This is a genomic window from Lawsonella sp. (assembly GCF_011525565.1).
Classification (GTDB): domain Bacteria; phylum Actinomycetota; class Actinomycetes; order Mycobacteriales; family Mycobacteriaceae; genus Lawsonella; species Lawsonella clevelandensis_A.
Map to the genome: position 1 here is coordinate 1 of NZ_WVRS01000002.1, position 57,671 is coordinate 57,671.

At 51.2% G+C, this 57,671-nt stretch carries 65 protein-coding genes and 2 pseudogenes (1 of these 67 running past the window's edge); 9 read left to right on the forward strand and 58 right to left on the reverse strand.

All coding sequences use genetic code 11. The annotated features are described in order from the left end of the window. A partial coding sequence (locus tag QZV76_RS02280) for a hypothetical protein (protein WP_290595686.1) occupies positions 1-193 on the forward strand: 193 nt, incomplete at its 5' end. Between the two features lie 99 nt (positions 194-292). Here the strand turns inward: QZV76_RS02280 and guaA are convergent. The 7 genes from guaA to groES form a co-directional block, all read right to left on the reverse strand. Further along, positions 293-1,882, reverse strand: coding sequence for a glutamine-hydrolyzing GMP synthase (gene guaA, locus QZV76_RS02285; protein WP_290595688.1), 1,590 nt, complete (start codon positions 1,880-1,882; stop codon positions 293-295). A gap of 27 nt (positions 1,883-1,909) precedes the next feature. After that, on the reverse strand, positions 1,910-3,070 hold the full coding sequence (locus tag QZV76_RS02290) for a GuaB3 family IMP dehydrogenase-related protein (RefSeq protein WP_290595690.1): 1,161 nt from the start codon (positions 3,068-3,070) through the stop codon (positions 1,910-1,912). 31 nt (positions 3,071-3,101) lie between these two features. Then, complete coding sequence (gene guaB / locus QZV76_RS02295) at positions 3,102-4,634, reverse strand: IMP dehydrogenase (RefSeq protein WP_290595692.1); 1,533 nt, start codon at positions 4,632-4,634, stop codon at positions 3,102-3,104. Positions 4,635-4,695: 61 nt separating this feature from the next. Further along, complete coding sequence (locus QZV76_RS02300; RefSeq protein WP_290595696.1) at positions 4,696-5,754, reverse strand: hypothetical protein; 1,059 nt, start codon at positions 5,752-5,754, stop codon at positions 4,696-4,698. Continuing rightward, complete coding sequence (gene shbA / locus QZV76_RS02305; protein ID WP_290595697.1) at positions 5,754-6,395, reverse strand: RNA polymerase sigma factor ShbA; 642 nt, start codon at positions 6,393-6,395, stop codon at positions 5,754-5,756. Before shbA ends, QZV76_RS02300 begins: the two co-directional genes overlap by 1 nt. Before the next feature lie 92 nt (positions 6,396-6,487). Next, complete coding sequence (gene groL, locus QZV76_RS02310) at positions 6,488-8,110, reverse strand: chaperonin GroEL (protein WP_290595699.1); 1,623 nt, start codon at positions 8,108-8,110, stop codon at positions 6,488-6,490. Positions 8,111-8,213: 103 nt separating this feature from the next. Beyond that, positions 8,214-8,513 carry a co-chaperone GroES gene (gene groES, locus QZV76_RS02315; RefSeq protein ID WP_290598283.1) on the reverse strand — a complete coding sequence of 100 codons (300 nt, stop codon included), beginning with the start codon at positions 8,511-8,513 and terminating at the stop codon, positions 8,214-8,216. Positions 8,514-8,791: 278 nt separating this feature from the next. Between groES and QZV76_RS02320 the strand changes: the two genes are divergently transcribed. After that, a complete protein-coding gene (locus QZV76_RS02320) occupies positions 8,792-9,205 on the forward strand; it encodes a DUF4190 domain-containing protein (RefSeq protein WP_290595701.1) in 414 nt (137 codons plus the stop codon). 58 nt (positions 9,206-9,263) lie between these two features. Here QZV76_RS02320 and tsaD read toward each other — a convergent pair whose 3' ends face one another. The 7 genes from tsaD to glmS all read right to left on the reverse strand — a co-directional run bounded on the left by tsaD (position 9,264) and on the right by glmS (position 17,740). After that, a complete protein-coding gene (gene tsaD / locus QZV76_RS02325) occupies positions 9,264-10,361 on the reverse strand; it encodes a tRNA (adenosine(37)-N6)-threonylcarbamoyltransferase complex transferase subunit TsaD (protein ID WP_290598284.1) in 1,098 nt (365 codons plus the stop codon). A gap of 113 nt (positions 10,362-10,474) precedes the next feature. Then, entirely contained in the window at positions 10,475-11,011 is a 537-nt protein-coding gene (gene rimI / locus QZV76_RS02330; RefSeq protein WP_290595704.1) for a ribosomal protein S18-alanine N-acetyltransferase, read from the reverse strand. After that, on the reverse strand, positions 11,011-11,802 hold the full coding sequence (gene tsaB / locus QZV76_RS02335) for a tRNA (adenosine(37)-N6)-threonylcarbamoyltransferase complex dimerization subunit type 1 TsaB (protein ID WP_290595706.1): 792 nt from the start codon (positions 11,800-11,802) through the stop codon (positions 11,011-11,013). The genes rimI and tsaB overlap by 1 nt, the downstream gene beginning before the upstream one ends. Positions 11,803-11,816: 14 nt before the next feature. Continuing rightward, positions 11,817-13,514, reverse strand: a complete 1,698-nt coding sequence (alr, locus tag QZV76_RS02340) for an alanine racemase (protein WP_290595708.1) — start codon at positions 13,512-13,514, stop codon at positions 11,817-11,819. 205 nt (positions 13,515-13,719) lie between these two features. Beyond that, positions 13,720-15,360 carry a bifunctional ADP-dependent NAD(P)H-hydrate dehydratase/NAD(P)H-hydrate epimerase gene (locus tag QZV76_RS02345; RefSeq protein WP_290595710.1) on the reverse strand — a complete coding sequence of 547 codons (1,641 nt, stop codon included), beginning with the start codon at positions 15,358-15,360 and terminating at the stop codon, positions 13,720-13,722. After that, the gene (locus tag QZV76_RS02350) at positions 15,360-15,779 is read right to left on the reverse strand and encodes a hypothetical protein (RefSeq protein ID WP_290595712.1); all 420 of its coding nucleotides are present in this window, start codon (positions 15,777-15,779) and stop codon (positions 15,360-15,362) included. The genes QZV76_RS02345 and QZV76_RS02350 overlap by 1 nt, the downstream gene beginning before the upstream one ends. A gap of 83 nt (positions 15,780-15,862) precedes the next feature. Next, positions 15,863-17,740, reverse strand: a complete 1,878-nt coding sequence (glmS, locus tag QZV76_RS02355; protein ID WP_290595714.1) for a glutamine--fructose-6-phosphate transaminase (isomerizing) — start codon at positions 17,738-17,740, stop codon at positions 15,863-15,865. A 156-nt stretch (positions 17,741-17,896) separates the two neighbouring features. Between glmS and QZV76_RS02360 the strand changes: the two genes are divergently transcribed. Further along, positions 17,897-18,760 carry a dienelactone hydrolase family protein gene (locus tag QZV76_RS02360; protein ID WP_290595716.1) on the forward strand — a complete coding sequence of 288 codons (864 nt, stop codon included), beginning with the start codon at positions 17,897-17,899 and terminating at the stop codon, positions 18,758-18,760. A 114-nt stretch (positions 18,761-18,874) separates the two neighbouring features. Here the strand turns inward: QZV76_RS02360 and QZV76_RS02365 are convergent, their stop codons facing one another. The 11 genes and pseudogenes from QZV76_RS02365 to eccCa form a co-directional block, all read right to left on the reverse strand. Then, the gene (locus tag QZV76_RS02365) at positions 18,875-19,093 is read right to left on the reverse strand and encodes a hypothetical protein (protein ID WP_290595719.1); all 219 of its coding nucleotides are present in this window, start codon (positions 19,091-19,093) and stop codon (positions 18,875-18,877) included. Between the two features lie 2 nt (positions 19,094-19,095). Further along, positions 19,096-21,150: a hypothetical protein gene (locus QZV76_RS02370; protein WP_290595721.1), complete on the reverse strand. Its 2,055-nt coding sequence runs from the start codon at positions 21,148-21,150 to the stop codon at positions 19,096-19,098. A gap of 90 nt (positions 21,151-21,240) precedes the next feature. Next, positions 21,241-21,543: a hypothetical protein gene (locus QZV76_RS02375; protein ID WP_290595722.1), complete on the reverse strand. Its 303-nt coding sequence runs from the start codon at positions 21,541-21,543 to the stop codon at positions 21,241-21,243. A gap of 212 nt (positions 21,544-21,755) precedes the next feature. After that, on the reverse strand, positions 21,756-23,099 hold the full coding sequence (glmM, locus tag QZV76_RS02380; protein ID WP_290595725.1) for a phosphoglucosamine mutase: 1,344 nt from the start codon (positions 23,097-23,099) through the stop codon (positions 21,756-21,758). A gap of 211 nt (positions 23,100-23,310) precedes the next feature. Next, a complete protein-coding gene (gene rpsI, locus QZV76_RS02385) occupies positions 23,311-23,835 on the reverse strand; it encodes a 30S ribosomal protein S9 (protein ID WP_290595727.1) in 525 nt (174 codons plus the stop codon). Continuing rightward, on the reverse strand, positions 23,835-24,278 hold the full coding sequence (rplM, locus tag QZV76_RS02390; RefSeq protein ID WP_290595729.1) for a 50S ribosomal protein L13: 444 nt from the start codon (positions 24,276-24,278) through the stop codon (positions 23,835-23,837). The genes rpsI and rplM overlap by 1 nt, the downstream gene beginning before the upstream one ends. A 288-nt stretch (positions 24,279-24,566) precedes the next feature. Beyond that, complete coding sequence (locus tag QZV76_RS02395) at positions 24,567-24,854, reverse strand: WXG100 family type VII secretion target (RefSeq protein WP_290595731.1); 288 nt, start codon at positions 24,852-24,854, stop codon at positions 24,567-24,569. Between the two features lie 11 nt (positions 24,855-24,865). Beyond that, complete coding sequence (locus QZV76_RS02400) at positions 24,866-25,165, reverse strand: WXG100 family type VII secretion target (protein ID WP_290595733.1); 300 nt, start codon at positions 25,163-25,165, stop codon at positions 24,866-24,868. A gap of 118 nt (positions 25,166-25,283) precedes the next feature. Beyond that, positions 25,284-26,609, reverse strand: coding sequence for a hypothetical protein (locus tag QZV76_RS02405; RefSeq protein ID WP_290595735.1), 1,326 nt, complete (start codon positions 26,607-26,609; stop codon positions 25,284-25,286). Continuing rightward, positions 26,606-28,032: pseudogene (gene eccCb, locus QZV76_RS02410) on the reverse strand (type VII secretion protein EccCb). Before eccCb ends, QZV76_RS02405 begins: the two are co-directional and overlap by 4 nt. Positions 28,033-28,464: 432 nt before the next feature. Beyond that, a pseudogene (gene eccCa / locus QZV76_RS02415) lies at positions 28,465-30,594 on the reverse strand (type VII secretion protein EccCa); the annotation flags it as partial. 276 nt (positions 30,595-30,870) lie between these two features. Between eccCa and eccD the strand changes: the two are divergent. Further along, entirely contained in the window at positions 30,871-32,271 is a 1,401-nt protein-coding gene (gene eccD, locus QZV76_RS02420; protein WP_290595737.1) for a type VII secretion integral membrane protein EccD, read from the forward strand. 63 nt (positions 32,272-32,334) lie between these two features. Then, positions 32,335-33,732 carry a type VII secretion-associated serine protease mycosin gene (gene mycP, locus QZV76_RS02425; protein ID WP_290595739.1) on the forward strand — a complete coding sequence of 466 codons (1,398 nt, stop codon included), beginning with the start codon at positions 32,335-32,337 and terminating at the stop codon, positions 33,730-33,732. Here the strand turns inward: mycP and QZV76_RS02430 are convergent. Continuing rightward, the gene (locus tag QZV76_RS02430; RefSeq protein ID WP_290595741.1) at positions 33,674-34,843 is read right to left on the reverse strand and encodes a type VII secretion protein EccB; all 1,170 of its coding nucleotides are present in this window, start codon (positions 34,841-34,843) and stop codon (positions 33,674-33,676) included. The genes mycP and QZV76_RS02430 overlap by 59 nt on opposite strands. Positions 34,844-35,243: 400 nt before the next feature. On the opposite strand from QZV76_RS02430, the gene QZV76_RS02435 reads away from it, so the two are divergent. Next, a complete protein-coding gene (locus QZV76_RS02435) occupies positions 35,244-36,179 on the forward strand; it encodes a hypothetical protein (protein WP_290595743.1) in 936 nt (311 codons plus the stop codon). Between the two features lie 6 nt (positions 36,180-36,185). On the opposite strand, the gene truA is transcribed toward QZV76_RS02435, so the two are convergent. From truA to rpsJ, 32 genes are all read right to left on the reverse strand, one after another. Further along, positions 36,186-37,034, reverse strand: coding sequence for a tRNA pseudouridine(38-40) synthase TruA (gene truA, locus QZV76_RS02440; protein WP_290595745.1), 849 nt, complete (start codon positions 37,032-37,034; stop codon positions 36,186-36,188). Positions 37,035-37,158: 124 nt separating this feature from the next. After that, positions 37,159-37,863 (reverse strand): 50S ribosomal protein L17, encoded by a 705-nt coding sequence (gene rplQ / locus QZV76_RS02445; RefSeq protein WP_290595747.1) that lies wholly within the window; start codon positions 37,861-37,863, stop codon positions 37,159-37,161. A gap of 29 nt (positions 37,864-37,892) precedes the next feature. Further along, positions 37,893-38,918 carry a DNA-directed RNA polymerase subunit alpha gene (locus tag QZV76_RS02450; RefSeq protein WP_290595749.1) on the reverse strand — a complete coding sequence of 342 codons (1,026 nt, stop codon included), beginning with the start codon at positions 38,916-38,918 and terminating at the stop codon, positions 37,893-37,895. A gap of 66 nt (positions 38,919-38,984) precedes the next feature. Further along, positions 38,985-39,590: a 30S ribosomal protein S4 gene (rpsD, locus tag QZV76_RS02455; protein WP_290595751.1), complete on the reverse strand. Its 606-nt coding sequence runs from the start codon at positions 39,588-39,590 to the stop codon at positions 38,985-38,987. 20 nt (positions 39,591-39,610) lie between these two features. Beyond that, on the reverse strand, positions 39,611-40,009 hold the full coding sequence (gene rpsK, locus QZV76_RS02460; protein WP_290595753.1) for a 30S ribosomal protein S11: 399 nt from the start codon (positions 40,007-40,009) through the stop codon (positions 39,611-39,613). Continuing rightward, entirely contained in the window at positions 40,009-40,377 is a 369-nt protein-coding gene (gene rpsM, locus QZV76_RS02465) for a 30S ribosomal protein S13 (RefSeq protein WP_290595755.1), read from the reverse strand. The genes rpsK and rpsM overlap by 1 nt, the downstream gene beginning before the upstream one ends. A 152-nt stretch (positions 40,378-40,529) precedes the next feature. Beyond that, positions 40,530-40,751 (reverse strand): translation initiation factor IF-1, encoded by a 222-nt coding sequence (gene infA, locus QZV76_RS02470; protein ID WP_040804562.1) that lies wholly within the window; start codon positions 40,749-40,751, stop codon positions 40,530-40,532. Positions 40,752-40,975: 224 nt separating this feature from the next. Continuing rightward, positions 40,976-41,770 (reverse strand): type I methionyl aminopeptidase, encoded by a 795-nt coding sequence (gene map / locus QZV76_RS02475; RefSeq protein WP_290595765.1) that lies wholly within the window; start codon positions 41,768-41,770, stop codon positions 40,976-40,978. Between the two features lie 18 nt (positions 41,771-41,788). Further along, entirely contained in the window at positions 41,789-42,334 is a 546-nt protein-coding gene (locus QZV76_RS02480; protein WP_290595767.1) for an adenylate kinase, read from the reverse strand. Beyond that, the gene (secY, locus tag QZV76_RS02485) at positions 42,331-43,677 is read right to left on the reverse strand and encodes a preprotein translocase subunit SecY (protein ID WP_290595769.1); all 1,347 of its coding nucleotides are present in this window, start codon (positions 43,675-43,677) and stop codon (positions 42,331-42,333) included. The genes QZV76_RS02480 and secY overlap by 4 nt, the downstream gene beginning before the upstream one ends. Before the next feature lie 204 nt (positions 43,678-43,881). Further along, positions 43,882-44,328 carry a 50S ribosomal protein L15 gene (gene rplO, locus QZV76_RS02490; protein ID WP_290595771.1) on the reverse strand — a complete coding sequence of 149 codons (447 nt, stop codon included), beginning with the start codon at positions 44,326-44,328 and terminating at the stop codon, positions 43,882-43,884. Between the two features lie 3 nt (positions 44,329-44,331). Beyond that, positions 44,332-44,517, reverse strand: a complete 186-nt coding sequence (gene rpmD, locus QZV76_RS02495; protein ID WP_290595773.1) for a 50S ribosomal protein L30 — start codon at positions 44,515-44,517, stop codon at positions 44,332-44,334. Between the two features lie 2 nt (positions 44,518-44,519). Further along, positions 44,520-45,143 carry a 30S ribosomal protein S5 gene (gene rpsE / locus QZV76_RS02500; protein ID WP_290595775.1) on the reverse strand — a complete coding sequence of 208 codons (624 nt, stop codon included), beginning with the start codon at positions 45,141-45,143 and terminating at the stop codon, positions 44,520-44,522. Further along, a complete protein-coding gene (gene rplR / locus QZV76_RS02505; protein ID WP_290595777.1) occupies positions 45,143-45,535 on the reverse strand; it encodes a 50S ribosomal protein L18 in 393 nt (130 codons plus the stop codon). The genes rpsE and rplR overlap by 1 nt, the downstream gene beginning before the upstream one ends. A 2-nt stretch (positions 45,536-45,537) precedes the next feature. Further along, complete coding sequence (gene rplF / locus QZV76_RS02510; protein ID WP_290595779.1) at positions 45,538-46,077, reverse strand: 50S ribosomal protein L6; 540 nt, start codon at positions 46,075-46,077, stop codon at positions 45,538-45,540. 13 nt (positions 46,078-46,090) lie between these two features. Then, positions 46,091-46,489: a 30S ribosomal protein S8 gene (rpsH, locus tag QZV76_RS02515; RefSeq protein WP_290598286.1), complete on the reverse strand. Its 399-nt coding sequence runs from the start codon at positions 46,487-46,489 to the stop codon at positions 46,091-46,093. 172 nt (positions 46,490-46,661) lie between these two features. Then, entirely contained in the window at positions 46,662-47,228 is a 567-nt protein-coding gene (gene rplE / locus QZV76_RS02520) for a 50S ribosomal protein L5 (RefSeq protein WP_290595781.1), read from the reverse strand. Between the two features lie 2 nt (positions 47,229-47,230). Continuing rightward, the gene (gene rplX / locus QZV76_RS02525) at positions 47,231-47,545 is read right to left on the reverse strand and encodes a 50S ribosomal protein L24 (protein ID WP_290595783.1); all 315 of its coding nucleotides are present in this window, start codon (positions 47,543-47,545) and stop codon (positions 47,231-47,233) included. After that, positions 47,545-47,913 (reverse strand): 50S ribosomal protein L14, encoded by a 369-nt coding sequence (gene rplN, locus QZV76_RS02530; protein WP_290595785.1) that lies wholly within the window; start codon positions 47,911-47,913, stop codon positions 47,545-47,547. Before rplN ends, rplX begins: the two co-directional genes overlap by 1 nt. A 241-nt stretch (positions 47,914-48,154) precedes the next feature. After that, positions 48,155-48,925, reverse strand: coding sequence for a hypothetical protein (locus QZV76_RS02535; RefSeq protein WP_290595787.1), 771 nt, complete (start codon positions 48,923-48,925; stop codon positions 48,155-48,157). Positions 48,926-49,136: 211 nt separating this feature from the next. Beyond that, positions 49,137-50,663, reverse strand: coding sequence for an FGGY-family carbohydrate kinase (locus QZV76_RS02540; RefSeq protein ID WP_290595789.1), 1,527 nt, complete (start codon positions 50,661-50,663; stop codon positions 49,137-49,139). Positions 50,664-50,972: 309 nt separating this feature from the next. Next, entirely contained in the window at positions 50,973-51,257 is a 285-nt protein-coding gene (rpsQ, locus tag QZV76_RS02545) for a 30S ribosomal protein S17 (RefSeq protein ID WP_233404247.1), read from the reverse strand. Further along, positions 51,257-51,487 carry a 50S ribosomal protein L29 gene (rpmC, locus tag QZV76_RS02550; protein WP_053961745.1) on the reverse strand — a complete coding sequence of 77 codons (231 nt, stop codon included), beginning with the start codon at positions 51,485-51,487 and terminating at the stop codon, positions 51,257-51,259. Before rpmC ends, rpsQ begins: the two co-directional genes overlap by 1 nt. Continuing rightward, complete coding sequence (gene rplP / locus QZV76_RS02555) at positions 51,487-51,903, reverse strand: 50S ribosomal protein L16 (protein WP_290595794.1); 417 nt, start codon at positions 51,901-51,903, stop codon at positions 51,487-51,489. Before rplP ends, rpmC begins: the two co-directional genes overlap by 1 nt. Positions 51,904-51,908: 5 nt before the next feature. Further along, the gene (gene rpsC, locus QZV76_RS02560) at positions 51,909-52,673 is read right to left on the reverse strand and encodes a 30S ribosomal protein S3 (RefSeq protein ID WP_290595796.1); all 765 of its coding nucleotides are present in this window, start codon (positions 52,671-52,673) and stop codon (positions 51,909-51,911) included. Further along, positions 52,673-53,074, reverse strand: coding sequence for a 50S ribosomal protein L22 (gene rplV, locus QZV76_RS02565; protein ID WP_290595798.1), 402 nt, complete (start codon positions 53,072-53,074; stop codon positions 52,673-52,675). Before rplV ends, rpsC begins: the two co-directional genes overlap by 1 nt. Then, positions 53,071-53,352: a 30S ribosomal protein S19 gene (gene rpsS, locus QZV76_RS02570; RefSeq protein WP_290595800.1), complete on the reverse strand. Its 282-nt coding sequence runs from the start codon at positions 53,350-53,352 to the stop codon at positions 53,071-53,073. The genes rplV and rpsS overlap by 4 nt, the downstream gene beginning before the upstream one ends. Positions 53,353-53,366: 14 nt before the next feature. Then, positions 53,367-54,203: a 50S ribosomal protein L2 gene (gene rplB, locus QZV76_RS02575; RefSeq protein ID WP_290595802.1), complete on the reverse strand. Its 837-nt coding sequence runs from the start codon at positions 54,201-54,203 to the stop codon at positions 53,367-53,369. Beyond that, positions 54,203-54,508, reverse strand: coding sequence for a 50S ribosomal protein L23 (gene rplW, locus QZV76_RS02580; protein ID WP_290595804.1), 306 nt, complete (start codon positions 54,506-54,508; stop codon positions 54,203-54,205). The genes rplB and rplW overlap by 1 nt, the downstream gene beginning before the upstream one ends. Continuing rightward, on the reverse strand, positions 54,505-55,152 hold the full coding sequence (gene rplD / locus QZV76_RS02585) for a 50S ribosomal protein L4 (RefSeq protein WP_290595806.1): 648 nt from the start codon (positions 55,150-55,152) through the stop codon (positions 54,505-54,507). Before rplD ends, rplW begins: the two co-directional genes overlap by 4 nt. Continuing rightward, positions 55,152-55,814, reverse strand: coding sequence for a 50S ribosomal protein L3 (gene rplC, locus QZV76_RS02590; protein ID WP_290595808.1), 663 nt, complete (start codon positions 55,812-55,814; stop codon positions 55,152-55,154). The genes rplD and rplC overlap by 1 nt, the downstream gene beginning before the upstream one ends. Positions 55,815-55,846: 32 nt before the next feature. Further along, the gene (rpsJ, locus tag QZV76_RS02595) at positions 55,847-56,152 is read right to left on the reverse strand and encodes a 30S ribosomal protein S10 (protein WP_290595810.1); all 306 of its coding nucleotides are present in this window, start codon (positions 56,150-56,152) and stop codon (positions 55,847-55,849) included. A gap of 546 nt (positions 56,153-56,698) precedes the next feature. Between rpsJ and QZV76_RS02600 the strand changes: the two genes are divergently transcribed. The 3 genes from QZV76_RS02600 to QZV76_RS02610 form a co-directional block, all read left to right on the forward strand. Further along, on the forward strand, positions 56,699-57,130 hold the full coding sequence (locus QZV76_RS02600) for an Asp23/Gls24 family envelope stress response protein (protein ID WP_290595812.1): 432 nt from the start codon (positions 56,699-56,701) through the stop codon (positions 57,128-57,130). Between the two features lie 69 nt (positions 57,131-57,199). Continuing rightward, positions 57,200-57,517, forward strand: coding sequence for a hypothetical protein (locus tag QZV76_RS02605; RefSeq protein WP_290595815.1), 318 nt, complete (start codon positions 57,200-57,202; stop codon positions 57,515-57,517). Positions 57,518-57,526: 9 nt separating this feature from the next. After that, positions 57,527-57,671: the 5' portion of a DUF2273 domain-containing protein gene (locus QZV76_RS02610; protein WP_290595817.1), read on the forward strand. It continues 35 nt past the right edge of the window; 145 of the gene's 180 nt are visible here — the first part of the coding sequence; it begins with the start codon at positions 57,527-57,529; the stop codon falls past the right edge of the window.

Sequence of the window (57,671 nt, forward strand, 5' to 3'; positions counted from 1 at the left end):
CAACATTCTTAAAAGCTTGGTAATCACTATTAAGAGCCACGATCATGGCCTCCTTCACATTGTGCAAGAGTCAATTTTGTCAACCAACACTCTCAACACAATGAACGGCACCAAGATTCCCGCAGCTCCACTTTTCGCGCAGCTCTACACCATTACTCGCTACACAGATGACAGAAGTAGCATACTGCGCTAACAAAACCATAAATGTTCTCACCCCACCCGCATCATCGTTCCAAACACCGTGATATACGATGCACAGGAGAAACATGCGCAGGTGGGGTGAGACTAACTTTTACTCCCACTCAATAGTTCCTGGCGGCTTGGACGTACAATCCAGCACAACTCGGTTAATCTCCGGCACTTCATTCGTAATGCGCGTAGAGATACGTTCAAGGACCTCATAGGGGATACGAGTCCAATCGGCCGTCATAGCGTCCTCAGAGCTCACTGGACGCAACACAATAGGATGGCCATAGGTACGGCCGTCACCCTGCACACCAACCGAACGCACGTCTGCTAGCAGTACTACTGGGCACTGCCAGATTTCATCGTCAAGACCAGCATTAGTCAATTCTGTGCGCGCAATTTCATCCGCAGCGCGGAGAATCTCCAACCGCTCGCGAGTGACGGCACCAACAATACGGATACCCAAACCGGGGCCAGGGAAAGGCTGCCGGGACACAATGACCTCGGGAAGCCCCAACTCGCGGCCCACGGCACGCACTTCATCTTTGAAGAGCAGCCGCAAAGGCTCGCACAGCGTGAACTCAAGATCTTCCGGCAGACCACCTACATTGTGATGGGACTTGATATTGGCGGTACCAGCACCGCCGCCTGACTCCACAACATCCGGGTACAAAGTGCCCTGAACGAGGAAATCAACCGTCGCGTCTTCCGCTGCGCTCTCCCCGAGAACTTCACTGACAGCGTCCTCAAAGGAGCGAATGAACAGACGACCGATAGTCTTGCGCTTCGCCTCCGGGTCGGTGACACCGTCAAGTTCATCAAGGAACTTATCGACAGCATCGATGGTGACGAGGCGAGCCCCAGTTGCCGCTACAAAATCCTGTTGTACCTGCTCCCGCTCCCCGGCGCGCAAGAGACCATGGTCTACGAACACACACGTAAGACGGTCACCAATAGCACGCTGGACAAGGGCTGCGGCAACTGCCGAATCGACCCCGCCGGACAAACCACAAATAGCTCGGCTGGAGTCCCCAATTTGGTTTTTAACCTGGGTGACGAGCTGATCGACAATGTTTTCTGTAGTCCAATCCTGCGGCAGGCCAGCAACCTTGGTCAGGAAGTTCACAAGAACTTCCTGACCATGCGGAGAATGCATGACCTCTGGATGATACTGCACGCCGGCAATACGGCGTTCCAGATCCTCAAAGGCAGCTACTGGAGCGCCCAGTGTGGAAGCAGTAACAGTACACCCAGCAGGTGCTTTCTGTACCGCGTCCCCGTGACTCATCCATACTTTATGAGTTGGTTCCAAACCGGCATGGACAACACCGCCCTGTCCATGAGGGGTATCTAGCAGTGTCATTTCTGTACGACCGTACTCACGATCGCCAGTATTCGACACCACCCCGCCCAACGTCTTGGCAAGGAACTGGAAACCATAGCAGATACCAAAGACGGGAACACCCATCTCTAAAACAGCCGGATCCATGCTAGGGGCCCCTTCTGCATAAACAGAGGAAGGACCTCCTGACAAAACAATCGCGGCCGGATTTTTAGCCTGGAATTCTGCAAGGGTGGCAGTGTGCGGAATGACCTCAGAGTAGATTTTAGCTTCGCGAATACGCCGCGCGATCAACTGAGAATATTGCGCACCGAAGTCGACAACAAGGACAGGCTGCGGAGTGCTCAAATGCATCTCTTTTCTACACGTGATGAAACTCTACTAGTGAACAGTCAGTTCTACGCGCTGGAAAGCCTTCAACGACGTGTATCCGCACTTGGCCATGGAACGTCGCAGACCACCAGCAAGATCGCACGTTCCGAACGGCTCGGACGAAGGACCATGCAGAATAACTTCCAACGTGGGACCGTCGTAGTCCTCGTCATCAGCTTCATACTCAGTCATGACGGGAACAACAGCACCACGGGGATTAGCTGGATGCCCAGCCACAATTGGCCAGTACACGCCCTTACCGGCTGCCTCCTGTGCTTGTGCCAGCAGCGGGCCAGCCATCACAGCGTCAGCACCACAGGCAATAGCCTTGGCGATATCGCCTGAAGAATTGAGATCGCCATTGGCGATGACGTGCACATAACGGCCACCGGACTCTTCCATGTAGTCGCGGCGGGCTGCTGCTGCATCAGCAATAGCGGTAGCCATGGCGACATTAATACCGAGTACCTCACCCGTGGTGGTGATGCCCTCTGTGGCGCCATAACCAACCACAATACCCGCTGCACCAGTACGCATAAGATGCATAGCAGTGTGGTAGTTAACGCATCCGCCAACCACAACAGGAATATCCGTGCCGCGCACTAATTCCTTAATGTCGAGGGGAAGCTCCTCCCCCTCCCACACATACTGGGCAGACACCATAGTGCCCTGTACAAAGAGAATGTCAATGCCTGCTTCTACCAGCAATGGCCCCAATTCACGGGCATGCTGGGGAGAAACGCGAACAGCTGTTACCACGCCAGAATCGTGAATCTTCTTGACCGCAGCGGTCAGCAGTTCCTTTTTGATAGGCTCACGGCTGAGCTCCTGAAGAAGAGTCACAGGTGTGACGACGTCGCCAGACTCAAGGGCAGCCTTACGAACTTCCGCGATCTTCTCTTCTGCATTCTCCCAGCGGGACCAAAGGCCTTCTGCGTTGAAAACACCAAGACCGCCGTTCTTCCCCATCTCTATAACAAAGTCGGGGGATGCAAGCGCATCTGAGCCATCAGCCACGAAAGGAAGATCAAACTGGTAAGCATCCATCTTCCAGTCCAACGACACCTCGCGATGGCTGCAAAGTGGGCGGGAAGGTACCAGACTGATATCTTCGAGTTCATACGTACGAACAGCCTCACGGCCAATACCGATTTCTACGACGTCACGCATAGGTTTGTCGTCTCCTTATAGTTACTGTTGCTTAACGAATCTGGTAGTTAGGGGCCGCTACAGTCTGCTGAATGTCATGCGGATGACTTTCGCGCAGACCAGCGGCAGTAATTTGGACAAACTGCGCATCATGAAGTTCATCAATAGTATGAGAACCGGTGTAGCCCATAGCCGCACGCAGGCCTCCCACCATCTGGTGAAGAACACTCTCCAGCGGACCTTGCAGTGGGATACGACCTTCAATACCTTCCGGCACTAGCTTTTCTTCAGCCAATACGTCGTCCTGGAAGTAACGGTCTTTAGAGTAGGAGCGCTTTTCACCGGTGAGGCCACGTCCCTGCATGGCACCCAGAGATCCCATACCGCGATACGTCTTAAACTGCTTACCGTTAATGACCATAATTTCGCCGGGCGCTTCTGGAGTACCAGCCAGCATAGAACCAAGCATGACGGCATTAGCGCCAGCTGCAATAGCCTTAGCGATATCACCGGAATACTGCATACCCCCATCAGCAATAACAGGAACACCGGCTTTATGGGCAACCGTGCAGGCCTCCATAATGGCAGTAATCTGTGGAGCACCAACACCCGCAACAACACGCGTTGTACAGATAGAACCAGGACCAATACCAACCTTGATAGCATCCGCACCGGCGTCGATCATAGCTTGAGCAGCCTGCCGTGTAGCAAGGTTACCGCCAACAACCTGAACACGCTCCCCAAACTCTTTCTTCACCCGGGAAACCATCTCAAGAGCACGGTTATTGTGGGCATGCGCAGTATCCACAACCAGCAGATCCACACCGGCGTCAACAAGGGCATGCGCACGGTTCCAGGAATCCTCATTAGTACCAATACCGGCACCAACACGAAGACGGCCATCCTCATCCTTAGTGGCATGCGGATACTGCTCCGTCTTAACAAAGTCCTTAACAGTAATAAGACCAGTTAGCTTATTGTTGCTGTCAACAATGGGAAGTTTCTCAATTTTATTCCGACGCAAAAGATTAAGCGCCGCTTCACCAGTGACACCCTCCTGTGCCACAACAAGCGGCATGGGGGTCATAATGTCCCCCACTTTCGTGTTGCTATCAACTTCAAAACGCATATCCCGGTTAGTGCAAATACCAACCAGTTTGCCGTCACTATCAACAACAGGGAGACCAGAAATACGGAAGCGAGCGCACAAGTCATCAACTTCCTTAATGGTCATATCGGCAGTACACGTGACGGGATCCGTCACCATACCAGCCTCTGAACGCTTAACGGTCTCCACCTGAGCCGCCTGTGAATCTATGGAAAGGTTACGATGCAAAATGCCGAGGCCACCATTACGCGCCATCGCAATAGCCATACGAGACTCTGTTACCGTATCCATCGCTGCAGAGAGAATCGGAACATGAAGTCGAATTTCGCGAGTGAGCTGAGTAGATGTATCCGCCCCAGAAGGAATGACATTAGATTCCGCAGGAAGCAACAAAACATCATCAAACGTTAGGCCGACCATAGCAACTTTGTCAGCGCCGTCCCCACCCGTAGTTACCGTGTTCCGAAAATGCGCCATCGTATCTCCTGAAAACTCTTATCAAGCGTCCTAGGTTAAGACTACCCGTCCAGCTCACTAACTACGAAGTGGAATTTGAGGGTTCTTTAGCAGGTGAAGACGTAGCCGCATGAGAAGCCTTCGAAGAATACATAGAGTGCTTACTTGACCTACTCTTTTTCTGGTCATGAGACGATTTCTTAGAGGTCTTCTTAGACTTTGCAGCAGTGGATTGTGTAGTACTCGGTTTTGCCGAAGAAGTCCCTGCTCCTGGAGATTCAGTAGTGACAGTAACAGTGCCAGAATCATCGACAAAGATTGTGCCATTGTCAGAAGAACTCCCTGAATTCTTCTGTTTAGTTTTGGTTTTATCCCGCTTTCTCGTCTCTTCCGAATTCTCCACAGATTCATGTGATTTCGTTGTACGGCTAGCCTTTACGCCACTATTTCCGCCACGAAAAACCTTGCGCGTATCATCTAACCTTTTTTGCACATCACTACGCCGAGACTCAGTACCAATACCCTTGACCTTAGTTTGTACTCGATCCAGTACCCGCATAGCTTCCTCATCTTGCCCCGAGCTGGCAAGTGAACGAGCCCGATCAATGTCCTGGTTAAGATAAGTAGCTAGCTCAATATCATCAGCATTGCTGGCGAACAAAGCCCTATTCATTGGCCACAGGGGATCATTCATACCGGCAGATTGAATAGCGATAGTAAGACCAGCAGCAGCTATCACAAGAAAAGCAGCCGCACCCGAAAGCACGCAGACAGCCTCTCGCCGCCACGTATGATGTCGGGGGTGTTCCTCCCGATTTGTGTTCGATTGTGGTGGAGATCCTGCGTTCGAGGCTGTACTCGATACTGCGTGCAATGGGAGCTTGTCTGCTGACTGGCCCAGAAGTGACTCGACAGTTGGGGCAGGAGGAAGCGGAGCACTAGTAACATCGGTACGCCACTGCTGAAAAAGAGACGTAAGTTCCGGAGCTACATCATCATATTCTGCTGAATCATTATGCTCCGCTGAAGCGTGGTCAGTAGACATTGAAGCAGACAGGGCATCGAGATAACGATCTGTTTCCCGGAGCTTCTCCACGTAATCCGCAGACACTCGGTCTCGATTAGAACGATCGTGTTCCACTATTCTCCTCCTCCCGCATTGTCAGAAACATCTTTAGACGTACAGCCTTTTACTACACAATCTTTCGCTATATCGTGACGACGCTGGTATTCCTCCCGAAGTTTCGCAAGAGCACGGAACTGTGCGACACGAACTGCGCCAGGAGTGGAATGCAACACTGCTGCAGTTTCTGCCGCAGACATACCAACAATGACGCGCAAGCGAATAATCTCCTGAGCTGATGGAGAAAGAACAGTAAGAAGATCCTCAACCTCTGCTGAACTTTCTCGACGTAATGCCACCATCTCCGGTTCTTCGCTCACATCGACAATGTCAGTACTGTCATCTAAAACATCGTTCGTATGCCGAAAAGCGTTACGTTTTGCATCTGCGACTTTGTGGGCAGCAATACCATACACAAATGCCATAAAAGAGGATCCCTGATCCTGATACTTCGGAATACCCGTGACAACCGACAAGCAGATTTCCTGTGCGACATCATCGGCACTAGCATGCCCCGGAGCAGACCAGGTAATCCGCGATCGGCAGTACGAAACGACGGAGGGGAAAATTTCGCGAAGTAATTGATCCGTGGCAGCAGTATCACCCTTTTGTGCGGCAACCACTAGGGGTGCCAGGCGATCCTCGGCAGGTACAGCCACGTTATCCTCGCAATCAGAGAACCAATGTGGAAACTAAGTGAATTGTGACCATGTCGCTCAGTCACTCACTACTTAGTTTTCACTATCGGCGCTCAGTGATGATGATGTCCAGCATGCACATTGTTATCTTCCCCAGGACTCTGCGGCTTATCGACTACTGACATTTCAGTCGTCAAAACCATACGACCAACAGAAGCCGCATTAGTAACAGCAGAACGCGTTACCATCACGGGATCAATGACACCCTCTTGTACAAGATCGCCGAAAGTACAAGTAGCCGCATTGTATCCTTCACCTACTGGCATATCCTGCACTTTTTGGCAGATAACTGAGCCATCTTCACCTGCATTTGTCGCGATCCAATACAAGGGAGCTGTTAGTGCGGTAGCAAGAATACGGGCACCCAAAGCGACGTCACCATCCAAAGTGTCGGCATAACCCTCCACCTGTGGAGCAAGCTGGGCGAGGGTAGAACCTCCGCCCGCAATAATGCCTTCCTTCACAGCAGCCTGAGCAGCATGGATAGCATCATCAACACGCGTCATGCGTTCCGTCACTTCAGCTTCAGTGACACCGCCCACCTTAATGAGAGCAACCCCACCAGACATTTTGGCAAGACGCTCCCCTATTTTCTTCTTATCCCACTCTGAGGAACAATGTTCAATCTCAGAACGTAACTGCTGTCGACGTTCCTCCACACTGTCCGGGGCACCAGCACCATCAATAATAAGAGTGCTCTTCTTCGTAACAGTGACACGCTTTGCGGAACCGAGAATCTCTATACCGGCCTCCGCAAGATTTACGCCCGTATCAGGATCCACCACAGTGGCACCGGTAACAGCGGCCATATCATGCATAAAGCTCACGCGACGATCACCAAAGAAGGGTGCCTTAACCGCTACAACCCTAAGTGTCTTACGGACGGCATTCATAGCAAGAGCAGCAAGAGCCTCCCCCTCTACGTCCTCTGCAATGATAAGGAGCGGCCGTTTAGTCTCTACTACCTTTTCCAACAAAGGCAGTAGTGTCGGCAAAGAACTGAGCTTATTACGGTGAAGAAGAATATAGGGATTCTCAAGTTCAGCGCGGGCTGCTTCATAGTCAGTGATGAAGCTGGGAGAAAGATAGCCCTTATCGAACTCCATTCCCTCAGTTAAGACGATCTCAGTTTCTGTGGCCTGGCTTTCATCAACACTAATAACGCCGTCCCGGCCCACCATATCCATACCGCGAGCGACCATATCGCCGATCTTCTCTTCGCGCGAGGAAACTGTAGCAACATGACGAATTGCCTCACTCGTTTCCACCGGAGTGGCTGCCTGGGCAAGAAGTTCTTCGGTCTTCTCCGCAGCTAATTTAATACCCACAGAAAGCTCCATAGGATTGGCACCAGCCGCTACATTGCGGAGACCCTCATGCATAATGCGCTGTGCAATAACAGTGGCGGTAGTTGTACCGTCACCGGCACTATCGTTCGTCTTCGTCGCTACAGCTCTCAGAAGTTGTGCACCAAGATCTTCAAAGGGGTCAGGCAGATCAATCTCGCGGGCGATAGTGACACCATCGTTAACAACCTGTGGTAAACCGATAGGCTTTTGTAAGACGACATGTCGGCCACGTGGCCCCAACGTCACTCGCACCGTATCAGCAAGCCGATCGGCACCATTAAGAAGACTAGTCCGGGCATCCTGATGAAAAGCAATGAGCTTAGACACTAAAGAACTTCCTCACAATATGGCTTCCGCAGGAACTCTGCCAGTTTCTAAACCTAGCGAGTATCCTGCGGAAACTATGATTTATATGGTTGTTGTACTGGTGTTACTTATGAACGATAGCGAGTAGATCGCGAGAGGACAGAATGAGGTATTCCTCCCCGTCGTACTTGATTTCAGTTCCACCGTACTTGCTGTAGAGGACGGTGTCGCCTTCCTCAACATCGAGAGGAATGCGGTGCTTTCCTTCATCATCCCAGCGTCCGGGGCCAACTGCCACGACAGTGCCCTCGAGTGGCTTTTCCTTAGCGGAATCCGGAATCACCAAGCCGGAAGCGGTGGTGGTCTCAGCCTCGACGGCTTGAACGAGAATCTTGTCCTCGAGCGGCTTAATTTTAGCCACGATGACCCTCCATAAGATCAATGTGTAAGTTCAATGTTATACGCTAAGAGCACACTAACCGTCGCGGGTAGCTAGCACACCCATTGCTAATTAGCACTCTACATTCATGAGTGCTAGCCTTCAACATCTTCGAAAGAAAACATTTCGTAATAGCAAATGCGCATCTGTGCCAACAAAATACTCTTAAATAACCGCTACGGGAACTAAAAAATTACGCCAAACGTTGTGTCTAGTAGATATAAGTTGAGAAACACTTCTACTTTTACAAGCTGAGGAGCACCGTGTATTACAACGATCCATACGCCAATGGGAACTACGGCAATGGCACATACCCGTCATATCCTCAGGGGCCATACAGTAACAATGGGTACACCCCCTACCCCAATGGCCACAAACCAACAAACAGTCTCGCTATTGCTGCTTTCATTCTCTCGATGATGCAGTTTTTCACTGTCATCACCGTGATACCGGCTATCATCTGCGGCCATATTGCATTACGCCAAATCAAACAAGACGGCAGCGAAGGGCGTGGACTAGCCATAGCCGCACTCATTATCAGCTATATTTTTCTCGCCCTTATCGTTATCGGAACTATTCTCTTCTTTGTCCTCGGTGGAATAGCGCTAACAGTTGGCTCAAATGACGGCAGCTACGCTATGGCTCTTGCCTCTTTCGCCCCACTTATACAGTTCTAATACCCCAAAATTTCTATTCCTGGCACAAAGTTTTACCTCGCGCAGAGTTCTACCTTCACTACTCCTGCACCAACGACACTTCAACAGGCAGCCCCGGATCCGCAGCACACATGAGCGGAGTCGGGGCTGCCCCGTATGCAACCAAATAACTAGCTGCCGCAGCAATCATGGCCCCATTATCCGTGCAGTAATGCGGACTGGGGACACGCAACTTAATACCAGCTTTCTCACAGCGCTCCGCAGCTAATGCCCGCAGCCGGGAATTAGAGGTCACGCCACCACCCATAATGAGGGTATGGGAACCCGTATCCTGACATGCACGCAGCGCCTTGGCAGTTAACACATCTGCCACCGCTTCCTGGAAACTTGCACACAGGTCAGCCACATCCACAGTCTCCCCCGCCGCCTCCATCGTTTCCACATGCCGTGCCACAGCCGTCTTCAACCCTGAAAACGAGAAATCATAGCGGTTATCCTGCTGCCGCATCATACCTCGCGGAAAAGCAATAGCCCGCGGATTCCCCTCTTTCGCCAATGCGTCAATAAGCGGACCACCCGGATACCCCAAACCCAGCAGACGAGCTACCTTGTCATAGGCCTCGCCGGCGGCATCATCCACCGTTGTCCCCATTTCCTCCATAGGTTCATAGAGGCTACGTACTCGCAGCAGTTGTGTATGACCACCCGACACCAGTAATGCGATCGCATTCTGTACATCACCGTGGTGCAGCGCATCCACCGCAATGTGCCCCGCTAAATGGTTAACCCCATAGAACGGGACTCCCCACCCCGCTGCATAGGCCTTAGCTGCAGCCGCCCCCACAAGCAGTGCACCGGCCAAACCTGGCCCCACAGTTGCCGCCACCATATCTGGCTTCTCAATACCTGCTTCTGCAAGTGCTGCATGCATTATGGGAACTATAGCTTCTAGATGAGCGCGCGAAGCAATCTCCGGCACAACACCGCCAAAACGACGATGTTCCTCCATCGAAGACGCCACCTGATCCGCAATGAGCTCCACCTGCGGAGACCCATCATCCTGTATGGTGACGCGAGTGATACCCACGCCGGTCTCATCACAGGAGCTCTCTATCCCCAGCACGGTGAAGGAATCGCCCGGAGCCCACTGCGGGATCGTCGCCTCACGATCCTGCATACGAGTATGAGAAGTAGTAGCGCTAGCGTTATTCATTACTGTATTCATAGCTCCTTCTATTCCTTCCACAATAAGATCTCCACGCTAAGATTCTTACTAAGATCGCAGTATGATCAGGCCGCACGCTGTAGTGGGAGTCGGCGCATCACTAGCGCATCGGCTCCACTGGGCTGGTAATACTTCCGACGAATCCCTATTTCTTCAAAACCACAAGATTTATATAAATTAATCGCTCGACTATTGTCTGTTCGAACTTCTAAAAACACAGTTCCCTGTTCAGTACCGGCAAGAACAGCTGACAAAAGTGCCCGTCCCCACCCATGCCTCTGTAAAGCTGGGGTGACGGCAATCGTCAGAATTTCATACTCGGCATCATCTTCCGATATGCCGCGCTGACCACATCCCGCGAAACCAACAAGCTGCCCCGACTCAAAAGACACACCCCCAGCAACACTGTCACTGGCAACACTGTCGTCGGTAGTAGTGCGAAGCGCTATATAGTGATTTGCCGGCTGCGCAATTTCTTCCCGAAAAGATTGCTCACTCCAGGGACTTTCCGCAGCGAAAACATCAGCTTCTAGCTCTGCACAGGCAGGCGCATCCGCCAAATACAGTGGGCCAATACGGCAAAGACAGCTGCAAGAAGACATCAGTGTGCGTTGTTTCCTAAACCGGTAATAGCAGCCGACACGGGACGCGGACGCGGCGGTACCGCATCTGGACGACGCAGATAGAGGGGCTGTAGCGGCTCTGTTTCCGCCCCAGTGAGAATACGGTCCCGGGCAACTGTTACTAAAGCAGCCGGGTCGGGGTATTCCACATCAACATGCGGGCACTGGAACTGGTTCCAATACTTTCGTGTTCCCGCCACGCAGGCAACGAGCATCGTAGAAATATCGTCCGGTTTTGCTACCGATGGACCATCGAGCCGCGCCGGGACTGCCCACTCACACGCATGATCAGTTTCCGCATTTGCATGTATTCCCTGCATGGAATAGGTAGCCCAGTAAGCTTCACGGCGCCGCGCGTCTGTCACTACTAAAAGCTGTTGCGCGGCGAGAATACGCTCATCTTGGTGTGTGCGGGCAGCAAAATCAGCATGTTGAATCTCATCCCATGCACTAACTGCAATAGCGTCTAGGCTACACACTCCGTAAACAGGGATATGCAGAGCATCACCAAGCGCAGCCGCAGTTGCTAGTCCTACACGCAAACCAGTAAAAGGTCCTGGACCAGTACCAGCCACAATGGCATCCACATCAGAAAGTTCTGTCTGTGCATCAGCACAGCACTCCACAACATGCGGGGTGAGAAGCTCACAATGCGCTTTAGCATTAATAGTGACACGACGCGCTACCGTAGTAGGGATTTTCCCTTCCTCTACGGACACTAAACCCGCCGTAACTGCAGGTGTAGACGTATCAAGGGCGAAAACCAACATAGAGGATATCCTTCCTAGGGAAGTTCACGGTATGGGTCATCAACCCACCGCCATGTAGCATGACGTTGATCGGATCCGGGGGAACGCACCAACGTCACCACGAGGCAACGCTCCACTAGACGTTCCACCACTCCGCCGCCCCATTCCACGACAACAACAGAATCAGTAAGTTCAGTATCAAGATCCAGCGCATCAAGTTCACCGAGCAGCACGTCACCCGCCCGTGGATCATCCTGGATCCCATCAAGGAGACGGTAGGCATCGACATGTACCATTCCAACGCCACCCGGAGTACCTGGCCGATGGCTTCGCGCAATAACAAACGTTGGGGACGTCACACGACCTTGCACCCCCAATCCTTGGGCAATACCGCGGGCTAATACTGTCTTCCCCACACCTAATGCACCATCGAGGACAACAACATCCCCCGCCCGCAATTGTGCAGCCAATTCACGGCCAAGCTGAAGAGTGTCATCCACCGTAGACAACTTCCGTAGACCAGCGGGACCAGCCGGAGCAGTATCCTCACTCGTCACGTTTGTGCTGGCCACCGGGCGATGCTCATAGCGGCGAGTAGTGCGTCCACCAACCCAGCAGAGCACTTCATAGGGGATGGTGCCAATAAGATTAGCCCAATCCAGTGCTGTTAATTCACCACGACTACCATCACCGAAGAGAAATGCTTCATCCCCTGGCGATACTCCTCCACCATCAGGGCCCAGATTAACAACAATCTGATCCATGGAAACGCGCCCCACTTCCGGGAAGCGCTTACCGTTAATCGTGACCTCAAGTTTGTTAGTAAGACGGCGATTAATACCATCTGCATACCCACACGGCACAATAGCCGTTACAGTATCGACAGGCGCATGCCAACTGTGGTTATAGGAAACACCCGCACCTGCCGAAAAAGGCTTAGTAAGAGCAACAGACGCAGACCACGTAAACGCTGGGACTAGGTCAATATCTCCTAGCTCTGGCATGGGAGAAATACCATAAATACCAAGTCCGGGGCGGGCCAGCTCAAACCCCATTCCCCCATGGGTAAGAAGAGCCGCAGTATTAGCGTGATGGTTATGGTCAAGATGCAGCCCGGCGCGACGCCCCTGGTCAATAGCGGCGCGGAGATTATCAGCCTGCCGATCCGTTATCGGATTACCGAGCTCATCCGCGCTGGAAAAGTGCGCCATTAATCCACGCACATGCACCATGCCACTTGCTTCTGCCTCGCAGAAACGGGGCAGCATATGGTGCCACTGCTGGCTAGTAAAACCAGATCGCCCCATACCAGTGTCAAGTTTGACGGTAACGCAAGCACTAATACCAGTTTCTTTGACAGCATTCAGCACTGCATCAAGCTGCCATTCAGTAGCGATGGCGATCATAAGATTAGCGCGTAATGCTTCCGCTATAGGAGTGGCCTGCCCCCACAGCCAAAAGAGAATAGGGGCATCTACAATGCCCGCATTCCGCAGCTGCATTGCTTCTTCAAAGGTGGCGCAGCCAAGCTCCACCGCTCCGGCATCTAGAGCTGTTTTCGATACCTCGATGGCGCCATGTCCATAGGCGTCTGCTTTTACCACTGCCATCAGTTGCGTATCGCCCGCAAATCGTTGCATGACGCCAACATTGTGGGCAATAGCGTCAAGATTGATAGTGGCAAATAGTTGGGATGAAGGGGCGAGAGTGGTCTCACCTGTGTATAAAGTCACGGCCTTATCCTAGTCTCTTATACGATGAAACCATTAAGTATCCATTCGGACGTGCTCATCTTTCCACTCTATCGCGAACACATCACTGTACATGTATACGACGAAACATTACGCTAGTGAAAAGCCTTTTCACACTTCTCCATCTGCCCTCTACTAGCCCTCTGCCAGCTCTCTACACCGTTCTCTATAACATCCCGCTGGTTTTCTATAGCGTCCCGTTTCGCACATCACGTATTGCCGCCGATATCGACTGGGAAATCTCTGAGGCTGTCACGGGAGCCCCTCTCCCTGCCGTATCAGTGTCAGACAGAAATCGTCTGGCCCCATCTGCAGGCCAAGTCTTACCTGCAGACTCACCGAAAGAAGCTCCTAAAGAGGCTAATAGTGCAGCGCGAGAATGTACTCGAACGGCCATTGCTGCAGATTCTTCTACAGACCGTCCCGCCACTGCTCCATGTGCGACAAGAGCCCCTACAATACCCGTCAGGACATCCCCACTACCCGGAGTAGCTGCCCAGGAAGAGCCGGTATCCTCCGCATAGATACCTTCGCTGCCAGCAATATATGTTGCTCTCCCCTTTAAAAGAATACTGAGGTTAATCCCTTGGTTTTTCCAAGCTTCTCGACATGCCGTCACCGCAGCAGAACACCCCATCTGCTCTATATCGGTTGTTGACTGTGGGAGCAGATACTGTGAGGCAGCCGAATAGGCACTGCATAACCGTAGGAACTCACCAGTATGCGGGGTGACGAGAGTAGCAGCGCCCTCTGGCCGGTAGTCCATGAGCTCGGGAAAACGAGAAATAAGCGTAATAGCATCGGCATCTACAACAACAGGGACATCCTGTTTCAAGATCCACCGCAGCCGTTTATAGGCCTTCTCATCAGTTCCTATCCCGGGTCCAACTGCCCACGCGTTGACGTGCCCCGCATGTTTTGGTGAAGTGACGCAAATTGTGTCTGGTTGATGGAAGAGGACAAGATCCGTAGCAGAACCGGCGTACCGCACCATAGCGGAGCTAGCATGTGTTGCACCCGCCACCGATAAGAGAGCTGCCCCCGGATATTTGTGAGAACCAGCGCATATCCCTACCACACCGGTGGTGTACTTATTGTCAGTGGAACCAGGAATGGGCCACTGCGCTGCTACATCTTCGTCAGACAGTACCTGCATAGCAGGGGTTTCCGCGTTAAGATCCAAACCAATATCGACTAGGGAGACGCGTCCACAGTAAGGGCCAGCAAGGATACGGCAAGGCTTCAATGCCCCAAAGGTCACTGTGGCCATGGGGTGAACATGTGGGTGGTGACGCACTCCCGTATCTGGATCAATACCGGCGGGAATGTCCACAGACATAATCGGCACAGATGCCTCTTCCAGCGCATTAATAATGGCTGCCGCGGATTCTCGCAACGGGCCATGCCCGCCAATGCCGACAATACCTTCCAATGCCAGATCAGCCGTTTTGATAGCACTGACAAGATCAGCGTTCTCGACATTGCCCGATACCGCCGTATCGGAGAAAGAGATGACATTCCCGTATGCCGCACGGAATGCCGTTAAACCCGCCTTATGAGTACGCTCGGGATTCAGAAGAATAGCTGTGACAGCAGCTCCTTTACGGCGTAAATAGGTTCCTGCCCAGAGTGTGTCGCCACCGTTGTTACCCGCCCCAACGATAAGAACAACATGGCTTCCGTACACGTTCCCCTTTATCCGACGGATTTCTTTCACCGCGTGGAGAGCTAATCCGTAAGAGGCTCGTCGCATCAGCTCGCCTTCTGGAAGAGAAGTAAGAAGTGGCGCTTCAGCAGCGCGAATACTGTCGGCAGTATAGACGTGCATTACTGTTCTCTCTCTGGCAGAGGTATCCATAAGAATGACAGTCCCAATGAGGCAAAGATCAGCATTACTTCAAAAAGTCGGATAATAGTGCCCTCGAACCCCATTGACGTAGACGTCACAATAAGGCTAAACACTATAGCGATAAAACTGAGCACACTTATAACAAGACGTGCCCACAAACGGCCTTTACTGAGATACCAGAGCACTACCACGATAGCGACAAAACACACCGCACTGATGATGGGAATAGAACCGGCATTACCGTTCGTCGTTTCCTGAGCGCGCGCCACTAGCACTGTCGCAATTGATACCCCCATCAGCAAAGTGAGGATATTACACACGAGGGCAAAAGGAAGAGCCTTAGGCTCTAGCCCCGCGATCCAACGACGCATTAACAACCCTTCTTCGACATCGTTCAACTGTCTAGAATTGTCTAGCCCTGCCTGACACTATCTAGCACTGTCTAGTACGATTCGTCCCGACAATTCTGAGATCCGATGACCTATTCGACAGTGACAGACTTAGCAAGGTTACGTGGCTTATCTACATCGTATCCCCGCTGGGTAGCGATCTCCGCAGCCATAATTTGCAACGGCACCGTGGAGACGAGTGGCTGTAGCAAACTGGAACATTCTGGAACGCGAATAATGTAGTCGGCGAAAGGCACCACAGCTTCATCATTGTCTTCAGCGATGACGATAGTCGTGGCGCCGCGAGCCTGCACTTCTTTGACATTAGAAATCATCTTGGAATGCAGCACTGCGCGACCTTTCGGCGACGGCATAATAACAACAACCGGCATACCCTCATCAATAAGAGCAATAGGGCCATGTTTAAGCTCGCCGGCCGCGAAACCTTCCGCGTGAATATACGCAAGCTCTTTAAGTTTAAGAGCGCCTTCCAACGCTACTGGGTAACCAACATTACGGCCGATGAAAAGAAGAGTGTTACTGCCGGCAAACTGGCGTCCGATGCTTCGAATGTCATCCGTCTGATCCAGGACACGTTCTACCTTCTCTGCCATTGCCTCCAGTTCACGGTAAATGACAGCAACCTCATCCGGATACTTCGTACCGCGCGCTTGGGCTAACGCCAAACCAACTAGATAGTTAGCAATAACCTGTGCAAGGAAAGCTTTCGTGGAGGCAACAGCAATTTCGGGACCTGCGTGGGTATAGAGTACGGCATCAGATTCACGCGGAATTTGTGCCCCATTGGTATTACATACGGCAAGCACGCGTGCTTTTTGGCTACGCGCATGGCGCACTGCCTCCAAAGTATCTGCAGTCTCACCAGACTGAGAAATAGCTACTACCAACGTATTAGGTCCAAGGACGGGGTCACGGTAGCGGAATTCAGAAGCAAGCTCAATTTCAACAGGAACACGTGTCCAATGTTCGATAGCGTATTTAGCCAGCAAACCCGAGTGATAAGCAGATCCACACGCTACCACAAAGATTTTTTCGATCTGCCGTAGATCTTCGTCAGAAAGACGACGCTCATCAAGAACAATTCGCCCATCAACAAAATGTCCACGTAACGTGTCAGCGAGGGCCTGTGGCTGTTCCGCGATCTCCTTCAGCATGAAGTAGTCGTAGCCGCACTTTTCCGCAGCTTCAAGATCCCAATCGATAGTAAAAGGACGCCCCTCAACGGGATTCCCCTCGAAATCAGTGATGGTGTAGCCATCGGCAGTGATCGTGACAACATTGTCTTGCCCCAGCTCAACAGCTTCCCGCGTATGTTCAATAAATGCGGCAACATCAGACCCCAGGAACATCTGATGTTCGCCCACTCCAATAACGAGAGGGGTACTACGGCGACACGCCATAAGCATATCGGGGTGGTCAGCATGCGCAATGACAAGGGTAAAAGCGCCCTCTAACCTGTTAATAACAGCCATGACAGAGGCCGTGAAATTACCCGCATTGGGGCCTTCACCGTAGTATTCGGCATGAAGTAAATGAGTAACAGTTTCCGTGTCTGTTTCTGAGGTGAACTCCACACCTTGGGCTTCAAGTTCAGCACGGAGCGGGGCGAAGTTTTCAATGATGCCATTATGCACCACCGCTATTTTGCCCAGCTGATCCACATGCGGATGCGCGTTAATGTCTGTGGGGCGGCCATGCGTAGCCCACCGAGTATGGCCAATTCCTGTAGTGGCAGGATAATTTTCTAAACCAGCAGACTCTACTGTGGCAACTAAATTGTCGAGTTTGCCAGCTTTCTTCTCCACAGCCATGCCACCGGAGCCATCGAGAAGAGCAATACCAGCAGAGTCGTAGCCGCGATATTCCATACGCCGTAATGCGTCAATAACAACACCAAGGGCAGGCTTAGACTGACCAGGAGTACCTACGTATCCAACGATTCCACACATAGCTTATACCCTACTTGTTTAGAGTCCCTAGAGTCTCTTTGAGTCGTACTGTTGTTCACTCTTTTTACTGTCACAGTAGTGTTTCACAGATTTCTGTGGCACGTTTCCCATGAACTTTCCATGTCTATACGAGTGTTATTGATTAGGCTTAAACACGTGGCTACGAAATTAAAGAAACGTGTTTCTGATCTCTCCTATATAGGTCCTCGACGTGTGATGCGAGGTGACTTGGCGGATGCCTCCCTTGAAGGTGTGGTTTTTGCTCCCACTGGTCGCACTCCTGTACCTACCGTCATTATTATTCCTGATTGGCTAACACCTGCACGATCCTATTATGAGATAGCTCGGCATTTAGCATCGTGGGGTATGGCCTGCATAGTACCCAAACTAGCTAATACTGCTCTTAATGATGCAGGTGATTTATCTGAGCAACTTACAGATCTCATAAAATCACTGCCCACCATGCAGTTAGGCAATGGCGCTGCACAATTATCCGACGACGCAATAGCATTGCTTGGCCATGGTTTAGGCGGCGCAGTTGTTGCGGAGACAGCTTCTCAAAAACTCTCTCTCAAAGGAGTAGTTGCTGCTTACCCGACAGATTCGTCTCCTTCCCCACTGGACTACACACCACATGCCACTGCCCCGGCACTCATCATTTGTCCAGGATATTCGGCAGGGCTATCGGCGGACATATCAAAAGATTTTGCTAATTCCTGGGGTGCCCCTGTTGTTATGCGAAAAGTACCTGGTTGTACTCGCATGGGCATGGCGGGAAATAACATACTGGAACGTTTTGGGCTTTCTGAAACGAACGACAAGAAGCCGTTACGTGCGCAGCTTAGCCTTATAACAGGCTACCTATGGTACCAACTTTCAGGTGATGACGATTATGAGGATTTTGCATCCCTAGAATCAGAAATCGCGGGAACAGAGGTAGTACTGACACGGCGTCAACATGCCGAAGCAGAAATTGCGTCAAAAGAATCAAAGCATCTCTTTGCCGGTCTTCACCGATAAATTTTATACCCCTAGGACGTGGCGGCTACTTTCCAAAAGTTCCACCACGTCCTAGGGGTTATTTTTTATTGATCTAGACAACGGATTCTACAGAGTACGTTATCTACTATTTCTTCAGAGCTTATCGAGCATTTTTAATGTTTCTGGCTCAAGCTCGATATAGCCAGCCTGAGCTAATTTCTTAAACGTATGCAGAGAATCAAAAATTGTTTCTGCCTCGTCATCTGTTAACTCACGAGGCTCTTCCTCATCGTATTGAGAGAAATATTCCTCTATCTCTTCCTCGTCATAATTATGGACTTTACGTTTTGGCTGCTGCTCAAAAATAGACATTCTCACCACATCCCAGCTTTAGAGAGATCATCATGCCCTGAACTTGTCTTTTTAAAATGCGAGTCAGATGATGGTGGCGTTTTCGGCGGCGCAGATTTTACTGATGGTTCATCCGTGACCACCGCATGCGCGTAAATATTATCTTTCACTGCCACATTGGTATAGCTGTTCTTACTACTAGAAGCACCTTTGTCAGAGGAAGACGGTGTGGACGGTTTCCCCGTATGGGTATCCCCTTTTGCGTGAGATACTTCATTTTTACCAGTAGCGTGAGCAGTTTGTGACGCCTCACTACTATTGTGCTCACTCTTTACATGATTGGACGGATCATGCTGAGAAGCCTCACAATTAGCCTTCACCGTTTTAGTTTTATCGGCACCATCCTTACTGGTGCCGTCCTTATCAGTACTACCTTTATCAGTGCTGTCTTTATCAGTGTTGCCGGAACTATCACCATTCTGATTTCCGTCAGTAGCTTTATTCTCACCGGGATGATCCCCAACAGTACTGTGCTTGTCTGAATCATTGCCAGAACTATCCGTACTAGAACCATCATGATGGTGACTACCACTATCACCATCATGCGTATTAGTATCGCCGGTACTGTCAACACTCATTTCTATAGTGGCGGCGTGATGGTTTTCTACTGAAACCTCTACTCCAACTCCACCTTCAATTCGTAGAGACCAGCTTGGATTTCCATTACTGACACTTCTACTGCCTACAGTTGTTTTATTATCCGGGAGAGGATTTTCCTGGTGCTGTGGATGATTATCGACAGGCACATCAACAATATTCTCCCTATTGTCAACAACACTAGGGCTCTGTTGTTGCGGAGGATAATGCTCGGAAGAATCGGTGGATTGAATACTGCCTTCGAGATCATGGATAAAAGTGGACCAGAGATCATGATGGATTCTGGCTGCTGTGCGCGCCCCATCGTGCACAATATGCTCTATAACGGCAGCTTCGTCACCTCTCGGATAAGGCTGTTCCGCATCATCAGGTTGGGGAGAATTGTATGGTGGAGTACGCCCAGGATCTCCATTCACATTCTTTGGAGCAGGAGAGATAGGCGGATGCGGGGCATAATTGCGTCCTATATCTTCCGGGCGAGTAAAGGTGGAAGTAGCAGAACCACTAGTTCCTCCAGCGCCTCCCCCTGTCAGAACCGGTGTTGACGTGACAGGTGGTTTCTTTTCACGCCGCTGATTCTCAGTTTTCGGTTTTAGTTCTTTCTTAGGGGGATTGGGATGGCATTTAATAGACTTATCCTGAGAAGACTTACCTCCTTCAACTCCTTTAACCTCAATTGGTTTCAACTTATGCGTAAATGTAGGAGAAATCTTTTCTCCCGATACTGTTTTTGAAACAACAATTGACCAAATACGGTCAAGTTCATTTTCTGCATTCTCAACTAGGTTGCATAAAGCGTCCAAAACATTAGAACTAATTTGAGTTGAACGCTGCATATCTTTAACAGCTTTAGTGAATTCTCCGGAACCAGCCCGAACACCATCCACTAATCCGAAAATTGCACCAACGGGATTGAAGGAAAGACCATACTTTGCGGATTTACTTTTACCCATAGCAGTGCCGACGACACTACTGACACCGTCAGATCCCATTGCAACAAGAGCATCCCCAAACCCCCGCAGCAGATGATCAATCCCTATAGGGCGCTTCGTTGCGACAGCAGCCCAAGCCTGCCCCTGCGCAAAAACTATCATCTGCGTAGTGACTTTTAGCCCCATGCTGACATTGTGAGAAGCGATTTCGTAGATATGTGCCTTCGCTTCAACGTCTTTTTCTGTTTTTGAGAGAGTATGCCGTGCCGCATCAGCTGCTTTTCCCTTCCACACGGATGTAGTGGAAGACGTGCAATCCTGGAGGACAGATCCAAGATTAGTTAAAGCAAGCTGCTTATTTTGTATATCATCGAGAAAACTATTTACTTGCTCAGGATGAAACTCCAGAAAATTACTCGCCAACAATTTTTCTGCACGTAGTGAGCTCGGTTTCAATAATGAAATAGCGAGTGCAGGAGGAAATTCCACAAATTTTAGATTCTGCTCGGCGAGAGCACACGCGATAGCACTGTGGATAGAAAGGACAGCCGCTCCGTAAACAAAAGTTTGATCCATGAGTTAGCCCTCCACCGTCCGGAAAACATCCCTATTACGCTCATTTTGCTCATCAAAAGTCTTGGCATCAGACACTAAATGCTCCGCATGATCAGACGTTTGTTGAACTAAGAGATCATCCTTTTCAGCTTCTTCGTGATACCACTGAGCAAATGCCTGAGCACTACTAGACCGACGAGCACCGAACATACCGCTACTTACAGCCTGTTGCCCATCAAGTGCACACTTACATTGAGACTGTCCATCAAAAAGACGGTCACCAATCCCTCTTAATGCTGGTGGATCAATATAAACTTCGTCAGGCATTATCTTCCACTTCGTCGTAGATATAAGGTCATGACTACAAGATCATGACTATAAGTTCGTGAATACACGACACGAATTCGTGTTCCTAGTAATATGACGACGCGAAATACTGGGAGGTTCCCTCAGCCCAGAAAAAACATAAATACCCCTCAATATACTGAAGGCGACACCACATACCCGCGTGGTGTCGCCTTCCTCATAATGTTCATACGCTACACGGAACCCACAACCTCAGCGAGATGTTGTGCGACGTGTTGAGCATGCTCCTCAGTTTCTGCCTCAACCATAACGCGCACTAGCTGTTCAGTACCCGACGCCCTCAGCAGAACTCGTCCACTCTCCCCCAGATCACTCTGCGCAACTTCCGTGGCAGACACTACCGCAGGATCCTTCGCCACCGCATCACGATCAGATACTGCAACATTAATAAGCACTTGTGGTAATACCGTCACAACCCCCGCTAACTCAGACAAACTCTGCCCCGTCGCCACCATGCGATCCATGAGCTGTAGACCCGTCAACACACCATCCCCCGTTGTGGCATAAGCGGGTAGCACAATATGACCAGACTGTTCACCACCCAGACTAAAACCACCCGCACGCAAATCCTCCAGTACATAGCGATCCCCCACCGCCGTGCATCGCACGGCAATTCCCTGCTTTTTCATTGCATGATGAAGACCCAGATTCGACATAACCGTCGCAACTAAAGTATTCCCCGCTAATTCATTACGTTCTTTCAGACCAATAGCTAAAATCGCCATGATCTGATCGCCATCAACCAGATTGCCCGCCGCATCAATAGCCAGACACCGATCCGCATCACCATCATGTGCTAACCCAAGATCAGCACCATACTCCAGGACAGCCTCACGCAGACTCTCTATATGCGTAGAGCCACACTTATCGTTAATATTCAGCCCATTAGGATGATTATGAAGAGCAACAACTGTCGCACCAGCCCGCTCATACACCTCTGGAGCTACCTGTGAGGCAGCACCATTAGCAGCATCAACAACAACCTTAAGACCTGCTAGATCACGTGTACGCGTCGACAATAAATGCTGTACATACGCCTCATGCGCTTCGCTTTGCGCATGATTAATACGCCCTACCGCGCTTCCGGTAGGAGGCAAGCCACTTTCGTGACCTAAACGCACCTCAATCTCATCTTCTACGGCATCATCAAGTTTCTGCCCACCTGCTGCAAAAAACTTAATACCATTATCTGGCATTGGGTTATGAGAAGCAGAAATCATAACCCCAAAAGCAGCATGACGCCGTGCTGTTTCAAAAGCCACGGCAGGAGTAGGAAGCACCCCCAGAAGATCAACATCAACGCCCCTACTAGAGATACCGGCGGCCAAAGCTGCTTCCAGCATCTCCCCCGAGACACGCGGATCGCGCCCCACAACAACATGAGGATGATCCGTACCATTCATAGCATGAGCTGCCAGTACCTCCGCTGCTGCAGCCCCCAATTGAAGCGCAAGATGCGGAGAAAGAGTGTCATTCGCGAGACCACGAACGCCATCAGTACCGAAAAGTCGTGCCATAGTAGTGCGTTCCTTATATATATATGGATAGCAAGACCGTAAAGAGACAAAATGTCACTCACTGCCATGCAAAAACTATTATGCGAAATTACTCAGTAACCGTTCATACTACTCTGTCTACTGAATGAGCCCTAAGAGACCATAAAGAAAACAACAAATACAGGAATACCCCGACACTAAGGTCGGGGCATTCCACACAAGCATATAACGATTAACGCTTGGAGTACTGCGGAGCACGACGGGCCTTGTGTAGACCAGCCTTCTTACGCTCAACAGCACGGGAATCGCGAGTAAGGAATCCAGCCTTCTTCAAAGCTGAACGATCCTCCGGATTAGCAGCATTCAATGCGCGAGCAATAGCCAGACGCAATGCGCCAGCCTGACCAGAAGGGCCACCGCCCTTAAGGTTAGCCTGAATATCAAACTGCTCTTCGCGCTCAACAAGAACCAGTGGAGACTTTACGAGCTGCTGGTGAACCTTGTTGGGGAAGTAATTCTCAAGGCTACGGCCATTCAAGACAAACTTGCCGGAACCGGGAACCATGCGGACTCGCACAACAGCTTCCTTGCGACGGCCCACAGTCTGAACCGGACCAGAAACACCGGCGGAAACAACTTCTGCTTCAATGTCGCCAACGTTGATATCAGCAGTGAGATCTTCTGCGACTTCCTGGGAAGCAGCGTCGATAACAACGTCTTCTTCGATGACTTCGTTATTGATGTTCTCTTCAGACATTACTGTGCCACCTGCTTAATCTCGTAGGGAACGGGCTGCTGGGCAGTGTGGGGATGCTCGGAGCCAGCATAGACCTTGAGCTTCTTTACCATCTGACGGCCGAGAGAGTTGTGAGGGAGCATACCCTTCACAGCCTTCTCAATAACATAGGCAGGATTGTTATCCAACATATCGCCCAGTGCGTCAGCACGGAGACCACCCGGGTAACCGGAATGGCGGTACAGCTTGACCTTGTCGCGCTTATTAGCGGAAACAGCGATCTTTTCAGCGTTGATGATGACGACAAAGTCGCCGCCGTCGACGTTGGGGGCATAGGTGGGCTTGTTCTTCCCACGGAGTAGATTTGCGGTTTGGACAGCTAGACGGCCCAACACCACATCAGTGGCATCGATGACATACCATTTACGGTCAACGTCACCGGCCTTAGGTGCATAAGTAGACAAAGCGACTTCCTCGTCTCTTCGAACTGCCGGCCACACGGTAATTCATAAGACCATAGACAGCGGCCGGTTGAGACCTGTCATGATCTTTATGCCACTCTCTTACGCTTCTTATAGTTCATAAGAAAAGTGAATATAGACGAATACCGTCGATCAATGCTACCAGCCCATACGATATGAAGAAAATCGTAGAGACTCCGCGTATCAGTTCCATCACCGAAGCGAAGTCTCTGCAGCGGAGTCTCTACGAAATTTTTACAACGTCTCTACGAAACCACTAATAGGCACAGATTACTGCCATGATGCGGCAGCCCGATGGTTGGTATCATTCATCGCGTCGTTACCCTGCCCGACAACGACACCAATACGATCAAGCACCTGGTTAAGATCTTCCTGGGCGCGATTCCATCTTTGCTGCTGCACCTGGTAGGCATCAGCAGCCTCACCCTCCCACGTAGCCACTAGTGGGGCAAGATAGGATTTAAGTTCATCGAGTGCATTGTTAAGGCGAGCAGCAGACTGAGCAATGTCCATGCGGCTGCCCTCGATGGAAGCAAAGTCGTAGCGAATAGTATCCATTTTCATTTCCTTTAGATATTGAGGCTATTGATTTGAGCCAGGTGATCATCCTGAGCAGCTTGGTAAGCAGCACTATTGGCACGGATCGTTTCGGCAATACTATTAGGCGATTCATTGAGACGCCGACCGGAATCCTGCCAACGCACCATAAGCTGATCAAAAGCCATCTTCGCTGAACCCTGCCACGCTGCGTCAAGAGATCCCAAACGCATTTGGAGACCATTCATTTCCTGCTGAACCTGCTGGGCAATATCAACAACATGATTGGCAGCAGACGCCATAGTGTCGGTCTGCGTATTAAGAGCTGCCATGCTCACTCCTTCAACTGTAAAACTGATTTCTTAGCCATAGACGCATATGCCTGTGACTATGTTGTCGCTTAGTATGACGGCATAGACATACGCAGGGTTCCATCAGTTTGAAAAAAGTTTAAGAAACTCGAATTCCATTGAGAATGCCCTGACAAAGAGCATGGGCTTTACTCTCTGTCATTCCCTCTCTCACGCGGTACTGACACGCTAATGAATATGCATAACGATCCGTGTAAAAAACTACCCAGTCAGCTCGAGATATATCACCTGTGATTTCTCGATAACTTAACGCTAATTCTGGCATCCACCCATTACGAGGCCACGTATAGGTACTCTCCCATGTCCTAATTTCAGAACTAGAATCAGATAATTCACGACGCAAAACAGCGCGCAAATGATGCTCCGGATCCTGCTTAAGCGTCAACAACATGCGAAGATCTGGTTCATTAATAGGAGCAATAATAGTTTTCCACTGCTCTTTCGTTTTTAGATCCACCACTGAGGGAGAATCTGCCGACACCATCCACGAATTGGGAAGCGCTAATACTCCCCCTGGAAATGTCAGTGCCTGCGTAGACTCCACAGTACGAACGCTGTGATGGGCAGCTCTAACAGTTTCTCCCTCCGGACGTTTTTCCGTCCCGAAAACACCAGCAAGGACAATAGTGAGCATTGCTATCACAATCATGGAAACAACAGTGACCTCAGCACGGGTAGGCTTATGAAAACGTTTCTTACGTAACGCTGCCTCACGTGCCTTCACGATATCCCGTTGATGCTCCGCCGAGGCCCGCCACTCACGCTCCTGGTAAATAACATGCATATCATTCGGGCTAATGCGATAGGACATCACACCCGCAGCTCGTAAGGTTTCACACACAAGCTCACATATATCGGTCTCTATGCCAGAGGATCCCGTCAGCACAACAACATCACAACTAGTGTGAATATCCTGCAGTATCAAACGAGCTGATGACGCAATTAAACGAGCCCACTCAATAGCCTGTCCTTGCGGATCAAGCTCATGCTTTTCTACTACCGGCGCATACCCCATTCCCGGATTGAAATCCGTAAAAATACATTCCTGTGTACTTGCACGTACCAAAGTGAATGTCACGGTAAGCTTGGTGCACTCAATAACCAATAAATAAGCAGGTGGGCACTCTGCCGCATCAATTTTCACCCATTCTGTAGCTATCTGCCAAGCTGGATAAACCATTCCCTCCTGTTGGCAGAGACGTGCTAAAGCACGCCTTCGGGGCATTCCCCAGCTACTAGGAGCAACAATGAGATGATCTTCATCAATAGGATCGGGAAAATACTCGTACAGAGGAGAATAACCGCGATCAATATTGATCGCGTCCATAAATTTGTCCGTATTAAAAGGGACAAGTTCGTTATTACGGACGACGACATTGCCCCAGACACCCGTCAATGTTGTCATTCCGTCTTCTCCTCCCCGACATGATGAGCAAACTGTACAACCTGATGAGTACCTTGGTTGCTAATAACGTCAGCACGCCCTTTCGACAGTGAACGAGCCTTACGCCCACCTGCAATAATCCCTTCTTCTGCAGTTCCACTCATGAGGAAAATAGTGGGGTGTAATTCGCGTAGTCGAGCCATAATAGGTTCAAAAGACGTTCGTGAAAAACCTGTACAACGACGAGCAACCACCATATGTAGCCCTATATCGCGACCATACGGCAGCAGTTCGAGAAGTCCCTGTAGAGGATTGCCAGAACTAGTAGCAACCAAGTCATAATCATCCACAACAAGGAAAATATCCGGTCCTTTCCACCAACTACGGTCGCGTAAAGTCTGTGGATCGTCTACGCCAGCAGGCATACGCGATTCAAGCAACGGTACTAGTTGTGAAATGAATTCCTGCACATCTTGTTTAGTGGAGGCGTATCCCGCTAAATGCGTTGCAGGGCACTCCCCTAGTAGCTGACGGCGATAATCAATAACTAGTAATTTGGCATCGGACGGCGGAATGCCCTCGGAAATACGGTGGATCATATTGCGAAGCAATGTCGATTTACCACTGCTGTCACCAATAACAAGAATGTTTTCTTCGATACCAGTATCAATAGCGAACTCTCCTAAAGTATTACCCTCAATACCCAGCGGAATTCGATACCCATGCTTGCTTGATGCCGTGACAGGACCCAACTGTGTAGTAGACACGCTACGCGGCAACAGTAACAGTGGTTTAACAGGTTCTTCCTGAGACCATTGTTGAGCAATAGCACGCAATCCATCTTCATCCTGCAATGCGAAAAGGAAGTGGAGACCACCTGCCGTCATTCCGCGCCCAGGCAGAGCAGGAACTTGTTCAGCATTTTTTCGTCCAGCTATGGAGTCCCCTGTGTCTCCGAGACGCAACTCCCATCTGGTAGTGAGCGAATCGCGTATGTTAGCACGCAAATTGTTCCATCGAGATGCTGAAATAACCACGTGAATGTTGTATGACAATCCCTCTCGAACAAGATGACGGGTCTTTTCTTCTACCTCCATATTGTTGTCTATAAGGGATTCCCAACCATCAAGGAAAAGGACAATATGCTGATCAATAGGAGCACCTTCCATGCGGTTGAACAGTTCTTGCTCAATTTCGGCATAGGTTCGTTCCAGAACTTCCTCTTCCTGCGGTGAACATACAGATGCGCATTGTGGAAGACCGAGCAGACTAGAAAGACTGCCACCACCTGCATCGATAACATAATTTTCAAATTGCGAGGAGAGTTCTCCTGCGCTAAAGCACTTGCAATAGTGACAAATGCCTGGGATTTTCCCGTCTGTGTAGTACCAACAAGAAGAGCATGATTAAGGCCAGCTAATGACACTCGCATAGATTTACGCATTTGTTCTGCCGGGACATCAATCAACCCAATAATTCCCCGATGCGATAACTCATTTGTTGTTGTCCCAACAGCGGATCCAATGGCTAATTCTGCGCATTCACTGGCACTAGCATGCTGCGGAAGTGGAGGTAGCCATACCTGATGGGCACGCGGCACATTAGCGGGAAAATTATCGAGTAAGACATGGAAAATCGTGCGTTCTTCAGATCCGTCCCCGTGCTTCTTAATGAGTTCTTCGGAATTGTCATCTGGAACATCTGTAGCATCTGCTACATCTGAAGGAAGTGGATTAGATGTTTCAATAGACCATCCAAATGTATTGTCTACAACTGGTTCTGCACCATAAATCTGAAGATTGTTGTCCTCTTCAGTGAGAATCTCTCGTGCATTTCTCTTTCGCCGTTGCGGGCGATGTTTATGCGTCCCAGATACATAAAAAGCACGGAATTTCTGAAGTTGTTCGGAACCATCAAGAAGATAACCTGCGCCGGGTGTCTGGGGAAGATAAAAAGCATCCGGTGTCCCAATGACGGATCGCGACTCCACAACAGAGAATGTCTTAAGTGCAATACGATAAGACAAATGCGACTCTAAGCCATGTATTTTCCCCGAATCAATGCGCTGTGAGGCAAGTAATAAATGAACATGTAAAGAACGACCTAGACGACCAATCTGCACGAAAAGATCAGCGAAATCTGGGCGCTCAGCCAACAGTTCAGAAAACTCATCAACGATAATGACCAAAGCAGGTAGATGGGGATACCGCTCCGTATCCACCTGTCCCCGTGCGCGAGCTTTGACATACTCATCGATATTCGCAAAACCGCCTGCCGCATGGAGAACCTCCTGCCTGCGACGCAGTTCTCCTTCCAAAGCCGCATACATTCGGTCAACGGCAAGAGCGTCATCGGAGAGGTTAGTAATAACTGCTGCCACATGAGGCGCCCCAGAAATACCTGAAAACGTTGCGCCGCCCTTAAAGTCAACCAATACTAGGTTTACTTGTTCAGGGCTGTGTGAAGCAATGAGTCCAACCACCAATGTACGAAGCAACTCGGATTTACCAGAACCTGTAGCACCAATACATAATCCATGCGGCCCCATACCGCCCTGTGCCGATTCTTTAAGGTCTAGATAAACAGATTTCCCTTCATCATCAAGACCAATAGGGACGCGAAGACGGTCTCGCCCCACCTTCAACGCCCAATCGCGTTCTGGCAGGAAATTCTCTACCGATCCCATACCTATTAGGTCGAAAAGATCTGTCCGTGCTACCTCATCGGAAGCCTCATCATCACCATTAACAACTGCACTGTCGTTTGTTGTATAATCAGCCAAACGCCAAGCAATAGCGGCGGCAGTGGCATAGCTCAACTCGTCGGCCTTGCCTAATGGACAAGATTCGCCATGAAACCACACACTGACGATGCCATCATCTGCTACTTCCAGATAAAGGCCTGTTTCTGTGTGCTCAACCTCTGGAAGTATTGCGACAATATGCGGGAAATACGATCCATAGTTACGAAGGAAATCCTCACTATCAGTGATGAGCAGAGTAGTTCCCTGCTGGGGTAAATCCTCACGTAAATCAAAAGTCTGGTGGAGAAGATTAAAAGGGTAAAGCTCATAGTCGGAGCGGCGAACTGTATGAGGAAGCCATTTCAACAGCTCCGGCCATTGTGGATCTTTACACGCTAATACAACATGACAATCCTCGGGATGATGTGTAAGGAAGAAGGTCATAAGCATAGACCGAAAAAGACTCTCCGACCGTTGCTTCTCTCCACTTACTACGCATCGAGTAAAGCCTCGCAGACTGACCACAATGGGCATGTCTTCAATAGTGTTAGCAGTGTCCGAAAAAAGGCGGAGTGCACTTACCGAAACAGGCTCTAGATCTTCTTCTCGAGGAAGCTCCGGAAACACAAAATGATCATCGGTGGAAACGAATCCTGTTCCTACGCGGAAGCAAAGAAATGAATCATCATCTTCTCGGATACTCCACAAATACCGGTCATTGAGGTATCCCTGGTAGCGAGAAGGATGCGGAAAACGTAGCACCTCTTCATTTCTCACAAGTTTGTGAAGTTCTTGCCGTTCGTCATCCAGATCAGCCAGGTACCGTAAATATTCCTGCCGACGCCGAGCAATTTCCTGCATAACATTCCCTCCACCCAAACTGGTAGAGATCATAGTGCCAGCAGAAGCAAGCATCATGACAGGGAACATCAGCATCATCGGGCTCATACGACCACCGGATTTAGCCATCCAAATAATTGACCCCAGTACGCCAACCACCATAACAATAGGCATAAGTTTGGGAAGAAGAGGCTGAGATTCCTGCGTCGGAATCTCGGGGGCAAGCTCAACATCGACGCTAGAGGCATCACCACTTGTACGAGCGGGTAGCGTACGACCATGGAAAAACCGAGTTGCTCCAGTTCGAAAACCTGTTATTCCACGCGTGGAGCGCGCCCCTGTATCCCCTTGTGACACAGCAGAATGAGAGCTTGAAACAGCTGATCCTTTATCCGAATCAGACGATGACGATACCTCAGGCACGAGTAGCTAATTCCCTTATGTGAATAATACGAACAAAGTGAACGTGCCTGATAGTAGAAAATCATTGCGCCTTATGGGCGAGCTACATTTCTAAAAACTCTTTTTATTTTCCTCAAAAATATACTTTTACCTGCATTTTTTCTTATAAAAAAGAAATTAAAAAGAAAGTAGAAGCCCCACAACGCGACACTATCGACTATTACTAGCAACGTTTGTGTATTGAGAAACCACTCTCGATACATCAGGTACCTCCCCACAATTACAAGGAGATTATTAGTGGTTGCGCTCCGCGTCATCGTCCATACCCCGTATGAGAGAGTAGCTCTCGCTATCCCCTCTACTCTCTACCCCTCTGAAGCCACCTTTTTTGTTCAATTCCTTCTTCAACAGCATCACAGCTTAGACCCCATAGATACAGACACTCCCCAATACGTCGATGTTGTCAGCTCCTCCCCCTGGCAACTCGCCCATCTCACAAATGGGGTATTAAAAGAAGACCGAACTCTCTTTGATAACGGCATACGCGATGGCGATGTTCTCCTTTTTGAACGGGACATGGCGACTGAACCAGTTACCCACTCCGCCATCACAGACAGCCCCCACTCACTGGACGACAAAGAACGCCTTAACGAACTTCAACAATCCAGCCGCCGACTGAGTCTTATCACCATTGGTATATGGGTATTAGGCTGCGTCATATCTGGATTCTTTTCCAGCTGGTGGAGCTTTGGAGGCGTCCTTGGCAGCCTTATCCTTCTTTTGGCCTACACCATGGTGGTTATCTATCAACGTGGACGCGCAGACACCTCATTCCTCGGCTGGTCCGCACTTACTATGGCAGCAGCAGGAGGATTTGCACTGCCCGGCGCCAACTACGGATTGAGTCTTTCTACCCGTGCTCTTATCGCAGTGAGCATGTCACTACTTACTATGATTCTCTGCCAACTTATTGGCACACTCTCTCTGAAAAGTGAGCCTTTTGCTGCTCTTTTCGGAGTATTCATTACTGCAATGGTAGGTCTTACGATCACGGAATACACACCCATTCCGGCACGTAGTACGGCCTCTACGGGGTTACTTATAGCGTCGGTTCTTTTCTTGGCAGCTCCTCGTTTAGCTCTCTGGATTGCCCGTGTAAAAATTCCTCTAACAGCGCTTATTGATGTTGATCTTCCGCTACTCCCGCAATCTGTTATAGATCCAGAGCTAGAGAAAAAATTACAGAGGGCCCGCTGGCTACAATCTGTTCTGACACTGTCCGGTGCTTTCCTTACTGTTGTGTGCACGGTGACACTGTTAGGGTGCCCGTGGACTACTCCTTATGATGCCCCCACTGTATGGCAGTGGATTCTTTTAGGGCTTATTGTTATTAGCCTTGTGAGCGCAAGCCTCCATGCTGTTTATCGCACGCAAACTCCCTGGTTATTAGGGACAGTATTGGTTATTTTTACTGCTATTTCTGTGGTGACGGCAGCTCTAACGAACCCTCTCGTAGGACTGGTACTTATTCTTCTGTGCCTCCTCATTTTTAGTGCACTCTGGCTATGGTCGACACAATGGAATCTCACTCCTCTTGCTCAGCGCATTGTGGAGATTATGGAATCTGTATTGCTCGCCATTATTTTCCCCATTGGCATTGTGGCTACCGGATTAGTGTCTTTACTCCTTACCTTGTAGCCGTCATCATTCCCACAACTGTTCTTCCACATATTTTTCGTACTCGCCCAGAATGGTGAAAGTATGTCACGCCCCCACCAAACTTTCCTCGCACTACTCACAACCAGTGTCATTCTCGCGGTTAACGGTATGTGCACTATCCCCGCATATGCTGAGAACTATCAGCCGCCCAGTGTTAATAGGTCACTTCTGCCAAGCGGATCGATTACCGTTCGCGCTACTCAAACTTCCCCATGCGTTAATCCTGTTGTGTCACCTGCGCTTTCTGCACATGTACAGACGCAGCAATTCCATCCGCTTGTAGACGCTCGACCTATTTGGCACCTTACAAGGGGGGAAGGACAAACAGTCGCCATTATTGATACTGGTGTCAGTCCTAATTCGCGGCTTCATAATATTCACGGGCTTGGCGATTTCGACTCCCACGATAATGGCCTCCACGATTGTGATGCACACGGTACTGTCGTGGCTGGAGTACTCGCTGCGCAACCAGATGATGATGGATTTGCGGGTGTGGCTCCTGCAGTACGCATTCTTTCCATTAGGCAAACTTCCGACCATTACGGAGTATTGCCGGATACGCCGCCACAAAAATCGTCACGACACCATCAGCATGCTCCTGAACGCCCGGAGGGTACGCCGGGGAATGTTGTTACTCTCGCAAAAGCGGTACGGATGGCCGCTGACGCGGGCGCTACCGTTATTAATATCTCGCAAGCTGCATGTCGCCCTTTAGGAATGGATCTTGGAGATGGGCCACTAGGCGCTGCACTGTACTATGCGGTGCATGTGCGTGACGTCGTGGTGGTTGCCGCAGCTGGCAATCTAACTGATGAGTGTCGCGTGCAAAATACTATTCGTCCGCTATCGAGTACACCTGTTTCCCAATCGGATATCAAAACTGTTGTTTCCCCGGCGCATTTTGACGATCTTGTGCTTACCGTTGGATCAGTTGCACAAGATGGGCGTCCCTCCGAATTTTCTATAGCGGGGCCATGGGTTGATGTGGCAGCGCCTGGTGAAGAAATTGTTTCTACCGGTAAAAAGGGGCTTGTTGATGCTGTGCAAACCCCAGATGGCCAAATTAGTGAACTACAAGGAACGAGCTTCGCAACTCCTTTTGTTAGCGGCGTGGTAGCTCTTGTTCGTTCTCAGCACCCGGACTGGAATGCTTCTACTGTTATGGAGCATGTAAAGAAAACAGCTCGTCCTGTCGCAGGCGGCCGTAATACTCAATTGGGATTCGGAATTGTTGATCCTATTGCAGCAGTAAGTAACACGTCTTCAACAGGGAAGGGCAATGGAGAGGGACTTCCTTTTCGAGAACCTCCGATGTCTCCTCCCCACACAACATTTTCCGCTATCCTCGGAATGTTCATCCTCGGTGGAACTATCTTTGCGATTACCCGGTGGCGCCGAGCCCGTTCGCATCAGATTGAGCGAGGTAAGGGCCAGTACTGAGTTGGGAAATCATGGCCCATGGGAGAGGCATAGTTTCAGTTCCTAAACCAAGGACGTGTAATGTCTCTCGCTGCGTACCGAAGCGAATACCATCGTCACCTACTACCCACACATCGGCTTGCCGGTGGGAAGATTCTTGCGATTCATCAATAACAGACTCTAGTGCTCCACCCCCTACTAGCGGAGCAGCAAAACCAACGACGGTACGACGCCCAATCAATAGAAACGCATCTACGCGATCGCCATCGTTATCTTGCTGCGCTAGATCGGTAGATTGCTTCCACTCCTTATCAAGGTTTCCGGCCAAGAGGGAAAGACGTGGCTCTGCAGTGCCGGATTTGACACGCCATACTGCACACAGTGAGGTTTCACCCGTATCGGCAGGTAGTGCGTTCGTGGTAGTACTTGGCATTTCCACTAAAGAGTTTAAGAGTGCGCCTGATACAACACGAGCACCTTTATGAAGCGCATCGCTTCGCTTCATGTCGTTGACAGGCCGACGGTGCCCTCCCTCTAGCAGCCACACGTCGTCGTTATGTACTGCCAGCATTGTGACGGGATGAAGCTTATCCAATGCAGAATCTGTTACTGCCCCTACCAACATTGTTGAACGTACTTTGAAGAATCTATCCGTAGTGGGTTCTGCGTAGTCACACATTGCCCATACCTGACCGTTCTCACCCATTCGTCCAGCATCGTTAGGTAATGCACGCGGACCTTGAGAAATTCCCAGTGGGATTCCTTGGGGTAGTGCTGCAATATCTTTATCCGTTACCACCGTGGGGGTAACGGCATCACCCAGAATGAGCCGTGCAGCAGCAATACCGGAGACTGGATGGAGACGACCATTCTGCATAACGTACATTTGCCCAGAATTTTTACTGAGCACTAATTCGTTTCCTGCTACTGCCCGCGAGGGCGAAATAAGGGCAATAACACCCACCACTATAAGCACTAAAACCATAAGGATTATTCCCCCGATAAGTGACTTTGACCTGCGGGATTGGATATCCTCATCCCATTTCCATGAGTTATTAGGCATACCCTCTTGGAGGTGCTTAATGATGAAGCTATAGGCATTAATACGTGCTCGAGATTGTTCCTGACCCATAAAGTAGCTCTCCCATATGTCGTGGCCAACCAGTACCATACAAGCCAATGCGTTCTTTAGGGACTGCTACTTTACGTATAGGAAGGCTGATATGACTACTCAGAAGATCTCAAATACACTTTCTACCTCGGCTAATAGCGCATTAAAAACCCCAAACACAGTCCCCCAAAATAATTCTTGTCTGGGATGGGCATTACGGCTTCAACCGACTTCTGAATACTGTTTCAACGAATCTGCTTCGCTTGAACTACAACACATTCTTCGACATAACCCTCATGCACTATTGACGGTTTTAACACTGTACAGATGCACTTTTTATGGAGGAAACACCACTAATTCACAACTCCGGTGGGAAGACCAAGATGTACAGATCTCCGTCAGTTACCGGTGTCCTCCCCTCTTGGACGCACCGGACAATACCGCAGCTATGGATGCTCTCCAAGAATCTATCCATGACGATCAACAAAGCGTGCTCGCCTGGGCTCGACATGCGCATTGGCATGTATCGTCACTCCTGTGGGAAAAGACGCTCCAAACAGCGCGTGAGTGGGAAACTGTCAGCACGTTTCACCATCCCCCGACGCAGCAAAATGAGATATATCAGCTAGCATCCTGCGCCCCCACAACAACTCAATCGACAAAATTACGTATTACCAACCGAGTATGGTGGGATGACGTCTCTCAATGCTTTATGGTCACAGAATGCTCCTACCACGATTTCAGTAGCGCCCCCAACTACCAGAGTGACCCCCTCACTATGTCGAACCAACTGATGAGGAATCACTGTCCGTGCCGCAGCTGGGCACTACCCACCCCATGTAGCAGTATTCTTATCGGCGTCACCGACAGCGGAGAACCTGCTAGCATAAACCTCCAATTCGGTAACCGAATGGCGATGCTACACACCTATGACGACACTACTGCCACGTGGCATCCGCTTCTTTTTAACACCTGCCTGCGCGCAGCCGCAGCGGGACTAAGAGCTTACGTAGTTACGCACACACCAGAACCATGGATTAAATTACGCACCTATGTCGGCCGTCAACAACTAACATTTTTAGAAGAGGCCCATGAGGATCACTATCCTCGACAATTACTCTTCTGGGATTGCCCGGAACCCCCACCCTATGACATCCTCAATCGTTATTCATCAGTGGGCACAGTGGTATGGACACGCGCAGAAAAAGTATCACAATGCGCCACTCTCTTCCCCACCTATGTAGTGGAATGTCACTGGCCGGAGACACCACAACACCACATAGAGCAATACACAGGCACACTCCATAGGCATGGTGAGACTCTTCCCATCCGCTGCGTAGCGGATCATCCCCAATGAGAAACGTCAATCACACTCGCATGCTTGCCGCATACCCCGCGTTTGTTGCTGACGACACTCTAAATCGCGGTCCTGTGGATAGTCCACACGGTAAAGACAAAGACCACGAGCTTCCGCAACTGGTACACATGGATTACGCGTTCCCGGTCCTAAGAGACTAGCCGGCCATTCTACAGGTTTCCGCCCATCCCCCACTAGGAACATAGCTCCTACCAGACTGCGTACCATCGACCAGCAGAAAGCATCCGCCGTAACGTAAGCCTCAAGAACCGGGCCAAGAGTTTCCTTTCGCCATTGCCAATCGAAACGTTGCAGATCGCGAATAGTAGTTGATCCTTCTCTGAAGCGGCAAAAGGCGGAAAAATCGTGCAGACCCACCAGCATCTGGCTAGCGGCGTTCATACGGTCACAGTCAAGCGGACGATGCCAAAACGATGTATCCCTTATCCGCAAAGGATTTTCTCCAAAAGGCTGATTGGCCACGCGATAAACATAATGCCGACGAAGCGCTGAGAAACGAGCGTCAAAAGCTAGAGGGACTTCTGAAACATTAGTGACTGTTACATCATGAGGCAGGACACGTGCGAGACGTCGCACAAGACGCTGTGGATCACCACTAAGAGAGCGAGTATCTAGGCATTGTTTAGGAATATCAACATGCGCAACCTGTCCCGTAGCATGAACCCCAGCATCTGTACGGCCAGCTACAGTCAACCGAAGAGGCGTTTGTAAGACAAGCTCCAATGCCCTTGTTATCTCCCCACATACAGTTCGCTGTGCAGGTTGTAGTGCCCAACCAGAGAAGTCAGTGCCGTCATAAGCAATATCGAGACGCAACCGCATCGTTTCGTCCATTTCTTCTCCTTGCTCTTCTCTGTAGTGGTTAGCCTACATAGAAAAGTGCCCCTGTCGTAAAACAGGGGCACTTTTTGCTCTAGTGTGTAGGATCTACGAATTACACACGCGTAAAGGTTTTATCCTACTTCTGCTGAGACTTGGGCTTCTCGTAGCCAGCAGCCTCTGCATCTTCTTCGGTAGCAAACCAAATCTGAGCAACGGTGCGATCGTAGAAGCTGGAGCCCGGAACGTGATACTTCTTGGAGTTGGCGTTGCCCTTAATAGGGAAGCCTTCCGGAGCCTCATTGGGATCCTCGAGCGGTGCATGTGCACCTGCAGGTAGATCATTATCGGAGTCAGCAGCCTTAGCAGAATCGTGTGCAGACTCTGCCTTAGCGGTTTTACCTGCTTCCTTCTTAGCAGCCTTATCCTCGCTGGCCTTCTTGGAGGCAGCAACGCGGGTAGCGCGGGAAGCTTCAGCAGTGGCAGTGGACTCGGTAACGAGGGAGATCTGCGCCATAGGAGCATTGTCACCCTTGCGGTTTTCGAGCTTGATGATGCGAGTGTAACCACCGTCACGCTCAGCAAACATCGGGCCAATTTCTTCGAAAAGCTGGGCTAGCGCATCTTTGTTGCGGATGGCTTTAGCAGCATTACGGCGGGCAGCGAGAGAGCCGTCCTTGGCCTTGGTGATGAGCTTTTCAGCGTAGGGACGAAGGCTCTTGGCCTTTGCCTCAGTGGTGGTGATAGCACCGTGCTCGAACAGCTGGGAGGCCATATTGGCCAGGATTTTTTCCTGGTGGGAGGCCGAGCCGCCGAGTCGGTTACCCTTCTTGGGTTTTGGCATGATTTTCTCCTGTTAAGGGATTGGCGAGACTAAAGCTGTTCGGTCTCGGAGTAAGTGTCAGTACCCCAGCCGTTGCCGTCTTGGTCGTAACCGTCCATCATTGTGGCATCAAAATTGGGGTCGGCATCCTTGAGGGTGAGACCCAGCTCAGCAAGTTTAAGCTGAACTTCCACAATGGATTTCTGTCCGAAGTTACGAATATCCAACAGATCGGACTCCGTACGGGCAACCAGTTCACCAACAGTGTGGATGCCTTCGCGCTTCAGGCAGTTGTAGGAACGGACAGTGAGATCAAGATCATCGATCGGCATGGAGTATGCAGCAATGTGATCATGCTCAACGGGGGAAGGCCCAAGTTCAATGCCTTCGGCTTCAGTATTGAGTTCGCGGCAAAGACCGAAGAGCTCAACCAAAGTGGTACCAGCGGAAGCAAGAGCATCGCGCGCAGCGATGGAATTCTTGGTTTCTACGTCAATAACCAGTTTGTCGAAGTCGGTGCGCTGCTCAACGCGGGTGGCTTCTACCTTGTAGGACACCTTCAACACGGGAGAATAGATCGCGTCCATGGGGATACGACCAATCTCGATACCCTGTACTTTGGTGTCGGGGGCGGGCACGTATCCGCGACCACGCTCGACAACCAGCTCCATATCCAGATTGCCCTTTTCAGACAGAGTGGCGATATGGAGGTCAGGATTATGGATGGTGACGCCAGCAGAAGGAACAATATCCGCACCCGTGACCTCACCGGGTCCCTGCTTACGCAAGAACATAGTGACGGGCTCATCGTCTTCCGAAGACACAACGAGATGCTTCAGATTCAGAATAATTTCCGTAACGTCTTCAGTAACACCAGTAATGGTGGAGAACTCGTGAAGGACACCTTCAATGCGCACAGAGGTAATAGCTGCACCCGGAATTGAGGACAGCAGTGCACGGCGTAGCGAGTTACCAATGGTGTAACCGAAACCAGGCTCAAGAGGCTCGATAGTGAAGCGTGAACGGCTTTCACTGACGACTTCCTCGTGCAGGGTGGGGCGCTGAGAGATCAGCATGGGTTTTCTCCTTACGGGCGACCGCTATATGACGCCCATTGAGGGATGATCACTAATGCGATCAGATTACTTCGAGTAGAGCTCGACGATGAGCTGTTCCTGAACGGGAACATCAATCTGAGCACGCTCAGGCAGCTGGTGCACGAGAATGCGGAGATTAGATGGAACAACCTGTAGCCAACCCGGAACGGTACGGTCTCCAAGGTTATCCAAGGCATCCTGGAATGGCAGCATCTCTAGTGACTTGGGGCGCACGTCGATGATGTCATACTGGGATACGCGGTAGCTCGGGATAGTCACTTTCTGGTCATTCACCAGGAAGTGTCCGTGGCTAACCAGCTGGCGAGCCTGGCGGCGAGTGCGAGCCAGACCTGCGCGGTACACAACGTTGTCGAGGCGAGACTCGAGAATCTGCAGGAGGTTCTCACCGGTCTTGCCGGGACGACGGTTAGCTTCTTCGTAGTAGCGACGGAACTGACGCTCGAGGACGCCGTAGGTGTAGCGGGCCTTCTGCTTTTCCTGAAGCTGAACGAGGTATTCAGATTCTTTGACGCGGTTACGTCCGTGCTGACCCGGGGCGTACGGGCGACGTTCGAATGCAACATCTCCACCGACAAGATCTACCTTGAGACGGCGAGATTTTTTAGTGATAGGTCCGGTATAACGAGCCATGATTTATCTATCTCCCTTTCCTAGACCCGGCGGCGCTTCGGCGGACGGCAACCATTGTGGGGCTGCGGGGTCACGTCAGAAATCGTGCCAACCTCAAGGCCGGCAGCCTGGAGGGAGCGAATGGCGGTCTCACGGCCGGAACCGGGACCCTTAACAAGGACGTCAACCTTCTTCATGCCCTGATCCATAGCCTTGCGGGCAGCATTTTCGGCTGCCAGCTGAGCGGCGAACGGGGTGGACTTACGAGAGCCCTTGAAACCCACGTGGCCTGAGGAGGCCCAGGAGATAACAGCACCGGAGGGGTCGGTGATAGACACGATGGTGTTGTTGAAGGTGGACTTAATGTGAGCGACACCGTGCTGAACGTTCTTCTTCTCGCGACGGCGACCGCCCTTAACGGTACGAGTCTTAGGAGGCATTACTTCTTCTTCCCGGCGATAGTCTTCTTCGGGCCCTTACGAGTACGGGCGTTAGTCTTGGTGCGCTGACCGTGAACAGGCAGGCCACGACGGTGACGCATGCCCTGGTAGCAACCGATTTCCATCTTGCGGCGGATGTCGGCCTGAACCTCACGACGGAGGTCACCTTCTACCTTGTAGTTGTTCTCGATGTGATCACGCAGTTTGGCGATATCATCATCGGTCAGATCCTTGGAACGAAGGTCCGGGCTGATGCCGGTGGCGTCAAGGATATCCTTGGCGGACTTCCGGCCAATGCCATAAATGTAGGTGAGTGCGATCTCCATCCGCTTTTCGCGGGGAAGATCAACACCAGCAAGGCGTGCCATAGAGGCATTTCCTTCCAGTACAGTGACGGTTTTCTCCCATTCCATCCCCGCATTCCACACATTGTCTCTTGTATGGACGAGGCCTCAGCCGTCACAGCCGAGGATATTGCGAGAGTCCACAGACACTCACAAGGCAGTGGGAGGCGAATATCTTACTTGTAGCGGTAAACGATTCGCCCACGAGTGAGATCGTACGGGGACAGTTCAACGACGACACGGTCCTCGGGGAGAATACGGATGTAGTGCTGACGCATCTTTCCGCTGATGTGGGCGAGCACCTTATGTCCGTTCTCTAGCTCGATGCGAAACATTGCATTCGGCAGAGGCTCGATAACACGGCCCTCAACCTCGATGGCTCCCTCTTTCTTGGCCATATCCTCTACTATCCAGACCGGTAGCCGGTCTTCTCGTTGACAATTCTTTTTGGATCACCTCTTGCACAATCAATCCCATCCAATCCCATAGTTTTAGAAAGAGAATGAGCTATTGTGCAGCAGGCGCTACTGATCCGTTTCTAGGCACACTTATAGAAAGGTACCGTGGTTCAAGTCTAGTCATTACTAGCTAAATGCCGCAAATCCTGCACAAATAGGATCTGCTACTGTTCGCGCGCAGTGAGAATGCGCGGCCCATCTGAGGTTGCCGCAACCGTGTGTTCCCAATGTGCCGCACAGGATTCATCATCCGTAATAGTGGTCCACTGATCGGACAACTCAACAGTCCAGGGACTCCCCAAGGTCAGCATAGGCTCAATGGCCATGACTGAGCCTTCCTCAATATAAGGGCTACGATGCGCACGTCCTTCATTGGGAAGATATGGATCCATGTGCATTTCACGACCTATGCCATGCCCACCAAACTCTTTGATAATGGCGAAAGAGTAACCATAATGACGGGAGGCTTTTTTCGTGGCGTTCTCAATGGCATGCGAAATATCGCCAAGGCGATTTCCTGGGACCATCTGCGCAATTCCAGCGTTTAATACTTCCCTAGTAGCAGCGTTGAGGGCAGCAACATCCGGGGCAACTTTTCCGATCTCGACGGTGATAGCAGAGTCCCCATGCCAGCCGTCCAGGATAGCGCCACAGTCTACGGAAAGAAGATCTCCTTCTTTCACAATGATATTTGCGCGAGGAATACCGTGCACAACAACTTCATTGAGGGAAGCACATATCGTGCCGGGAAACCCCTCATAGCCTTTGAAGGAGGGAACGGCGCCAGCATCGCGGATAACACTTTCAGCGAGTGTATCCAGCTCTAAAGTGCTCACACCCGGAACCGCGGCAGCCTGAACAGCTAACAGAGCTTTACCGACAATGCGGCCGGCAGCTTCCATAGCGTCCAGTTCACCGGGGGTCCGGGTGGGAACAATATGTCGTGTAAAAAGACCCATGAAGTGGGTACTCCTCCACTACTTCTGCAGAGCAGCCATAGTACGGTCGTGAATCTCTTCTACCGTACCTACAGCATTAATAGGGAGGAGGATATCTTTGTAGTAGTCGATAAGTGGCTCAGTCTCACGGCGGTACACCGACATGCGGTTACGAATGACATCTTCAGTATCATCCGCGCGTCCGCGCGCAAGCATACGTTCGACAACAGTATCTTCATCAACTTGGAATTCGATGACGGCATCGAGTTTAACGCCTCGTTTGGCGAGCATTTCTTTAAGGGCATCAGCTTGCTCTACCGAACGGGGGAAACCATCAAGAAGAAAACCATTCTGGGCATCAGCGTCATCTAAGCGCGCATCAACCATACGGTTAGTAATCTCAGTTGGGACAAGATTACCGGCATCCATATAGCTCTTCGCTTCTAGACCCAGCTCTGTACCTTCGCCGATATTGGCACGAAACAGATCCCCAGTAGAGATGTGGGGAATGCCAAGTTTCTCGGAAAGAAGTACGGCCTGGGTGCCTTTACCTGCCCCGGGGGGGCCAACAAGTACGAGTCTCACTTGAGGAATCCTTCATAGTTACGTTGCATCTGCTGGCTTTCCAGCTGCTTAATGGTATCAAGTCCAACACTGACCAGAATTAGAACAGCAGTACCACCGAACGGGAAGCTGTGGCCAGAAGCACCAGCACCAAGGCTAATAAAGAGGTTCGGCAAGATAGCGATAATGGCAAGGTAAATGGAACCGACAAGGAGCAGGCGGTTCATAACGAAACCAAGGTATTCCGCAGTGGGACGACCAGGGCGAATACCAGGAATGAATCCGCCATACTTCTTCATATTGTCTGCCTGCTCAGTGGGATCAAACTGCACTGACACGTAGAAGTAGGAGAAGAAGATAATAAGAGCAAGGTAGAGAAGCGTGTACTGCCATGTGGAAGGCTGCGTCAACCACGTCATAACGTGTGTATCCCACCATGAAGCGGCATGCTCTGGCCCCTTCGACTGCTGCACAATTTCTGTAATAAGAACAGGAACGTAGATCAGTGAGGAAGCGAAGATGACGGGGATAACGCCGGCCTGGCAGACCTTGAGAGGAAGGTAAGTGGAAGCACCACCGTACATGCGGCGCCCAACCATGCGCTTGGCGTACTGCACTGGAATACGACGCTGTCCCTGCTCAACAAACGTCACAGCGATAATAATAACGAGAGCAGCAACAACAACTCCGGCGAAACGGAAGCCACCGGACTGGCGCAGAATAGAAGCACCTTCCACCGGCATACGAGACGCGATACCGGCGAAGATGAGAAGTGACATGCCGTTACCGATACCACGGTCAGAGATCAATTCGCCCAACCACATGAGGAGAATTGCACCAGCGGTCATCACTAGAATGGCGGTGACCATCTCCAGCATTTGGAGTCCGTCTCCACCTTCTGTATCAAAAACTTCAACGCCTTGGAGGAAATTAGAGTTAGCAGCTGCAGCCATAGCTACCACGCCAGCAGCCTGGAGGAGGGCAAGGGCGACGGTGAGGTAACGCGTGTACTGCGTCAGCTTTGTCTGGCCAGATTGGCCTTCCTTCTTTAACTCTTCAAAACGGGGAATAACGACAGTCAACAGCTGGACAATAATTGATGCCGTAATGTACGGCATAATGCCCAAAGCGAAGATAGACAACTGTAGTAACGCGCCACCAGAGAACAAGTTAATGAGCTGGTAAACACCATTAGAGCCGTCATTTGACTGCATATTGTCAAGCGCTGCCTTAACCGCAGTGTAGTTCACACCGGGAGACGGAATCTGGGCGCCAATGCGGTACAGAATAATAATGCCGAGGGTGAACAGAACCTTCCGACGAAGTTCCTTATTCTTCCAGGTGGCAGCTATGCGTGATGACACTTATCCTCCTGCCAGGGTAACCAGGTTGGTTACCGCTGAGACGTGCGTGTGTGGCGGAGTAATTCCGTCACGTTAAGGTTGCGGCTACGTCTTAGCCACAACGACTATTCGAGAATATCAGGATTATAGGAAAAGAGTGACCACGGGTCGCCTTCCAGCGGAAATGCGACCACGTGGTCACCACTACTGTCTCTAGATAAAGAGTTAGGCCTCAATAACGGTTATGGAACCGCCAGCAGCCTCAATCTTTTCCTTGGCAGCACCGGAGAACTTGTGGGCGCTTACCTTAACGGGCACGGTGATGTCGCCATGGGCGAGTATCTTAACGAGCTCGTTTTTCTTCACAAGGCCTGCTGCCTTGAGATCGTCAAGGGAAACCTCTCCGCCCTTGGGGAAAAGTCGTGCCAAGTCGGAAACGTTGACAACGGTGTATTCCTTACGAGCAGGGTTAGTGAATCCCTTAAGTTTAGGAAGACGCATGTGGATAGGCATCTGGCCACCCTCGAATGCCGGTGAGACATTCTTACGGGCCTTTGTACCCTTAGTACCGCGTCCAGCAGTCTTACCCTTGGAAGCCTCACCACGGCCAACACGAGTCTTGGCGGAGGTGGAGCCTGCTGCAGGCTTGAGATCATGAAGTTTAATGGTCATGTTTTACTCTCCCGCTACTTCTTCTACCTCAACGAGGTGGCGAACAGCGTTAATCAGACCACGTACCTGCGGGGTATCCTCGCGAACTACGGACTGATGAATCTTGTGCAGGCCAAGAGTACGGAGAGAAGCCTTCTGATTTGCCTTGGCTCCTACAGTACCGTGAACCTGAGTCACTTTAAGTGCCATGACTATGCCTCCTGTCCTGCAGCACGCTTACGCAGCATACCGGCCGGAGCAACCTCATCCAGAGCCTTGCCACGACGAGCAGCAACGGCTTCCGGACGCTGAAGTTGCTGAAGACCATTAACGGTGGCATGCACAACGTTGATGGCATTATCGCTACCCAGCGACTTGCAGAGAATATCGGAAATGCCAGCAGCTTCAAGCACTGCACGAGTAGCGCCACCAGCAATCACACCGGTACCTTCAGAGGCAGGACGCATCATAACAACACCAGCGGAATCCTCTCCCTGAACCGGGTGAGGAATAGTGGTGCCGATAATCGGGACACGGAAGAAGTTCTTGCGAGCTTCCTCGACGCCCTTGGAGATAGCGGCTGGAACTTCCTTGGCCTTGCCGTATCCTACGCCGACCATACCTTTGCCATCACCAACAACGACAAGAGCGGTGAAGCTGAAGCGACGACCACCTTTGACAACCTTGGCGACACGGTTAACGGCGACAACGCGCTCGATGTAGTTGTTCTCTTTCTCCTCGTTACGAGCGTTACGACGCTCATCACGACGACCGCGACGCTGCTCGCGGTTATTGGCGGAATTCTGTCCGCCTTCACGACGCTGATGTTCTGCCATTAGAACTCCAGACCTCCTTCACGAGCGGCATCGGCAAGTGCGGCGACACGGCCGTGGTACTTGTTACCACCGCGGTCGAACACAACCTGTTCAACACCTGCAGCCTTGGCACGGGCAGCGACCAATTCGCCGACCTTAGCAGCCTTAGCCTTCTTGTCGCCTTCTAGGGCGCGCACATCAGCTTCAATGGAGGAAGCTGCGGCAAGAGTGTGTCCAGCCTGATCATCAATGAGCTGAACGTGAATATTACGGGTAGAACGATTAACGACCATGCGCGGACGTGCAGCAGTGCCAGCAACCTTCTTGCGGAGGCGAGAGTGGCGGCGAGCACGAGCATTGCGACGCTTGGTGGATTCATCCTTACCGATGTTCTGACGCTTTTCTTCAGCCATGCTTACTTACCAGCCTTTCCGACCTTGCGGCGAATTTGCTCGCCTTCGTAACGGATGCCCTTGCCCTTGTAGGGGTCGGTCTTCCGCAGACGGCGGATATTAGCGGCAACCTGGCCAACGAGCTGCTTATCGATACCACTTACGGCAAATTTAGTGGGACCATCAGTGGTGAAGGTGATGCCTTCTGGAGCCGCAACGGGCACAGTGTGGCTATAACCGAGGGAGAACTCAAGGTCTTTACCCTTTTGCAGAACGCGGTAGCCAACGCCGTAGATTTCCATGTTATTGGTGTAGCCTTCGGTAACACCAATAACCATGTTGTTGATGAGGCTGCGGGTAAGGCCGTGCAGTGCACGGTTTTCGCGCTCATCATCAGGACGCTCGACGACGATAGCACCGTCTTCGTTGCGGGATACCTTCATCGGCTCAGTAACAGTGAGGGAAAGGGAACCCTTGGGGCCTTTTACCTCAATGTTCTGGCCATCAATTTTCACTTCCACGTTTGCTGGTACAGCAACGGGATTCTTACCAATACGTGACATGTGCCAGTCCTCCTTACCAGACGTAGGCGAGGACTTCCCCACCTACACCCTTCTCGGTTGCCTGACGATCGGTCAGCAGTCCCTGGGACGTGGAGATAATAGCCACACCCAGACCACCTAGAACGGTCGGCAGGTTATCAGACTTGGCGTACACACGGAGACCCGGCTTAGAAATGCGACGCAGTCCTAGAATGCCCGGCTCACGGGAAGAGTTGTACTTAAGCTCAATGGTGAGAGTCTTACCGACTTTGGCGTCTTCAACGCGGTAGTCTGCAACGAAACCCTCATTCTTCAAGATCTCAGCAATATTGATCTTGAGTTTGGAGGCCGGCATTGCGACCTCACTGTGGAATGCAGAACTTGCATTACGAACACGCGTAAGCATATCTGCGATCGGATCGGTCATCGACATGAGCGATCTTCTACCTTTCTCGCCGTGGTTCCCATACAACATGACGCGGAATACCGCCCCATCGTGGGCCTTCTGCGAAGTAATTCGTGAACCGAAGTGGTTTTCCACTCCGGCAAGGTTCTGCGCAACTGGATCACAGTTCTAGCTGGATCCAGCCTCACAGCGCCCCAACTTATTTGTTGTTTTTCTTTTTGAAGGGGAAGCCCAGCTCGCGGAGGAGTGCGCGTCCCTCATCATCATTCACCGCGGTGGTGACGACAGTGATGTCCATACCACGCGGGAAGTCAATCTTATCAACGTCCAGCTCGTGGAACATGGACTGTTCGGTAAGACCGAAGGTGTAGTTGCCGTGTCCGTCGAACTGGCGGTCAGAGAGACCACGGAAGTCGCGAATACGCGGCAAAGCAGTGGTCAGTAGACGGTCAAGGAATTCCCACATACGGTCGCCACGGAGGGTGACGCGGGCACCAATGGCCTGTCCTTCGCGCAGTTTGAAGTTAGCGATGGACTTGCGGGCACGACGAATCTCCGGCTTCTGGCCGGTGATGGCGGTGAGGTCGCTCACTGCACCGTTGATGCGCTTTGCATCGTGGGCAGCGGCGCCAACACCCATGTTGACAACAACCTTGGTCAGACCAGGAATCTGCATGACGTTCTCGTAGGTGAATTCCTTCTGGAGAGCGTCGCGAATTTCATTCTGGTAACGGGTCTTAAGACGGGGGGTAAGGGCATCGGTCATGATTAGAGATCCTTCCCACTCCGGCGAGAAATACGGACTTTCTTGCTGTTCTCGTCCTTACGGTATCCCACCCGGGTTGGGGTGCCTTCAGCGTCAAGAACCATGACGTTGGACACGTGGATGGGGGCTTCCTGCGTTACAATTCCGTCGGACTCGGCGCCGGCTTCATTGGCAGGGTTAGCGGTGTGCTTCTTAATACGGTTAACGCCTTCGACGAGAACTTTGTTGGTCTGCGGGTAGGCTTCAATAACCTTGCCCTCGACACCCTTGTCCTTGCCAGAGATCACGAGAACTTTATCGCCCTTGCGTACCTTCATTACAGCACCTCCGGAGCGAGAGAAATGATCTTCATGAACTGACGGTCGCGCAGCTCACGAGCAACGGGTCCGAAAATACGGGTACCACGAGGCTCATTGTCATTCTTAATGATGACAGCGGCGTTCTCATCGAAACGAATGTAGGAACCGTCAGTGCGACGGGTTTCCTTCTTGGCACGAACGATAACGGCTTTAACGACATCGCCCTTTTTAACATTGCCACCGGGGATGGCATCTTTCACAGATGCGACGACGACGTCGCCAATCCCGGCATAGTGGCGACCAGAACCACCGAGTACACGGATGCACAGCAGCTCGCGTGCACCAGTGTTGTCGGCGACCTTAAGCCGCGACTCTTGCTGAATCATTTTTACTCCTGACCAGGAATCTTATACGTATATGAGATTTCCGACCTGCATATACGCGGTCGTATGAAAAGTGTCTTTGTTGTACTGGCGCAAGCCAATTCGGTTTGCTCTAACTGCCCCACTGAAAACCTTCTAGCAAGGTCTTTTAGACACAGCTGTACCAGTACAGACAGCAACTGTATAAGTATAGAATTCTGCAGGTAAATGACCAAATTAGAGCAACTACACCATCACCGCACTGTCACTGTACCCAGTTCCCCTGTTGAGAAAAATCTTCTATGTAACTAGCGGTGACACCACGACACAGCGCTACTGGTGACAATCTAGGCCATGCGGACGTGTACATCCCCACCATAGTTGTCTGTTCCACAAGAAGAGGACTGCCCTGAATAGCAAAACGTGGTTCGCACGTAAAAGTAAAGGTAGACACGCCTTCACCATTATCCTTGGGATAGCTGAGAATGACGGAGTTATCGAAATTATGGGAGCCTCTCCCAGAGTAATCGATGGTATTTACTACAGGTCGAGGGTATTTATCACGTGAAATTAGCTGGTAAATGCGACCCTGCCGTACGTGATCATCAAATTGAATAACTGCAAGAGACGAATTAGCTTTATCGTGTGCTATAACCTCCCCTACACGCTGTTTCTGTCCTTGCTTATCAAGTTTTGAGACGACAGTACCCGTCGGACCACAATCAGTTGTCGTAATACCGTAAAAATGTCCATCCCGCTGAAACACATAGCCAGCCATACACTCTGTAATGTCCATTTCACTGGAAGCTTCGCTCACGACATGGACAAGCGGATCTGCTTCATTAACCACGTCCGAGCCATCAGTTCTCTCATCCAGTGGTGATGCATAAACCGGTACAACTGCACCTGTAGCACCAACTACCACAATGCTACTTATTAATAATCCCAGCGCTTTAACCATGCATTTCCAACGTCCGGGGGAGAAAAAAGGACGGTCGAGTAGTAGTGGATAGTTATGGTCAACACGACGCTTCATAGGGCACAATCTAATCTACTTATGTCAACAGTTAACTAGATTGATGAACCTGAACGCTAAACAGGTGAAAGCTCATCAATTGCCATTATGACGATGACATTTACAGTATCTACTCCACCTTTTTAGAGGAGACAAGCATCTAAAGGAATGTAGAGAAATGTGTTGCCTTGATGACGAGACAGGCGCACTAATAAGCTATCAAGCTATCAATCTATCTCTTCTCGAGAGTGCCGTACTTATTAAGAACACGGAAAGCATCCTCATTGTTCTTGTAATACGGTAGATAGACATTCTCATAGATGTCTTCGTAGATTGCCACGTTGGCAGCGTGCGGCATAAACACACGTGCCTCTCTACGCATGGCGTTAATTCCCTCTTCAACATTTTTAAAAACGCCAACTGCTTTACCGCCAAGAATAGCAGCACCGATAGCGCACACTTCTACATTGTCGAGACGAACTGTGGGGCGGTTAAGAATATCTGCAGTAATCTGCATACCCACATCGGATTGAGAACCACCGCCGCAGACAATAACACGCTTCGTTTTCTGATGAGAGGCCTTCTCTATAACATCAAGTCCCTGGCGCATAGCGAATGCGATTCCCTCCAGGAAACAGCGATAAATATCCTCGCGCCGATGTGTGTCGGTAAGACCCACAATAGAGCCACGCGCATCCGGGTGGAACCCTTCATGTTGTGTAAAGAAGGGGAATAAGAAAAGACCACGGGAACCTGGCGGAACAGACTGCGCAGCCGTCGTCATTTCACTTAAAAACTCGTCATAGCTTTCATAATGGCCTGCATACTGCCAATAAAGCCACGTAATAAGCCAATACCCTCGATAAATATGGAATTCTGCGTTCCACTTCTTCGGTAATGCTCCCGGAAATGTATTGAATTTGAAGTGAAGATCGCTGACGGGTTTATTCATCATGACAGATAGGGACGCCATAGTACCGTATGAGATAACAGCTTCCCGCGGGGTAAAGGCTCCCGCACCTAAAGATTCAACCTGCTTATCCCCTGCCGTTGCGACGACGGGTAAGCCCTCGGGAAGTCCGGTAGCTTGAGCTGCCTCTGTGGTAATTGTGCCTAAAATATCCCCTTGTTTTACCAAGGTGAACATTTGATCTCGACGTACCCCAAAGACCTCGTACATAAAATCAAACGCGAACCACGTTTCGTGGGCGGTGTCGAAGGGGAGGTAACCACACTGCATACCAGTAGCGTCAGCAGTGTTACCAGTAAGTTTTAATGTTAGATAGCCGGAAAGAGTGCAATAATATGCGGCTTGTTGATGGACTTCTGGCTCATGATATTTAATCCAATTGAATTTTGAATTAGAGGCAGCATAATCCATAAGTCCACGTGCTACACCGGAGACAAGACGCGTTTTCATCGTGGCCTTATGGTGAATAGCATGGACAGCTTCTGGCGTCTGTCTTTTATCTAGCCAGATAATCCAATCCCGCAAAGGGGTGAGGTTCTTGTCAAGCGGCATAATGTTGTCGCGATTCGCTGTAATAGCAAGCGAGCGAATATTCTTCTTCTCATCCCCCAGCTCACGGGTGACCTCTGTAAGAATATCCTTGCAGTCATTCCACACTTGATCAGAAGGCATTTCTGCCCAACCAGGTTGTTGTGAGTAATACGGTTGAGCTGTACGACTTGCCTGGGAAATAACGTTACCGTGAGTATCGAAAACGATAACGCGACTACTCTGCGTTCCGATATCCATGACAGCTAAATAGTCTTTTCCCATGACAAACCCTTCAGGCGGGAATAGTGTTTCTCTCCACTCTATTCATATATCTTTAGTTCGATCAAATAATGGAATAGTGCTTATCGCACGCTCTTTCAGAACTATTCATAACCATTAACACTGGTCCAACAATACTGGTCCAGCCTTGTATCTATGTAACGCGTTTATATGACAAACATGTCCTCATTACATATATGGAACTGCCCCACACGTCATCCGTGTGGGGCAGTTCCATATTGTATTCTCTATCTCTCCTAGATGAACTAGTGAGAGCCACTAAGGTATTTACTTAGCTTTCTCAAGGATCTCAACAAGACGCCAGCGCTTGGTAGCAGACAGCGGGCGAGTTTCCATAATACGCACGCGGTCGCCAATACCAGCGGTGTTGTTCTCATCGTGAGCCTTCACGCGAGAAGTACGGCGAATAATCTTGTCATAAAGCGGGTGCTTAACGCGATCTTCAAGTTCTACAACGACAGTCTTGTCCATCTTGTCGGACACGACATAGCCGATACGAACTTTACGACGTCCACGCTCTTCAGTGTCGTTAGCCACGGTATTTTCCTTCATTACTCGTCACCGCCCGGGACAGCACTGAGGCCGAGCTCACGCTCGCGCAGTACGGTGTAGATGCGGGCAATGTCCTTGCGGACGACACCGAGTCGGCGATTGTTATCCAGCTGGCCAGTAGCAAGCTGGAAACGGAGGTTGAACAGCTCCTCCTTGGACTCACGAAGCTTTGCTTCGAGGTCGGCATTGCTGAGCTCACGCAGCTCAGCGGCAGAAGTTCCGAGTGCCATTAGAACTGCTCCTCCCTAGCGACGATACGGGTCTTAATAGGAAGCTTATGCTGGGCGCGGCGCAGGGCCTCGCGAGCAACAGCCTCGTCCGGGTAAGAAATCTCGAAGAGAATTCGGCCGGGCTTGATATTGGCAACCCACCATTCAACGGCGCCTTTACCGGAACCCATTCGGACTTCGGCAGGCTTCTTGGTGAGTGGACGGTCCGGGAAGACGTTAATCCAGACCTTGCCGCCACGCTTGATGTGGCGGTTAATAGCAATACGAGCAGCTTCAATCTGGCGGTTGGTCAAGTAGACCGGCTCCAGAGCCTGCACACCGTAATCACCAAAGGTAAGTTTATTTCCACCCTTAGAGATACCGGTACGTACCGGACGGTGCTGCTTGCGATGCTTGACACGACGAGGGATAAGCATTGTTGTTATGCCTCCTTCTTCTGGTCAGCTGCGGCATTACGGGAAGAATTGCGGCGGTTGGAAGAACGTCCTCCACGACGGGAACGTCCTCCACGACGGTTACGCTCTGCTTCCTGTATAGCCATGGCGGATTCACGACGGCCTCCGACAACGTCACCCTTGTAGATCCATACCTTCACACCAATGCGTCCGAAAGTGGTACGGGCTTCAAAGGTGCCATAGTCGATCTCTGCGCGAAGAGTGTGCAGGGGCACACGGCCTTCGTGGTAACGCTCGGAACGAGACATTTCAGCGCCACCCAGACGGCCAGAGCACACAATCTTAATGCCTTTGACCTGGGGCTGACGCATAGCGGACTGGATGGCTTTACGCATAGCGCGACGGAAAGCCACGCGGTTGGAAAGCTGTTCAGCAATAGACTGTGCAACCAGCTGAGCGTCAGCATCAATATTCTTCACTTCGAGGATGTTGAGCTGAACCTGCTTCGAGGTGAGCTTTTCCAGCTCTCCACGAATACGCTCAGCTTCAGCACCACGACGCCCAATGACGATGCCCGGGCGGGCAGTGTGAATATCAACGCGGACGCGATCGCGGGTGCGCTCGATGTCGATAGCGGACACGCCAGCACGCTCCAGGTTTTCGCTCAGGAACTTGCGGATCTTAATGTCCTCGGCAACGTACTCAGCGTACTGCTTGTCGGCGTACCAGTGCGACTTCCAATCGGAGGTAATACCCAGGCGGAAGCCTACAGGGTTAATTTTCTGACCCACTAGCGAGCACTTCCCTTCTGGCTCTTGCGGTCTGCAACGGCGGAGCGCAGTGCGACCTCAATGGTGATGTGGCTCGTGCGCTTCCGAATATGGAAAGCACGACCCTGGGCGCGCGGCTGGAATCGACGCATCGTCGGGCCTTCATCCGCATAGGCGACGGAGACCACGAGATCAGCGGGATTTAGGTTGAAGTTATTCTCAGCATTTGCCACGGCAGAGGCGAGAACCTTCGCGACCGGCTCAGATGCAGACTGCGGAGCAAACCGCAGGATAGAAGCTGCTTCATCGACGGACTTACCACGAATCAGATCGATCACACGACGGGCCTTGAACGGAGCCACGCGAACGAACTTGGCAGTTGCGCGAGCGCTCGTGCGCTCATCCATGTTTTCAGTGCTCATCGACGCGTACCCTTCCGGTCATCCTTGATGTGACCTTTAAAAGTGCGGGTAGGGGCAAACTCACCCAGTTTGTGACCAACCATGGAGTCGGTGATGAAAACGGGGACATGCTTGCGACCATCATGCACAGCAAAAGTGTGGCCGATGAAATCGGGCAGGATAGTGGAGCGACGGCTCCAGGTCTTAATAACCTGCTGGGTACCCTTTTCGTTTTGGGCGTCCACCTTAGCAAGGAGGTGTTCGTCTACGAATGGGCCTTTCTTAAGGCTACGAGGCATACTTCATTCCCTCCTTAATGGTTCTTACCAGTGCGACGACGACGCGTAATAAGCGGATCGCTGGGACGGTTGGGCTTACGGGTACGACCCTCGGGCTGACCCCACGGGCTGACCGGGTGACGACCACCAGAGGTCTTACCTTCACCACCACCATGCGGGTGGTCAACCGGGTTCATAACAACACCGCGGACGGTCGGGCGAACGCCCTTCCAACGCATACGACCGGCTTTACCCCAGTCGATGTTGATCCACTCAGCGTTGCCAACTTCGCCGATAGAAGCGCGGCAGCGCACATCGACACGGCGGATTTCGCCGGAGGGCATACGCAAGGAAGCATACGCACCTTCACGACCAAGTAGCTGAATACCAGCACCAGCGGAACGAGCAAGCTTTGCACCGCCGCCCGGCTTCAATTCCACACAGTTAAGGGTGGTGCCGACGGGGATGTTGCGAAGCGGCAGGTTATTACCGGGCTTAATGTCGGCATTTGGGCCGGATTCAACAATTGCACCCTGCTGGAGACCCTTAGGGGCAATGATGTAGCGCTTCTCGCCATCGACGTAGTGCAGAAGAGCAATGTTAGCAGTGCGGTTGGGGTCGTACTCGATATGAGCAACCTTGGCCTTCACGCCGTCTTTGTCGACACGCTTGAAGTCGATGATGCGGTACTGACGCTTATGTCCGCCGCCCTTGTGACGAGTAGTAATACGTCCGTGGACGTTACGACCACCGGTCTTGGAAAGAGGACGGAGCAGAGACTTTTCAGGATTCGAGCGGGTAATCTCAGCAAAATCGGAGACGCTCGAGCCACGACGACCGGGGGTCGTCGGCTTGTACTTACGAATAGCCATTAGGAAGCCGCTCCTCCGAAGATCTCGATAGGCTCGCTACCCTCAGCAAGGGTAACAATTGCGCGCTTAGTGCTCTTACGCTGGCCATAGCCAGTGCGGGAACGCTTGCGCTTGCCCTGACGGTTGACGGTATTCACATTGGCAACCTTGACTCCAAAGATCTCTTCGATGGCGATCTTAATCTGAGTCTTATTAGCTTCCGGAGCGACATAGAACGTGTAGACGTTCTGCTCCATAAGACCATAAGCCTTCTCGGAGACTACCGGGGCCAAGATGATGTCGCGAGGATTTGCGATAGTGCTCACTTGGTCTCCTCCTTAGGCTGCTTTGCGGAAACAAAAGTATTGAGAGCTTCCACCGTGAAGACCACGTCGTCAGCATTCAACACGTCGTAGGTGTTGAGCTGATCAGCAGCAATCGGGTGGACGTAGTTGAGGTTTGCAACAGACTTCCACGCAGCCAGATCCTCGCGTCCGAGGACGAGAAGGAACTTGGTGCGATCAGTCAAGCCTGCCAGGAATTTCTGTGCAGACTTGGTGGAAGGAGTTTGTCCTTCGACAAGCTCACTGATGACAAACATGCGATCATTGCGTACACGATCGGTGAGAGCGCCGGCGAGAGCGGCAGCCTTCATCTTCTTAGGTACGCGCTTGGTGTAGTCACGCGGCTGCGGGCCGAATACGGTACCACCACCGGTGAACTGTGGTGCACGGGTAGAACCCTGACGTGCACGACCAGTGCCCTTCTGACGGAATGGCTTCTTACCACCACCGGAAACCATGCCGCGAGTCTTCGTAGCATGTGTTCCCTGGCGAGCAGCAGCCTGCTGTGCGACAACAACCTGGTGCATAAGGGAGATGTTGGGTTCCTTGTCGAAAATGTCGGCAGGGAGATCAACGGTTCCCGCGGTTTTGCCATCCGGGGTGCGGACGTCAAGTGTAAGAGCCATTACTTCGCACCACCCTTCACAGCGGACTTCACCATCACGAGGCATCCCTTAGGACCGGGAATAGCGCCCTTGATGAGGAGGAGACCAGATTCGGTATCCACCTTCTGGACTTTCAAATTCAAGGCGGTAACACGATCTCCGCCCATACGACCAGACATGCGCATGCCCTTAAAGACACGACCTGGGGTGGCGCAAGCGCCAATAGAACCAGGACGACGGTGCACGGCCTGAGTACCGTGTGCGGCACCCTGTCCGGCGAAGCCGTGGCGCTTCATCGTACCGGCGTATCCCTTACCTTTAGAGGTACCGGTAACGTCGACGAAAGCTCCCGCTTCGAAGATATCGGCGGTGAGTTCCTGACCCACCTCATAGTTAGCAGCCGCATCGGCATCCGCAAAACGGATTTCGGCGATGTGGCGACGCGGCGTAACACCGGCCTTTGCGAAGTGGCCAGCCATAGGCTTAGTCACTTTACGGGGGTCGATGGCGCCGAATGCGATCTGGACGGCGTTGTAGCCATCGGTCTCTTCGGTGCGAACCTGGGTTACGACACAAGGCCCAGCCTTGACGACAGTAACGGGGACAACCCGGTTCTGTTCGTCGAAGACCTGGGTCATGCCGAGCTTATTGCCCAGGATGCCCTTAATCTCGGTTTCACTCATTGGTTTCTCTGCTCCGATGCCGTTTTCCAAGCTCACTGAATGTTGACGTCGACGCTAGCCGGAAGGTCGATGCGCATAAGGGCATCAACAGTCTTCGGCGTCGGGTCGAGAATATCGATGAGGCGCTTGTGGGTGCGCATCTCGAAGTGCTCGCGTGAGTCCTTGTACTCATGGGGCGAGCGGATGACGCAGTACACGTTCTTCTCGGTAGGCAGCGGCACCGGGCCGACCACGCTGGCGCCGGTACGGGTAACCGTCTCGACGATCTTGCGCGCAGAAGCATCGATAGCTTCGTGGTCATAGGCCTTTAGCCGGATGCGGATCTTTTGTCCCGCCACGCTTGTCCTCTTCCTTCACCCACAAAGTGGGTCTGTCTTACTCTGTGCGATCACAGGTATCGCACCTTCCTCAGGTGATCGTCGGCATCGACCGATGACACCGTTTCCCGGAAGAGCCGCGAGGGGTTCCGAATCCGCTGTTCATCTGTCACGCCGTCGTTCCACGCGCTCGGGCGTGTCGCCCGATCACCTTTAACGATGTGTCCGATTCCCATAGACAACAAGAACAAACTCTTCGTCTTGTGAAAACCTGGAACACATCACATGCGTGCTCGCTTTACCAGCGCTCAGTTGGCCTTCGTGAGATATGGCACAAACGTCTGCCCTGTTAAAGCAACCTGAATAGTATGCATCACTCAGCACAAAAAGGCAAAACGACTGCGTATATCGTCACGGCACGCTATCTTGGAACTGGGAGAGAAAATAACTCCCCCACCCTAGAATTTCACACGTACCCCAGGTCTTTATTGCCCTGCTGTTCACAGGATTCCATTCCGTTGGAGCACACCTTTGAAACAGCTGGCTCGACAGCTCTAAGGAATGCTAATGCCCGACACCAAAAACACCTCCGCCACGAAATCCACTGAACTTACCGACCGCGGACAAACCGTCATCGCAGATGTCGTCGTCGCCAAAATTGCGGGTGTCGCAACTCGCGAAGTTCCCGGCGTCCATGATCTCGGCAACGGCCCCGCACGGCTAGCTGGCGCAATTCGTGACCATATCCCCGGCTCCTCCACCGACGTCCAACAAGGCATCTCCGTCGAAGTTGGAGAAACCGAAGCCGCCGTCGACGTCACCATCGTCGCTGAATACGGCGTAGCTATCCATCAACTAGCTGCCGCAATCCGTAAAAACATCATTTCCGCAGTGGAAGGAATGACCGGACTGAAAGTCACAGAAGTTAACGTCTCCGTCATCGATATTCATCTCCCCAACGACGATAAAGCCGAAGAGACGGAACCACGTGTCAACTAACGAACTCTAGCGTTTTCCCTTTCGTCCATGCAGACGATTCTCGGACACAACGAAGGGTGACTTATCTCCATGACAACCACACCTTTTACACTCACCGATGAGCTCGCCAGGAAACTCTCTAAGGTCGTGTCACAGATTCCCGGTGTTGACCATCTTGACGGTGGGCATTTTGGAGAGAACTCCACCTACACACCACTAGGTGTTGTTAAAGGTATTTCATACGACTCTGACAGTGGGCATCTACACGTGGCATTAGTCGCCCGCTGGCCCTACCATCTGCTAAAACTAGCGAACACAGTACGCAAAGCCATCACCCGCTACGCAGATGTTCCCGTGGATGTTTACATTAATGATTTAGTGGAGCCCACACCCACCTCAGAAACTTAGGAGAAATCCATGTCAATAACCTTGTATGGTGTCATCGTCGGCATACTCCTTACCCTGGCCTGGACAACTGGAGGATTCCCCTTCTTCCTCGTCGCTATCCTCCTAGGGGCCATAGGAGGCCTTATCGGCGCCCAAATAGAAGGCAAGATCGACG

Excerpts from the sequence above, each read along its gene's own strand:
- rpmC (WP_053961745.1), bottom strand. The coding sequence starts at position 51,487 with ATGGCACTCGGAACTTCTGCCGCTGAGCTGCGTGAGCTCAGCAATGCC.
- mycP (WP_290595739.1), top strand. The coding sequence starts at position 32,335 with ATGTCACGCCCCCACCAAACTTTCCTCGCACTACTCACAACCAGTGTC.
- QZV76_RS02400 (WP_290595733.1), bottom strand. The coding sequence starts at position 25,165 with ATGGCAGCTCTTAATACGCAGACCGACACTATGGCGTCTGCTGCCAAT.
- guaB (WP_290595692.1), bottom strand. The coding sequence starts at position 4,634 with ATGGCGCATTTTCGGAACACGGTAACTACGGGTGGGGACGGCGCTGAC.
- glmM (WP_290595725.1), bottom strand. The coding sequence starts at position 23,099 with ATGGCACGACTTTTCGGTACTGATGGCGTTCGTGGTCTCGCGAATGAC.
- rimI (WP_290595704.1), bottom strand. The coding sequence starts at position 11,011 with ATGTCTTCTTGCAGCTGTCTTTGCCGTATTGGCCCACTGTATTTGGCG.
- QZV76_RS02405 (WP_290595735.1), bottom strand. The coding sequence starts at position 26,609 with ATGACAACATTGACGGGTGTCTGGGGCAATGTCGTCGTCCGTAATAAC.
- rplE (WP_290595781.1), bottom strand. The coding sequence starts at position 47,228 with ATGACCGATGCCCTTACCCCCCGTCTTAAGACCCGTTACCAGAATGAA.
- QZV76_RS02430 (WP_290595741.1), bottom strand. The coding sequence starts at position 34,843 with ATGGGTCAGGAACAATCTCGAGCACGTATTAATGCCTATAGCTTCATC.
- rplP (WP_290595794.1), bottom strand. The coding sequence starts at position 51,903 with ATGCTTATCCCTCGTCGTGTCAAGCATCGCAAGCAGCACCGTCCGGTA.
- rpsI (WP_290595727.1), bottom strand. The coding sequence starts at position 23,835 with ATGTCTGAAGAGAACATCAATAACGAAGTCATCGAAGAAGACGTTGTT.
- rpsE (WP_290595775.1), bottom strand. The coding sequence starts at position 45,143 with ATGGCAGAACATCAGCGTCGTGAAGGCGGACAGAATTCCGCCAATAAC.
- QZV76_RS02600 (WP_290595812.1), top strand. The coding sequence starts at position 56,699 with ATGCCCGACACCAAAAACACCTCCGCCACGAAATCCACTGAACTTACC.
- rplV (WP_290595798.1), bottom strand. The coding sequence starts at position 53,074 with ATGAGCACTGAAAACATGGATGAGCGCACGAGCGCTCGCGCAACTGCC.
- rpsD (WP_290595751.1), bottom strand. The coding sequence starts at position 39,590 with ATGGCTCGTTATACCGGACCTATCACTAAAAAATCTCGCCGTCTCAAG.
- rplN (WP_290595785.1), bottom strand. The coding sequence starts at position 47,913 with ATGATTCAGCAAGAGTCGCGGCTTAAGGTCGCCGACAACACTGGTGCA.
- QZV76_RS02450 (WP_290595749.1), bottom strand. The coding sequence starts at position 38,918 with ATGCTGATCTCTCAGCGCCCCACCCTGCACGAGGAAGTCGTCAGTGAA.
- rpsQ (WP_233404247.1), bottom strand. The coding sequence starts at position 51,257 with ATGAAGGAAAATACCGTGGCTAACGACACTGAAGAGCGTGGACGTCGT.
- QZV76_RS02395 (WP_290595731.1), bottom strand. The coding sequence starts at position 24,854 with ATGGATACTATTCGCTACGACTTTGCTTCCATCGAGGGCAGCCGCATG.
- rplC (WP_290595808.1), bottom strand. The coding sequence starts at position 55,814 with ATGAGTGAAACCGAGATTAAGGGCATCCTGGGCAATAAGCTCGGCATG.
- QZV76_RS02345 (WP_290595710.1), bottom strand. The coding sequence starts at position 15,360 with ATGCACGTCTATACTGCCGACAGTATTCGCGCTGCTGAAGCGCCACTT.
- QZV76_RS02290 (WP_290595690.1), bottom strand. The coding sequence starts at position 3,070 with ATGCGTGACGTCGTAGAAATCGGTATTGGCCGTGAGGCTGTTCGTACG.
- tsaB (WP_290595706.1), bottom strand. The coding sequence starts at position 11,802 with ATGTTGGTTTTCGCCCTTGATACGTCTACACCTGCAGTTACGGCGGGT.
- QZV76_RS02375 (WP_290595722.1), bottom strand. The coding sequence starts at position 21,543 with ATGCCTGACGAAGTTTATATTGATCCACCAGCATTAAGAGGGATTGGT.
- rplX (WP_290595783.1), bottom strand. The coding sequence starts at position 47,545 with ATGAAGGTACGCAAGGGCGATAAAGTTCTCGTGATCTCTGGCAAGGAC.
- rpsK (WP_290595753.1), bottom strand. The coding sequence starts at position 40,009 with ATGCCTCCTAAGACTCGTACCGTTAAGGGCGGTCGCCGTCGCGAGAAG.
- rplB (WP_290595802.1), bottom strand. The coding sequence starts at position 54,203 with ATGGCTATTCGTAAGTACAAGCCGACGACCCCCGGTCGTCGTGGCTCG.
- rpsS (WP_290595800.1), bottom strand. The coding sequence starts at position 53,352 with ATGCCTCGTAGCCTTAAGAAAGGCCCATTCGTAGACGAACACCTCCTT.
- rpsH (WP_290598286.1), bottom strand. The coding sequence starts at position 46,489 with ATGTCGATGACCGATCCGATCGCAGATATGCTTACGCGTGTTCGTAAT.
- tsaD (WP_290598284.1), bottom strand. The coding sequence starts at position 10,361 with ATGCAGGATCGTGAGGCGACGATCCCGCAGTGGGCTCCGGGCGATTCC.
- rpmD (WP_290595773.1), bottom strand. The coding sequence starts at position 44,517 with ATGGCACTTAAAGTGACTCAGGTTCACGGTACTGTAGGAGCCAAGGCA.
- truA (WP_290595745.1), bottom strand. The coding sequence starts at position 37,034 with ATGGACGAAACGATGCGGTTGCGTCTCGATATTGCTTATGACGGCACT.
- QZV76_RS02605 (WP_290595815.1), top strand. The coding sequence starts at position 57,200 with ATGACAACCACACCTTTTACACTCACCGATGAGCTCGCCAGGAAACTC.
- QZV76_RS02535 (WP_290595787.1), bottom strand. The coding sequence starts at position 48,925 with ATGAAGCGTCGTGTTGACCATAACTATCCACTACTACTCGACCGTCCT.
- guaA (WP_290595688.1), bottom strand. The coding sequence starts at position 1,882 with ATGCATTTGAGCACTCCGCAGCCTGTCCTTGTTGTCGACTTCGGTGCG.
- QZV76_RS02365 (WP_290595719.1), bottom strand. The coding sequence starts at position 19,093 with ATGTCTATTTTTGAGCAGCAGCCAAAACGTAAAGTCCATAATTATGAC.
- rplD (WP_290595806.1), bottom strand. The coding sequence starts at position 55,152 with ATGGCTCTTACACTTGACGTCCGCACCCCGGATGGCAAAACCGCGGGA.
- map (WP_290595765.1), bottom strand. The coding sequence starts at position 41,770 with ATGGGTCTTTTTACACGACATATTGTTCCCACCCGGACCCCCGGTGAA.
- rplQ (WP_290595747.1), bottom strand. The coding sequence starts at position 37,863 with ATGCCAAAACCCAAGAAGGGTAACCGACTCGGCGGCTCGGCCTCCCAC.
- infA (WP_040804562.1), bottom strand. The coding sequence starts at position 40,751 with ATGGCCAAGAAAGAGGGAGCCATCGAGGTTGAGGGCCGTGTTATCGAG.
- glmS (WP_290595714.1), bottom strand. The coding sequence starts at position 17,740 with ATGTGTGGAATCGTTGGATACGTAGGTACTCCTGGTCAGTCTAAGCCT.
- QZV76_RS02540 (WP_290595789.1), bottom strand. The coding sequence starts at position 50,663 with ATGGATATCGGAACGCAGAGTAGTCGCGTTATCGTTTTCGATACTCAC.
- rpsM (WP_290595755.1), bottom strand. The coding sequence starts at position 40,377 with ATGGCACGCCTTGCTGGTGTTGATCTTCCCCGCGAAAAGCGGATGGAG.
- rplF (WP_290595779.1), bottom strand. The coding sequence starts at position 46,077 with ATGTCACGTATTGGTAAGAATCCCGTTGCTGTACCAGCAAACGTGGAA.
- rplO (WP_290595771.1), bottom strand. The coding sequence starts at position 44,328 with ATGACCATTAAACTTCATGATCTCAAGCCTGCAGCAGGCTCCACCTCC.
- rplR (WP_290595777.1), bottom strand. The coding sequence starts at position 45,535 with ATGGCTGAAGAAAAGCGTCAGAACATCGGTAAGGATGAATCCACCAAG.